Annotated in this window: 45 protein-coding genes (1 of these 45 only partly in view); 24 read left to right on the plus strand and 21 right to left on the minus strand. The window is 43.3% G+C overall.

Going from position 1 to position 57,671, the window contains the following annotated elements; all coding sequences use genetic code 11:
* The first annotated feature begins 339 nt into the window (after window positions 1-339).
* Window positions 340-2,742 (plus strand): TonB-dependent receptor, encoded by a 2,403-nt coding sequence (locus tag ACT29H_RS13580; protein WP_444822186.1) that lies wholly within the window; start codon window positions 340-342, stop codon window positions 2,740-2,742.
* Here ACT29H_RS13580 and ACT29H_RS13585 read toward each other — a convergent pair whose 3' ends face one another.
* Together ACT29H_RS13585 and ACT29H_RS13590 are read right to left on the minus strand one after the other, a co-directional pair.
* Window positions 2,743-3,909 (minus strand): metallophosphoesterase, encoded by a 1,167-nt coding sequence (locus tag ACT29H_RS13585; RefSeq protein WP_444822187.1) that lies wholly within the window; start codon window positions 3,907-3,909, stop codon window positions 2,743-2,745. It abuts the gene before it with no gap.
* 93 nt (window positions 3,910-4,002) lie between these two features.
* Entirely contained in the window at window positions 4,003-4,821 is an 819-nt protein-coding gene (locus tag ACT29H_RS13590) for an SDR family oxidoreductase (protein WP_444822188.1), read from the minus strand.
* 297 nt (window positions 4,822-5,118) lie between these two features.
* Here ACT29H_RS13590 and ACT29H_RS13595 point away from each other — a divergent pair, with 297 nt between their 5' ends.
* Window positions 5,119-5,478 carry a hypothetical protein gene (locus ACT29H_RS13595; protein ID WP_444822189.1) on the plus strand — a complete coding sequence of 120 codons (360 nt, stop codon included), beginning with the start codon at window positions 5,119-5,121 and terminating at the stop codon, window positions 5,476-5,478.
* 79 nt (window positions 5,479-5,557) lie between these two features.
* On the opposite strand, the gene ACT29H_RS13600 is transcribed toward ACT29H_RS13595, so the two are convergent.
* Window positions 5,558-7,720 carry a S9 family peptidase gene (locus ACT29H_RS13600; protein WP_444822190.1) on the minus strand — a complete coding sequence of 721 codons (2,163 nt, stop codon included), beginning with the start codon at window positions 7,718-7,720 and terminating at the stop codon, window positions 5,558-5,560.
* A 220-nt stretch (window positions 7,721-7,940) separates the two neighbouring features.
* On the opposite strand from ACT29H_RS13600, the gene ACT29H_RS13605 reads away from it, so the two are divergent.
* On the plus strand, window positions 7,941-10,433 hold the full coding sequence (locus tag ACT29H_RS13605) for a helix-turn-helix domain-containing protein (RefSeq protein WP_444822191.1): 2,493 nt from the start codon (window positions 7,941-7,943) through the stop codon (window positions 10,431-10,433).
* A 246-nt stretch (window positions 10,434-10,679) separates the two neighbouring features.
* On the opposite strand, the gene ACT29H_RS13610 is transcribed toward ACT29H_RS13605, so the two are convergent.
* The 5 genes from ACT29H_RS13610 to ACT29H_RS13630 form a co-directional block, all read right to left on the minus strand.
* On the minus strand, window positions 10,680-10,925 hold the full coding sequence (locus tag ACT29H_RS13610) for a hypothetical protein (protein ID WP_444822192.1): 246 nt from the start codon (window positions 10,923-10,925) through the stop codon (window positions 10,680-10,682).
* A gap of 173 nt (window positions 10,926-11,098) precedes the next feature.
* On the minus strand, window positions 11,099-12,385 hold the full coding sequence (locus ACT29H_RS13615) for a Gfo/Idh/MocA family protein (protein WP_444822193.1): 1,287 nt from the start codon (window positions 12,383-12,385) through the stop codon (window positions 11,099-11,101).
* A 14-nt stretch (window positions 12,386-12,399) separates the two neighbouring features.
* The gene (locus ACT29H_RS13620; RefSeq protein WP_444822194.1) at window positions 12,400-13,218 is read right to left on the minus strand and encodes an FAD:protein FMN transferase; all 819 of its coding nucleotides are present in this window, start codon (window positions 13,216-13,218) and stop codon (window positions 12,400-12,402) included.
* Window positions 13,219-13,246: 28 nt separating this feature from the next.
* The gene (locus ACT29H_RS13625; RefSeq protein WP_444822195.1) at window positions 13,247-14,596 is read right to left on the minus strand and encodes a Gfo/Idh/MocA family protein; all 1,350 of its coding nucleotides are present in this window, start codon (window positions 14,594-14,596) and stop codon (window positions 13,247-13,249) included.
* A 26-nt stretch (window positions 14,597-14,622) separates the two neighbouring features.
* Window positions 14,623-16,014, minus strand: a complete 1,392-nt coding sequence (locus tag ACT29H_RS13630) for a 3-keto-disaccharide hydrolase (protein WP_444822196.1) — start codon at window positions 16,012-16,014, stop codon at window positions 14,623-14,625.
* Window positions 16,015-16,128: 114 nt separating this feature from the next.
* Between ACT29H_RS13630 and ACT29H_RS13635 the strand changes: the two genes are divergently transcribed.
* From ACT29H_RS13635 to ACT29H_RS13665, 7 genes are all read left to right on the plus strand, one after another.
* On the plus strand, window positions 16,129-20,178 hold the full coding sequence (locus tag ACT29H_RS13635; RefSeq protein ID WP_444822303.1) for an ATP-binding protein: 4,050 nt from the start codon (window positions 16,129-16,131) through the stop codon (window positions 20,176-20,178).
* 161 nt (window positions 20,179-20,339) lie between these two features.
* Window positions 20,340-20,741: a DUF134 domain-containing protein gene (locus ACT29H_RS13640; RefSeq protein ID WP_444822197.1), complete on the plus strand. Its 402-nt coding sequence runs from the start codon at window positions 20,340-20,342 to the stop codon at window positions 20,739-20,741.
* Between the two features lie 207 nt (window positions 20,742-20,948).
* On the plus strand, window positions 20,949-21,263 hold the full coding sequence (locus tag ACT29H_RS13645; protein ID WP_444822198.1) for a NifB/NifX family molybdenum-iron cluster-binding protein: 315 nt from the start codon (window positions 20,949-20,951) through the stop codon (window positions 21,261-21,263).
* A 4-nt stretch (window positions 21,264-21,267) separates the two neighbouring features.
* Window positions 21,268-21,450 carry a DUF5320 domain-containing protein gene (locus ACT29H_RS13650; protein ID WP_444822199.1) on the plus strand — a complete coding sequence of 61 codons (183 nt, stop codon included), beginning with the start codon at window positions 21,268-21,270 and terminating at the stop codon, window positions 21,448-21,450.
* 65 nt (window positions 21,451-21,515) lie between these two features.
* A complete protein-coding gene (locus ACT29H_RS13655; protein ID WP_444822200.1) occupies window positions 21,516-22,436 on the plus strand; it encodes a nucleotide-binding protein in 921 nt (306 codons plus the stop codon).
* Window positions 22,408-23,289: an ATP-binding protein gene (locus ACT29H_RS13660; RefSeq protein WP_444822201.1), complete on the plus strand. Its 882-nt coding sequence runs from the start codon at window positions 22,408-22,410 to the stop codon at window positions 23,287-23,289. Before ACT29H_RS13655 ends, ACT29H_RS13660 begins: the two co-directional genes overlap by 29 nt.
* A 100-nt stretch (window positions 23,290-23,389) precedes the next feature.
* The gene (locus tag ACT29H_RS13665; RefSeq protein WP_444822202.1) at window positions 23,390-25,081 is read left to right on the plus strand and encodes an FAD-dependent oxidoreductase; all 1,692 of its coding nucleotides are present in this window, start codon (window positions 23,390-23,392) and stop codon (window positions 25,079-25,081) included.
* Between the two features lie 360 nt (window positions 25,082-25,441).
* On the opposite strand, the gene ACT29H_RS13670 is transcribed toward ACT29H_RS13665, so the two are convergent.
* The 3 genes from ACT29H_RS13670 to ACT29H_RS13680 form a co-directional block, all read right to left on the minus strand.
* Window positions 25,442-25,996 carry a hypothetical protein gene (locus ACT29H_RS13670; protein WP_444822203.1) on the minus strand — a complete coding sequence of 185 codons (555 nt, stop codon included), beginning with the start codon at window positions 25,994-25,996 and terminating at the stop codon, window positions 25,442-25,444.
* 258 nt (window positions 25,997-26,254) lie between these two features.
* Entirely contained in the window at window positions 26,255-27,100 is an 846-nt protein-coding gene (locus tag ACT29H_RS13675) for a GNAT family N-acetyltransferase (RefSeq protein WP_444822204.1), read from the minus strand.
* A 30-nt stretch (window positions 27,101-27,130) separates the two neighbouring features.
* On the minus strand, window positions 27,131-27,373 hold the full coding sequence (locus ACT29H_RS13680) for a TfoX/Sxy family DNA transformation protein (RefSeq protein WP_444822205.1): 243 nt from the start codon (window positions 27,371-27,373) through the stop codon (window positions 27,131-27,133).
* Window positions 27,374-27,633: 260 nt separating this feature from the next.
* On the opposite strand from ACT29H_RS13680, the gene ACT29H_RS13685 reads away from it, so the two are divergent.
* Together ACT29H_RS13685 and ACT29H_RS13690 are read left to right on the plus strand one after the other, a co-directional pair.
* Window positions 27,634-27,933 carry a hypothetical protein gene (locus tag ACT29H_RS13685; protein WP_444822206.1) on the plus strand — a complete coding sequence of 100 codons (300 nt, stop codon included), beginning with the start codon at window positions 27,634-27,636 and terminating at the stop codon, window positions 27,931-27,933.
* A 158-nt stretch (window positions 27,934-28,091) separates the two neighbouring features.
* Window positions 28,092-28,214 (plus strand): hypothetical protein, encoded by a 123-nt coding sequence (locus ACT29H_RS13690; RefSeq protein ID WP_444822304.1) that lies wholly within the window; start codon window positions 28,092-28,094, stop codon window positions 28,212-28,214.
* Window positions 28,215-28,433: 219 nt separating this feature from the next.
* On the opposite strand, the gene ACT29H_RS13695 is transcribed toward ACT29H_RS13690, so the two are convergent.
* The 4 genes from ACT29H_RS13695 to ACT29H_RS13710 all read right to left on the minus strand — a co-directional run bounded on the left by ACT29H_RS13695 (window position 28,434) and on the right by ACT29H_RS13710 (window position 31,009).
* A complete protein-coding gene (locus tag ACT29H_RS13695; protein ID WP_444822207.1) occupies window positions 28,434-28,904 on the minus strand; it encodes a hypothetical protein in 471 nt (156 codons plus the stop codon).
* On the minus strand, window positions 28,901-29,038 hold the full coding sequence (locus ACT29H_RS13700) for a hypothetical protein (RefSeq protein WP_444822208.1): 138 nt from the start codon (window positions 29,036-29,038) through the stop codon (window positions 28,901-28,903). The genes ACT29H_RS13695 and ACT29H_RS13700 overlap by 4 nt, the downstream gene beginning before the upstream one ends.
* Window positions 29,039-29,301: 263 nt before the next feature.
* Entirely contained in the window at window positions 29,302-30,042 is a 741-nt protein-coding gene (locus ACT29H_RS13705; protein WP_444822209.1) for an SDR family oxidoreductase, read from the minus strand.
* A gap of 274 nt (window positions 30,043-30,316) precedes the next feature.
* Window positions 30,317-31,009: a Crp/Fnr family transcriptional regulator gene (locus ACT29H_RS13710; RefSeq protein ID WP_444822210.1), complete on the minus strand. Its 693-nt coding sequence runs from the start codon at window positions 31,007-31,009 to the stop codon at window positions 30,317-30,319.
* 427 nt (window positions 31,010-31,436) lie between these two features.
* On the opposite strand from ACT29H_RS13710, the gene ACT29H_RS13715 reads away from it, so the two are divergent.
* The 8 genes from ACT29H_RS13715 (at window position 31,437) to ACT29H_RS13750 (ending at window position 44,618) form a co-directional block, all read left to right on the plus strand.
* On the plus strand, window positions 31,437-31,784 hold the full coding sequence (locus ACT29H_RS13715; RefSeq protein WP_444822211.1) for a thioredoxin: 348 nt from the start codon (window positions 31,437-31,439) through the stop codon (window positions 31,782-31,784).
* 112 nt (window positions 31,785-31,896) lie between these two features.
* Window positions 31,897-32,820 carry an NAD(P)/FAD-dependent oxidoreductase gene (locus ACT29H_RS13720; protein WP_444822212.1) on the plus strand — a complete coding sequence of 308 codons (924 nt, stop codon included), beginning with the start codon at window positions 31,897-31,899 and terminating at the stop codon, window positions 32,818-32,820.
* Between the two features lie 578 nt (window positions 32,821-33,398).
* Entirely contained in the window at window positions 33,399-35,000 is a 1,602-nt protein-coding gene (locus tag ACT29H_RS13725) for a DUF6377 domain-containing protein (protein WP_444822213.1), read from the plus strand.
* 402 nt (window positions 35,001-35,402) lie between these two features.
* Entirely contained in the window at window positions 35,403-38,420 is a 3,018-nt protein-coding gene (locus ACT29H_RS13730; RefSeq protein ID WP_444822214.1) for a SusC/RagA family TonB-linked outer membrane protein, read from the plus strand.
* Window positions 38,421-38,435: 15 nt separating this feature from the next.
* Window positions 38,436-39,941, plus strand: a complete 1,506-nt coding sequence (locus tag ACT29H_RS13735) for a RagB/SusD family nutrient uptake outer membrane protein (RefSeq protein ID WP_444822215.1) — start codon at window positions 38,436-38,438, stop codon at window positions 39,939-39,941.
* An 18-nt stretch (window positions 39,942-39,959) separates the two neighbouring features.
* Window positions 39,960-41,039: a SusE domain-containing protein gene (locus ACT29H_RS13740; RefSeq protein ID WP_444822216.1), complete on the plus strand. Its 1,080-nt coding sequence runs from the start codon at window positions 39,960-39,962 to the stop codon at window positions 41,037-41,039.
* Between the two features lie 94 nt (window positions 41,040-41,133).
* Window positions 41,134-42,534 (plus strand): alpha-amylase family glycosyl hydrolase, encoded by a 1,401-nt coding sequence (locus ACT29H_RS13745; protein ID WP_444822217.1) that lies wholly within the window; start codon window positions 41,134-41,136, stop codon window positions 42,532-42,534.
* Window positions 42,535-42,551: 17 nt separating this feature from the next.
* Window positions 42,552-44,618, plus strand: coding sequence for a glycoside hydrolase family 97 protein (locus ACT29H_RS13750; protein WP_444822218.1), 2,067 nt, complete (start codon window positions 42,552-42,554; stop codon window positions 44,616-44,618).
* A gap of 861 nt (window positions 44,619-45,479) precedes the next feature.
* Here the strand turns inward: ACT29H_RS13750 and ACT29H_RS13755 are convergent.
* Complete coding sequence (locus ACT29H_RS13755; RefSeq protein WP_444822219.1) at window positions 45,480-47,978, minus strand: TonB-dependent receptor domain-containing protein; 2,499 nt, start codon at window positions 47,976-47,978, stop codon at window positions 45,480-45,482.
* Window positions 47,979-48,230: 252 nt separating this feature from the next.
* Here ACT29H_RS13755 and ACT29H_RS13760 point away from each other — a divergent pair, with 252 nt between their 5' ends.
* A complete protein-coding gene (locus ACT29H_RS13760) occupies window positions 48,231-49,220 on the plus strand; it encodes a YhdH/YhfP family quinone oxidoreductase (protein ID WP_444822220.1) in 990 nt (329 codons plus the stop codon).
* A gap of 66 nt (window positions 49,221-49,286) precedes the next feature.
* On the plus strand, window positions 49,287-50,231 hold the full coding sequence (locus tag ACT29H_RS13765; protein WP_444822221.1) for an aldo/keto reductase: 945 nt from the start codon (window positions 49,287-49,289) through the stop codon (window positions 50,229-50,231).
* Window positions 50,232-50,471: 240 nt separating this feature from the next.
* Here the strand turns inward: ACT29H_RS13765 and ACT29H_RS13770 are convergent, their stop codons facing one another.
* From ACT29H_RS13770 to nhaC, 3 genes are all read right to left on the minus strand, one after another.
* Window positions 50,472-51,323, minus strand: coding sequence for an SDR family oxidoreductase (locus tag ACT29H_RS13770; RefSeq protein WP_444822222.1), 852 nt, complete (start codon window positions 51,321-51,323; stop codon window positions 50,472-50,474).
* A gap of 459 nt (window positions 51,324-51,782) precedes the next feature.
* On the minus strand, window positions 51,783-52,715 hold the full coding sequence (locus ACT29H_RS13775; protein ID WP_444822223.1) for an SMP-30/gluconolactonase/LRE family protein: 933 nt from the start codon (window positions 52,713-52,715) through the stop codon (window positions 51,783-51,785).
* Between the two features lie 4 nt (window positions 52,716-52,719).
* Window positions 52,720-54,180 (minus strand): Na+/H+ antiporter NhaC, encoded by a 1,461-nt coding sequence (nhaC, locus tag ACT29H_RS13780; protein WP_444822224.1) that lies wholly within the window; start codon window positions 54,178-54,180, stop codon window positions 52,720-52,722.
* Window positions 54,181-54,490: 310 nt separating this feature from the next.
* On the opposite strand from nhaC, the gene ACT29H_RS13785 reads away from it, so the two are divergent.
* Together ACT29H_RS13785 and ACT29H_RS13790 are read left to right on the plus strand one after the other, a co-directional pair.
* Window positions 54,491-54,964: a TlpA family protein disulfide reductase gene (locus ACT29H_RS13785; RefSeq protein WP_444822225.1), complete on the plus strand. Its 474-nt coding sequence runs from the start codon at window positions 54,491-54,493 to the stop codon at window positions 54,962-54,964.
* A 2-nt stretch (window positions 54,965-54,966) separates the two neighbouring features.
* Window positions 54,967-55,566, plus strand: coding sequence for a thioredoxin family protein (locus ACT29H_RS13790; protein WP_444822226.1), 600 nt, complete (start codon window positions 54,967-54,969; stop codon window positions 55,564-55,566).
* A gap of 324 nt (window positions 55,567-55,890) precedes the next feature.
* Here the strand turns inward: ACT29H_RS13790 and ACT29H_RS13795 are convergent, their stop codons facing one another.
* Window positions 55,891-56,607: a LytR/AlgR family response regulator transcription factor gene (locus tag ACT29H_RS13795; protein ID WP_444822227.1), complete on the minus strand. Its 717-nt coding sequence runs from the start codon at window positions 56,605-56,607 to the stop codon at window positions 55,891-55,893.
* Window positions 56,604-57,671, minus strand: the 3' portion of a protein-coding gene (locus tag ACT29H_RS13800; protein WP_444822228.1) for a sensor histidine kinase. It continues 33 nt past the right edge of the window; 1,068 of the gene's 1,101 nt are visible here — the last part of the coding sequence; its start codon lies off the right edge, out of view; the stop codon is at window positions 56,604-56,606. The genes ACT29H_RS13795 and ACT29H_RS13800 overlap by 4 nt, the downstream gene beginning before the upstream one ends.

Genomic DNA, 57,671 nt, shown 5'->3' on the forward strand with positions numbered 1-57,671 from the left:
TTGAATCTAAAATTTTTCAGGTCGAAAATCAGCGGCTGAAATTGAATCTAAAATTTTTCAGGTCGAAAATCAGCGGCTAAAATTGAATCTAAAATTTTTTAGGTCGAAAACCAGCGGCTGAAATCGAATCTAAAATTTTTTAGGTCGAAAATTGACGACCCAAATAGGATCTGAAAATTTTAGAGTAAGTATCAGAAGCCGGAGGTTTAGTCGTCAGTATCAGAGGTTGAAAGTATAAGTCCCTATTTATATTCAATGATATCGCGCTATTTAGTATCTTTCTTCTGAGCACAGCCTGAAGTCTTCTAAAAACTAATTTATTTTCTGTATATTTATTTCATGAGTTATAAGAGAATAGTAATATTATTGTTATTTGCCGTTCAGGGTTGGATGGTGATGGGCCAGACATCGGTTCTTCGCGGACTGGTAAAAGATGCCTATACCAATGAGCCGCTGCCGTTTGTCAATATCATCATTGAAGGTACCACCATAGGCACCACCACCAATGAGGCCGGAGCGTTTGTTTTTGAAGGTTTGGAGCCCGGTTTCATTCGTTTGCAACTGTCGTCAATCGGTTACGAACGGTTGCTGTCGGAAGAGATCAATATTTCTGCCATCCGCTCCAATTATGTGGAGATTTCGATGGTGCAAAAAAGTACACAGCTGGAGGAGGTGCAGGTAAGTGCCGGTGCTTTTGTGCGTAAGGGCGAAACGCCCGTATCGTTGCGAAGAATAGGCATCGAACAGATTGAAAAGAGTGCCGGTGCATCCCGCGACCTGGCCAAGGTGCTTCAGAGCTTTCCCGGTGTGGGCGCCAATGCGTCGTTTCGTAATGATCTGATTGTTCGGGGTGGCGGGCCATCAGAGAATCGCTTCTTTCTCGATGGGATAGAAATACCCGTGTTGAATCACTTTTCCACACAGGGCGCCTCGGGTGGATCGGTGGGGATCCTGAATGTGGATTTTATTCGGGAGGTGGATTTTTATTCCAGCGCTTTTCCTGCCGATCGAGGCAATGCCATGAGTTCGGTCTTTGAGTTTAAACAAATTGATGCCAATAAGGATAAGCCTGGCTTTAAGGCTACGCTGGGCGCTTCAGAGTTGTCATTGTCGACCAACACGCCACTGGGCAAGAAAACGGGTGGTTTGTTTTCCGTTCGTCGTTCATATCTGCAGTTTTTGTTTGATCAATTGGGGCTACCCTTTTTGCCGTCGTTTACCGATTTCCAGTACCGCACCAAAACCCGCTTTGATTCAAAGAATGAGTTAGTCCTGCTGGGGGTCGGGGCAATAGACCGGTTTAAATATAACCCATCACCCGATCCTACCGAAGAAAACCAATACATCCTGGAATATCTTCCGGCCTTTGAACAATGGAACTATACGGTGGGAGCATCCTTTAAGCATTTTATGGACCAAAACTATGTTGAGGTGGCCTTAAGTCGCAGCCATCTCAATAATCGGATCAATAAATATCAGGATAATGAAGAGGATAACCCCGATAAACTGCTGAATGATTACGTGAGCGATGAGATCCAAAACCGGTTGCGGATGGAGTTGTACAGCAATCCGGGGCGCGTGACGCTTCGGGCCGGACTGTCGATGGAGGGCATTTCTTATTACAACCGAACCTATACGCGGGTTTTTAGAGATGAGCTACCCATGGAGATCAACTACCGCACCGACATGGATTTTTTCAGTTACGGTGTTTTCGGGTCGGTTTACAGTACCTTTGCCGACGAACGCCTCGATGTGCGGCTGGGACTGCGGATGGATGCCAATACCTACAGCGATGAAATGAATAATTTGATGGATCAGCTGAGTCCGCGGATCACTTTGTCGTACCGGATTATCCCCGAGCTAAGTTTAAATTTCAATGCAGGAAGATATTTTCAGTTGCCACCTTACACAACCATGGGTTTTCGAAATAATGCGGGAGAGATGGTCAATAAAGAGAATGGGCTGTCCTACATTCATTCCGATCACTTGGTGGGAGGGATGGAGTGGCGCCCCAATAATTCGACCCGTTTGAGTGTGGAAGGCTTTTGGAAAAGGTATCGCAACTATCCGTTTTCGGTTACCGATTCGGTGGCGTTGGCCAGTAAAGGTGCCGACTATGGCGTGCTGGGCGATGAGGAGGTGACCAGCTCTGCCGACGGACGCACCTATGGCGTGGAATTCCTGGTACGTCAGAAATCGGCCAAAGGGTATAGCTACATTCTGGCCTATACCTGGGTGAACAGCCAGTTTACCGACATTAACGGGAATTATGTGCCCTCCTCGTGGGACGCCGGACATTTGCTGACCCTTACTTTTAACAAATCCTTTTCCCGGCACTGGGACTTCGGCCTGAAATGGCGTCTGGCAGGAGGATTACCCTATACGCCCTACGACAAAGAGCGGTCGGAGTTGGTGGCTGCCTGGGATGTGCAGGGACGTGAATACCTCGATTACAGTCGTTTTAACCAAAATCGGTTAGATCCTTTTCATCAGTTGGATCTTCGCGTGGATAAAACATGGATTTTCCGAAACTTTTCACTGGGGGTCTACCTCGACATTCAAAATGCCTACAACAAAAAGAACGTGGAAGCCCCTAAGCTGATACAAGTTACCGACGAAAACGGAAATCCGGTGATTCAAAATCCGGAGGCTCCCGAAGCGGAACAACGATATGAGCTGAAAGAGCTGGCCACCTCTTCCGGGACGGTGTTGCCCACCATTGGGATAATCCTGGAATTTTGATTATTTGCCCGCGTTAAATTTCAAGGTCAACACCACCACCTCTGGACGATTGCCCGTACGTACCGGCGGTCCCCAGGTGCCAAAACCCGTACTCACATAAAAGTGGGTGGACCCTTTTTGCTTATATCCCCGGCTCACCTCATATATTCGGTTGGTGATATAGCCAAAAGGCCACAGTTGACCGTGGTGGGTATGCCCCGATATCTGAAGGTCCACACCGGTATTGGCCACTTTGTCTAAATGATAGGGCTGGTGATCCAGCAGAATAACGGGTTTGGTGGTATCTACAGTTGGAAGCAACTCTTCGATGGTTTTTCTCTTTTTTCCTGTTCTGGAAGGGGCACTTCGATCTTCTCTGCCAATGAGGTAAAAAGCATCATTGATGAAGACATTCGTGTCGCGTAATACCCGGATGTTGTGTTGTTCGAGGTATTGGATGGATGGTTCTCCGCCACCGATGTATTCATGATTGCCGGTGCAGGCGTAGATCCCCATCGGGGCGCTAAGTTGACTGAGTGAGTCACCAAGATTTTGGCGAATGACGGGGCCTACGTCTTCGTCGAGCACATCGCCGGCCAACAGGATGATGTCAGGATTCAACGCATTGACCGTACGAACCAGTTTGCCTGTTTTTCGCGGACCAATGATGGTGCCCAGATGGATGTCGCTGACGGCTACAATGCGCAGGCTGTCCATGCCTTCCACTTTTTTAGGGATATCCAGACTGAGGTGAACCGTTTTGGGATACCAGGCATTGAGATGTCCTGCCATCACCACCAAAAAGGTGATGGAAGCGACGATCAGACCCGTTCTGAATTTAAACAAGGGATAATTTTCGCCTGAAAGTTTGCGGATAAAGGGGAGGACCAGGTCGATGATGCGTGTCAGGTCGATCAGAAGCAGTTGCAATGTGGCGTAAAGCATCACGGCAAACCAAAAAGCACCCAGCCAGTGAAGTGAGACCACCAAAGGATTGTACATGCTTTTTTCTAATGTGCGGCCAACCAGGTAGGAAAAGGTGGCGACAATCATAAACGCAATAAACCAGGGCCGCACCCGGGGAAAGGCTTCCAGGGCCTGGTAGCCTCGCAGAGTCAGGTAAAAATTAACAAGAATTTGAACCGATATTACTATTGTAAAGAACACGATGAACTGACTTTTTTCCATTTTTACGATTGATGAGGTGTTTTGTGAATTAAACAGATTAAAAGTAACCGACAGATGCGCCGATTGTTTTTTTAAGCTGCTTTAAACAAAACATTAAATGTTGGTTATTACGCGAATAATTTTTTGAAACCAGGAAAGGGGTAGCAAACGATAAATAAACAAATAGACATGCACCTGAAAGCCCGGTTTATATCTTAATTTTCTTCGTTTTGAAACGGCTGCTTTAAAGATGGTTTTGGCCACTACTTTAGGGGCGGAGGCATATTTGAAGGTGATGTTGTAGAAATGGGCAACCTTTTGCGAAATGGCAATGTACTTTTCATGGTCAGGAGGCATAATATCTTCTTTGGATCTTCCATAAAATTCGGTACATACGGGGCCCGGTTCGATGAGTCGCACTTTAATATTAAAAGGACGAACCTCGAAGTAGAGACTTTCGGTAAACCCTTCGATGGCATATTTGCTGGCGTTATAGAGGGAATAGAGGGGCAGCCCCATCCTTCCGGCCATGGAGGAGAGGTTGATAATGGTCCCTTCTCTTCTTTCGCGCATCAGCGGAAGAAGGGCTTTTATCACTCGCAAGGTTCCCAAAAAATTGGTGTCGATTTGTCGAATAATCTGATCGTCATTGGCCCCTTCAAAGGTTCCCAGGGTGCCGTAACCCGCATTGTTGATCACCACCGCTATGCCGTCCAGATCATCCCATGCTTTTTGAATGGTCTCATCAACGATGTGAGGCTGGGTGACATCGAGGCGATAGATGGCCACCCCCGGAAGATCTTTTAGTTGGCCGGCTCTGGATGTATCTCTCATGGTGGCGGCAACTTTCCACCCCTTATGGGCAAAATAGCTGACTGTTTCTTTTCCTATACCGGAAGAAGCTCCCGTTATTAATACTGTTTTGCGCTTCATGAGAATGAGTTAAGTTTTTTGTCAGAGAAATATTCTTTAACCTTGCACCTGCGGCCCCAAAAAAATATTGACCAAACCGAAGTGCCGGTTGAGTAATTATAACTGCTTGACTTTTTTGATTTAGGAATTAAAGATAATCAAACCATTTGATTTGATTGGTTATTTTTGGGCGTTTTGTAGATTCTGAATATCGGCGTTGGCTCGAACAATAGCCGCCTGCCTTTTGTTGGTTTCAAATAATCAGATCGGTTTGCGCCGGAATCATTGAAGAGGTATTGTTAAATAATATTGAATGCTATGAGAATAAAATATCTGTTGTTTATAGGATTAGGGTTGGTGCTTTTTTCTTTAGGATTGCGTGTGTTTGGGGTGGAATGGTATTATTTTATTCTGATTCCCGGAATAACGCTTAAGGTCATTTATTTGGTGATCGGCTTGCTGAATGGCACGCTGGCTGCCGGCCGTTATCTGGCCCTGCTGTTTGTGGGTATCGGCATGGTTGGTGCCGGAGGATATCTGAAGAATGTCCTACCTGATGAAGGGCCCGGTTTTTGGATGATGATGACCGGTTTTCTGCTAAAAGGTATATCTATTGTATTAATGGTTGTGGTAGGCCGTCGTCGTCGCTTGCAGACAGAGAGGGTTATGGAATCGTAAAAGGGCGGGGAACCGGATTTTTTGGTAAATCCTTTGTTCCCCGTGCCATTGATTATAGATGATTTATGCGTTTTTGTTTTTACTCCTTAAGCCAGTGATCGAGCCAGTCGAAAAATTCGCGCTGCCACAAGATTCCATTCTGAGGCGAAAGCACCCAGTGGCTTTCTTCGGGGAAGAATAAAAAGCGTGAGGGAATCCCCCTTAACTGTGCCGCATTAAAGGCGGCCATGCCCTGTGTGTAGGGAATCCTAAAGTCTTTGCCGCCATGAATAACCAGTATGGGGGTGTCCCATTTATCGACAAAGAGGTGAGGTGAAAAATCGTATCTCTTGTCCGGCATTTCCCAGTAAGGCTTTTTCAAATCCCAGTTAACGAAGAACATCTCTTCGGTGGTGGTGTACATCATATCCTGATTAAATACCCCGCAATGAGAGATGAAAGCTTTAAACCGTTTGTTATGGTTGCCGGCCAGCCAGTAGACGGAGTAACCTCCATAGCTGGCACCTACGGCCCCTAATTTATTTTGGTCCACAAAGGGCTCTTCGGCCATGGAATCGATAGCGCTTAAATAATCCAGCATGTTTTGTCCGCCATAATCGCCACTGATCTGTTCGGTCCATTCACGTCCGAATCCGGGTAGTCCTCGTCGATTGGGAGCTACTATAATATAATCGTTGGCCGCCATCATCTGGAAGTTCCATCTGAAACTCCAAAACTGGCTCACACTGCTTTGGGGGCCGCCCTGGCAGTATAATAGAGTGGGATATTTTTTGCCGGGGTCAAAATTGGGCGGATAAATAACCCAGGTGAGCATTTTTTTATTGTCGGTGGTGGTGATCCATCGTTTTTCCACTTTTCCCATGGTGAGCTTATTCAAAATAGGCTGATTAACCATGGAGATGTTGATGGCCGATCCGTCGATGGAATTAACGGCATAAATTTCTGTGGGACTGCTCATACTCATTCGGGTGGCAATCAGTTGTCCTCCGGCAGGAATAACGGAGGTGTAGTTATGTTCCCCGGCTGTGATTTTATGAATGTCCCCGCCCGGTAAATTGATTCGGTAAATATCTTCGGTGGCGTGTCGGTTACTAATGAAAAAGAGGGCGTCGCCCATTAGATTCCATACGGGACTGTGAATGTCTTGATCGAGGTTGGCGGTGTAATCAATCACTTTTCCCGATTCCAGATCTTTGATCATCAGCCGGTTTTTGTCGGCTTCGTAGCCGTCGCGCGGCATGCTTTCCCAGGCCATCCTAAGACCGTCGGGTGAAAAGACAGGATTTTTGTCATACCCGGGCATTCCTTCGGTTAGATTCTGGGTGGCTTGGGTCTTCAGGTCGTAAAGATATATGTCGGAATTGGTTGAAACAGCATACTCTTTTCCCTTGAGTTTTTTGCATGTGTAGGCAATTTTTTGTCCGTCGGGGGTCCATGAGATTTGTTCCATGCCTCCAAAGGGTTTCAGAGGGGTGTCGAAGGGTTCCCCCTCCATGATATCTGTGGCTTCGGTAATCAAATGATCCTGTTGATAGGGTGCCACAAAGATGTGGCTGTATTTATAGTCGTGCCAGTGATCCCAGTGTCGGTACATCAAATCATCTTCAATGCGCGCATTCACTTTGGGCAGGTCGGGGTATTTTTCGGCAGGTGTTTCGTCCAGCTTTACCTCTTTCAGCACCAGCAGATGTTTCAGGTTGGGCGCGTACTTGTATCCTTTGATTCCATCCGGGAGGTCGGTGATTTGAATAACATCTTTCCCGTCGGGAAGCATTTCGAAGAGCTGGTAGGTGCCGTATTTATTACTGATAAAGGTGATCTTTTTCCCATCGGGGTGCCAGGATACATCAGATATGGAGAAATCAGGTTTGTCGTCTGTTTCGATCGATACCTTTTTTTTATTTCCCCAAGTGAGGCTTAGCGATAATAAGCTTGGTTTTTGGAATTGGGGGACAACTTGTTGTTTTTCCGAGCCGTCCAGGTTGGAAATGAATAGGTTTGTGTGGAATGAGTTTTTTTCAATGTCGGGCCAGGAAACGGTGTAAAGGATTTTTTTATGGTCGGGCGAAACTTTGACATTGCCGATTCTGCCGAACGACCATAATATTTCTGGCGTCAGGATTCCGCTTTTTACCTCAACTTTTTCGGGACTGAAAACAGGTCGAATAAATGACTGGGACTTATCGTTACAGCCTGTCATAAACCCCAGGCCTGCAAGAATGAGAGATGTCAGTTTTTTCATGGTTAGTATGTAAATGGATAGTCAATTTAATAAAATTTGTTGGATATGAGGATGATTGGTGGAATTAAGGTGTGCAAAAATAAACAGATTTTTTGGTTTCACACAATGAGGGGGTTAAAGGAGAATGTTCGGATAAACCGTTGTTTTTCGGGTAATAAATTGAAAAATCGCGTGGTAACCTATAATTTTGAAGGTCGCAATAATAAAAAATAAAGGTGCTATGAATGACCGGATCAATCCGGAGCTAAAAATTGCCAGAGAATTTGTAGAATTCACTCAACGTAATGTTTTTCTGACCGGAAAAGCGGGAACGGGAAAGACAACCTTCCTGCGTCGATTGAAAAAAGAGTTGCCCAAACGGATGGTGGTGGTTGCTCCTACCGGTGTGGCGGCCATTAATGCCGGGGGAGTAACGATTCACTCTTTTTTTCAGCTTCCATTAGGTCCATTGCTGCCGGGCTCTACCAACCGGTCGGGAAAGGAAGGACGATCGACTTTTCGGTTCAGCCGTCAAAAAATTGACATCATCCGGACTTTGGATCTTCTGGTTATCGACGAAATTAGTATGGTGAGAGCGGATCTGCTGGACGGTATCGATGAGGTGTTAAGGCGTTACCGTAAGAGCAGTAAGCCCTTCGGAGGAATTCAACTGTTGATGATCGGCGACCTTCAACAACTCGCACCGGTGGTGAAACCGGAAGAATGGGCGTTGTTGAAAAACCATTATGATTCGTCATTTTTCTTTGGTAGCAGGGCTTTGCAACAGACCGGTTATGTGACGATAGAACTGAAATATGTTTATCGGCAGCAGGATGAAAAATTTATTGAAGTGCTCAATATGATTCGGGATAACCGGCTGAATCAGGAAGGACTAGACCTGCTGAATGCCTGTTATCGGCCCCAGGTGTTGAAAAATCCCGAACAAGGGTATATTACCCTGACGACTCATAATTATCAGGCGCGAAAGATCAATGATTCGCGGCTGGATAAACTGCCCGGAAAAGCCAGAAAATTTGTGGCCCGGGTGGAAGGGAATTTTCCGGAGAGCAATTACCCTACCGATCCGGAGTTGTTGCTTAAGGTTGGTGCTCAGGTGATGTTTATTAAAAATGATTCGTCGGGAGAAAAGCTTTATTACAACGGAAAAATCGGGGAAGTAACCGGTTTTTCGGATGATGCCATACTGGTGACATGCGATGATCATCCCCAACCCATTGAGGTGAAACCCGATCGGTGGGATAATGTTAAATACATTATTGATGACGAGACCAAAGAAATTCAGGAGAATGTGGAGGGGGCCTTTATTCAGTATCCGCTGAAAACGGCATGGGCCATCACCATTCACAAAAGTCAGGGGCTCACTTTCGAAAAGGCCATAATTGATGCCAATGCAGCCTTTGCTCATGGTCAGGTGTACGTGGCTTTGAGCCGTTGTAAATCGCTTGAAGGATTGGTGTTGACAAAACCACTGGATGTATCGGCGCTGAAAACCGATACCGAAGTGATGGCGTTTGTTCGACAAGTGGAAGAAAACCCTGTGGATGATGCGACGCTGACGCGTTCCAAATACGAATTTGGGCTGACCGTTTTGACCGGAATGTTTGACTTTGACATTTTGAGCCGGCAATTGGGCTATCTGATGCGGCTGATAAATGAAAACAAAGGAGCCCTGGGAGAGGATCTTAATTCTACATTGGGGGAAATGAAAAGGTTGGTTGAGGATACGCTGAAGCCGGTAGCTGAAAAGTTTATCCTTCAGCTAAAACAACTGATGCAAGAAAACGAAGATGTAACCAACAACGTAGTGTTACAGGAACGGTTAAAAAAAGCCTGCACGTGGTTTTATGACCAAATGAAGTCGGGTCTGTTGGAACCTTATGGAAGCTTTAGCATCGAGACCGATAACAAAGATTTTCGGAAGATGCTGAAGCAAGCGTTGGATCGGCTGGGTAGTGAACTGCAGGTAAAAGGTGAGGTGTTTCTCTCCTGTCGGGACGGGTTTACGGTGCGGAAATATCTGGAAGTGAGAGCTAAAGCCATGTTGGACGAGACTTCTTCAAAGGTAAAAACCATGGGTGGGGGCAAAGCGGTGAATGTGTCGGTGGCCCATCCGGAATTATATGCCCGCTTGAAGAGCTGGAGGGATGATATGGCTGAAAAAGCAAATGTTCCGGTATATATAATTCTTCAGGTTAAATCCATGAAGCATATTGCGGACCGGCTACCTGCTTCGCTGAGAGAATTGAAAACCATTCCCGGACTTGGAAAAGCAAAATTGGAAAAATATGGCCCTAAAGTTCTTGAGATCATTCAGGCGTATTGTAAAGAGAAAAAACTAACACTGGTTGAAACCGATTCCGAAGAAATAGAACCCCCAAAAAAGCCCAAACCCAATACCAGAGAAATTACATTTCAACTGTTTAAAAAGGGGAAAAGTATTGAAGAGATCGCGGCAGAACGTCATCTGACGGTCGGTACCGTTTACAACCATTTTTGCCATTATGTGCGCAATGGGGAGGTGAATGTTTTTCAATTTGTACCTTCCGAAAAGGTGAAGCCGGTCGTCGAGTGGCTGGAAAAGAATAAGGTTGAAAGTTTAAGTGAGATCAAGAAACATTTTGGAGAGAAGATCTCGTGGGATGAGCTTCGGCTCATTATCAGCCATATGGCATACCTGAAAGATGAAAATGGTTTAAAATCAGATTCCCGCTAGGGGGTGTTAAAAGAAGGACCATTCACGACAAGAAGAGAATTTCATTTTCAATTTGCCAGTTTGTGGGGTCCATGAAACATGCTGATGAAGTCAAAGGGCGGGGGCCTTTAAAGATTGTTTCTTGCTTGCAGGAACTCTGTGACGCCCCGGTGAGATGGCGTGAAACAAAATTTCATACAGTGCGTCACAAAGAAGGCACCAGGGATCACAGAGCTGCTTGACATCCATTTTCCGTTCATCTTTTTTTCAGCTTTTCGATCTTTTCCGAACCAGATAACGGATCAACAGGAGAAGGCCCCTCAAGAGCCATAAAACTCCGTAGATGAAAAAACTCAGAACGATGACATATCCTGCTTTGGTATAAAGTTCATGCCAGCTGGTGGAATAAATGAGGATAGCATAAACGTTTAGCCCGACAGCGGCAACCAGGCAAAGAAGCCAGATGACCAATTCTCTTTTTAGTTGTTGAGAGGTTATTATAATGTTCTTCATGCGTATGTAATTTATCTAAAACATTGGACCAATGAACCTCGCATGGCTTGTCTGTATTATATACATCTCTTTTTGGGGCAAACATCGCTATGCTCATTTCATTGGTCTTTAAATTGTCTAATATTAAAATATTAGGTTTGCAGAGGATGGGAAAACTTGTATTTCAAGGTGTTTCATACTTTATATTCTTCGGGCAATGTTACTTTTTCTCCTGTATCAATGGCTATTTCGCCCAGAAGGGTCCAGATACTGGCATTGTAACCCTCAAGGATTAGTTTTTCCGGGGCTTGCCCTTTCCTTATATATTGGATAAATCCTTCCAGTTGAAGTGCCGAGTCATAGAAGTCTGTCTCCTCGACGATTGGTTCACCCTGATATTTTACTGCCGTTTCGGGGATCCAGCTTGCCCCGCCAATATTGACTTTTTCAAAGAAGCCGGATTCTATGTCGTTAAGTAGTTGAAGGATTCCGGGTGCCGGCGGTGGGGTCTCAGAATAATAGCGGTTGGTTTCGAATTCAATGGTTCCTTTGTGTCCCAAAACTTGTTCTTCCAGCCCGTATTTTTTGTTGCTGATCATCGAGTCGTAGATGAATTGCACGCCGTTATCGTAGGAATAGATCAAGGCGATATTATCCTCAACTTCTCTACCGTCTTTCCAGAAAACAATACTTCCGGTTCCGGTCACCGATACGGGCGTTTTTTGCAATGCCCAGTTGGCTACCTGAATCTGGTGTGACATCAATTCGGTGAGTAGTCCGGCCGAATATTTTTTATACAACCGCCAGTTGATGAATCGTTCCATCTTTTCGGTATCATCGGGTACTTTTCGTCGCCAGTCGTTGTTGCGATGCCAATAGGCGCGAATTTGTCCGATTTGTCCCAGTTCACCGTTGTGAATGCGTTTCATTCCTTCCAGATAAACGGGATTGAAAACCCGCTGATGGCCCACCTGTAATATTCTACCGGTTTCTCGGTGCGCATCGTACATGGCTTTGGTTTCCTCCAAGGTGCGGGCCATTGCTTTTTCGCAAAATACGTGAATGCCTGCCTTTAAACAATCGATGGTGAGGTGTGCATGTTGGTGCAAAGGTGTCGTAATAATTACGCCGTCGGGCTTTTCCTTGGAAATCAGATCCTCATAATTAAGATACGATTTGACTTTAAGGTGGTTTTTATTGCACATATTTATCGCCATGTCGAGGTGAGGTTGGTAGACATCGCAAAGAGCGCAAATCTCCATGTTGGTGGTTTTTGCTATGCGGAACAGATGTCGAAGCAACTGTTTGCCTCTGCTTCCCGTTCCGATCACTGCCAGACGGACTCTGTCGGAAGGGTTCTTTCCAATGGCAATATTCTCCGAAAAGGCATTCAGCCAAGGGGAGGCTGCCAAGGTGGCAACAGACCCGGTGCGTGCCATTTTTTTTAAAAAATCTCTTCGTGTATGGTATTGGTTTGTCATTCGTAATGATTTATTCAATTAGTGACCTTTAAAACCCTGTATTTCTTTATTTTAAAATGATCGGTTATTTCGCGGTGTTGCTCTTCCGGTGCAACGATCAGGGCCGTGGACAGCACTTCTGCATCGGCAGCGGTAGGTGACTGAACACAGCAGAGAAGGGCCTCTTGTACCGGCTCATTTTTTCGGTTGTCCCATATATGGGGTTGTTGTTGGTTGCCGGCACGGGTAGAGCTTACAGATACAGCGTCATCATTGAGCTTCCAGACTTCATCCTTCCGTTGTGAGGCTTTCAAGGAAAAGGGCCAGAAGGTGCCGTGGGGATGGCTGCCCCGGGTAAGAATGGAACTGCCGCCAAAGCTGATAAAGGCATTGGTTATTTCCATTTCTTTCAGGATGATTGCCGCCAAATCCAAAGCCCATCCTTTCCCGACGCCACCAAAATCAAGAGACACCGCTCTTTGCAGAAAGCGAATCCGACAATCTTCGCGGTTTACTTCTACCAATTCTTCCGGATCACCAATGGAAGAGAACGAGGAATGCGCAATCGGATGATTGCTTTTTAGAGATGAATAAAATGTTCCTCCGAAAATATTAAAATAACCATTGGTCAGTCGATAATAGCTACAACCTCGAAGAATGTATTCAGCCAGCAAAGGATTAACTGAAGTCATGCCTTGGTGGGCCTCACGATTTATCCGAAACGTTTCTGCATTGGGGGCGTGTCGGTCAAGAAGTTCTTGAAGCGTTTTAATTTCCCTGATGATTGTTGTGGCAGCCAATTCAGCGCATTCCTGATCCACCCCATGGAAGATAATATCCAAAGAGGTGTTCATCAGGAATGCGTTGGCATGAAATGGTGGATCACAATTTAGGTTCCCATCCTTTTTCATACTCTCTTTCCCATAATGACATGGCTTTGTAGCTGTTTAGGATGTGTCCGTTGGCAGGATCGCATTGGAGGATTTCTCCGGTACGTGAACCGATGTTGGCCAGGTGTCCCAACAAGGTGCTGATGGCGCCCTCGTCGATGGGGGAGCGTTGTTCCTCTTTTCCCCTGATGGCTTCAAAGAAATTTCGGACATGTTGTGTTGACATGTCACCACCACCTCCCAGTTGGGTTCCGCCTTCACTGGTTCCGGATTGTTTCTCGCGGATGAGGTGACCATTACGGTCATAAAGTTTATACCCACCCCGATCGACCCAAACCGTTCCTTCGGTGCCGTAAATGATGGTTCCTCTACCACCACCGTAAGTATTATGTCCGTTCCGGCTTTTTCCATCCCATTTAATGATCTTATTACCGGGGAATCGAAGGGTGGCATCCATGGTGTCGTACATGGTCCAGCCGTCATCGATCCAATGGTATTTGCCGGCATCGACGATGACCTCTTCGGGAAATTTAACCTGCAGGGCCCATCGGGCAACGTCCAGTTCATGGATGGCGTTATTTCCGGTTTCGGCCGTGCCGTAATCCCATCCGTACCAGTGCCAGTTATAATCCCACGTGTTGTGCTCGTAAGATTTTCTGGGAGCGGGTCCTTGCCATAAATCCCAATTGAGGCCTGTGGGAACCGGTGCTTTGACCGGGTTGATCACACGGCCTCTGTTGTTGGAGTAGAAGGCTTTGGCCATATATGGCGTGCCAATGATTCCGTTATGGATTTCGCGGATGATTTCAATGGTTTCGGCCGAGGAACGTTGCTGGTTCCCCATCTGTATTATCTTGCCGTAGCGATCACGCGATTTTACCAGTAATTCTCCCTCATAGGGATTATGGCTACACGGCTTTTCCACATAGACATGTTTTCCGGCTTCGTTGGCCAGCCAAGTGCCGGGCGCATGCCAGTGGTCGGGGGTGGCCAGCAAAACGGCATCCACGTTGGGATCGTCCAGTACTTTGAAGAAGTTTTCTTCCTGTTTGGGAGCATAATCCAGCGCTTTTGAGAAAGTTTTCCCCGCATTGACCCGTTGTTTTTCCATGACATCGCATAAATACAACAGGCGAACATTGCTTTGGGGCATGGCGATGGGGGGTAGGTAGGCCCCCAGCCGACGTCCCAGACCAACAATGGCGATGTTCAGTCGATCGTTGGCACCGGGAATGGAAGCATAACTTTTGGCAGTCATACCCATTCCTGCCAGCGTCACTCCCGCAGCTCCAAAGGCGGTTTTTTTGATGAATTCCCGTCGCGAATTAATATTGTTTTTCATGATTGATTTCAGATTGTTGATTTAACTTATAATTCTTTGATTTTAATATTGCGGAACGCTACTTCATTGCCATGATCCTGCAGGAGGATATGTCCCTCTTCCGCTTCGCCAAAGTGGGGCCATTTTTTATACTTGCTGTAAGCTACTAATGCCCGCCACATTTGGGTGTTACGTTCGTATTCGACCACCTTAATGCCGTTGAGATAGTGGGCCACTTTTTTGCCATTAACGACGATTCTCGCCCGGTTCCAGTGATCGTATCCATTTACATATTTTTGGGTTGGCAGGTAGGGGTTGAATTCCAGTCCATTGGCGGTGATTAAATCATAGAGGGATCCCAGCGTACGGTTTCCGCTGACACCTTTTTTAGCATCGGGATGATATTTGTCGTCGAGGATTTGAAATTCACATCCGATAGAAGAACCGGCGCCCTGATTGAGGTCGGTATCCACAAAATATTTGATGCCGCTGTTAGCTCCCTTGGTGAGTCGGAAGTCTACTTCCAGAATGAAATTCCTGTATTTTTTGATGGTGACAATGTCTCCACCGTTGCTGGATTCACCACCATCCGACTCCAAAACTTTAAGAATGCCATTGTTGATGGTCCATCCTTGCCTGGGGAAATGATCCAGTTTGGCCCCACGCCATCCGTCGGTAGTTGTTCCGTCCCACAATAGCTTCCATCCGTCGGCTTTTTCCCGGTCGGTAAGTTGGTTGTTCTGATAACTAACCTGCGGGGCTTCCATGTCTTTGTAGGGTTCAAAATCTTCGGCATCAATTTCTTTGATGGTAATATTTTTCCATCGGATCTTTTTGCCTTCCAAAGATTTATTATTGCCGATATCATGCACTTGAAGGGCGATAAAACCGGTTTCGCTCTTCTCCTCAACCAGATTGGCGGTAGGAATGTCGTTCACCCACGTCATTATGTGATTGTTATAGGCAATTACTTTGAAGTGGTTCCACTCACCTTTTTTAAAGGCCGATTTGGCTGCGGTATTATAATCCAGCGGATATCGCCACCCTTTCCGGGCCTCGTCATAAATGCCACCGGCCCATCCGCGCTTGGTGTCTTCACATTCTACCTGTAACCCGTGGACGCGCCCGTTATGGTAATCTTTGTAGCTATGGCTTCTGATCTGAACTCCGGAGTTTAATCCTTCATCCATTTTCATGTCATATTCCAATATAAAATTGGTGAATTCCTTTTTGGTGGCCAGAAATGAGTTGGGGGAATTGGTGACTGAAGTTCCGATGATCATACCGTCGATCACTTCATAGGGGGCTTTGCCGTTGAGAACCTTCCAGCCTTTGAGGTTTTTACCGTTGAAAAGCTCTTTGTGATTATTTTGTCCATTTGCCGAGAAGCAGGAGGCAAATGCTAATACCAGGAGAAATAAAAAATTATTTTTTCGCATAATCAGTGTTTTTTGATTTTAAAGCAAATTAATGTTTGTTAATTTTGAACGAGGGATGTTTTTGTGTCGTTTAAGGATGTTTTTGTCTCAATGAAGTGAATCTGATAAGGTGTGATGAATTTAATTCGCTGTTTTGTAGTTGTATGTGTGTTTCTTGTTTTTTCCGGGCTTTATGGTCAGTCGGTCCGTTTTGACCATTTTGATATCTCCGGTGGGTTATCACAAAATAACATTAACGGACTGGTCATTGATGACAAAGGAAATATCTGGGTGGGGACGCTTGACGGGTTGAATAAATACAACGGCTATGCGTTTGAAATCTTTAAACCCATTTCGGGTGAGTCGGAAGGTATTTCGGGCAACCATATTATTTCGATGGGGAGCGGTTTAAACGGAGACATCTGGATTACCACCCGGGAAGGCGTCTTGAATCGTTATCAGGCCGATGTGAAAAGCTTTAGACAATATCCGGATACGCTTTTTATAGCCGCCGGTGTTTTTCCTTTTCAGAATCTGATTCAACAGAACGATTCGTTGCTATGGTTCAGTGATGGCGCTAATGCCGGATTGCTTCATTTAGAACGAAATGAATGTCTGAAATATGGTGCCGGGGGGCTCATCCGCGGGATGATAACCAAAGGAGACAGCGCATTCCTCTATGGCCGTTTTGGAATTGAATATCTAAAGCCCATAATGACAGGTGGAACCATCGATCTGGAAAGTTCCCGAATAAGTAATTTCCCCTGTTATCATTTAGCACGGGACGGTAGTTCCTGGTATGTGGTTTCTGACCGGGGCATTGAGTTGCTGTTGTCGGACTTTACATCGCGCACCCCGGTGGTTGCCTTTGAGGCGTTGGGTCTTTCGGGCCTGTCTGCTTCTATGCTCAACAGCTTTGCCGTTCATAAGGGTACGTTCTGGCTGGGGGATGATAATTTGCTGGTACGCATCCGAAAAGAGGGGAAAAGGTATAACGCAGATCGCTTCCGGTATGACCCGGAAAATGATTTCTCCTTCAAGGGGTATCATGTTACCCATCTTCAGTTTGACAAGCTTGGCAACTTGTGGATTGGGACCCAGAAAAACGGATTGAATCATTTCAACTATCGGAAAAATCAGTTCCTGCATTACAACTGGAACCGCCCTCTGTTGACGAGTCCCGATACCGATCCTGTCCGGGCCATATGTAAACGTAAAAATGGAGAAATATGGCTGGGCTTTGACAGGAACGGGATCGGCATCATTGGTCCGGGAGGCGAGCAAACATACATCGATCATTATTACACATCCAACGGAGAAAAAAAAGCGATTACCAATGTTCGATCCATTTATGAAGACTCTTCCGGAAATATATGGATTGGTGAATCCAAGGGATTGTTTATCTACAATGAATCGCGCAGACGAATAGAAACGGCGGGGTGTCAATATGCTTGGGACTGGCCCTATTATTGTTATTCGGTGAAGGAACTTGAACCCGGTACTTTGACGTTGACGTCCACTCAAAAAATAGGGTTGGTTTCTCTTGAAACGGGTGAATTGTCTGTCATTGAATTGAATGTCGATGACGGGAATCATTGGGGTAATGTGCGCGATATCGTAAAGGATAACAATGGCCATTTGTGGATCGCCAAAAATGAAAACGGGCTGATTAAATATGAAGGCCGGGATACACCGGTTAAAGCCATTCGAACGTCTACCCATGGATTGTCCGACAACAAAGTTTATTGTCTTTTGGCTCGTGGTGACAGTCTTTGGATCGGGACCAATGCAGGTCTTAATCTGTTCAGTATATCGGGCGATACCATCCTTAGGAAGTACTTCGAAAAGGATGGATTATCTAATAATATTGTTTACAGTTTGATGAGCGATTCCAAAGATCATCTTTGGATGAGCACCAACAGAGGGATTACGCGGTTTGATCCCGAGACAGGACAATTTACCGTTTATCTGGGCAATGACTTCTTTATGGATGATGCCTATTGTGCCGACGAGGCGGGATTTATTTTTTATGGCGGCTATACGGGAGTGGTGAGTTTTCATCCCGACAGCATCGTCGCCCCTCATTCCCGGATAAAGGCTTGCTTTGAGGGCTTCCATTTGTTTAACCGGGAGGTGTTTCCCGGCGATACGGTAGGGAAACGAGTACTGATAAAGCAACCTTTGGAATCCGGAGATGAGATAAGACTGAAGCATGACGAAAATTCATTTTCCATATTGGTGGGTGCTTATCCTTTTGATTATCCGAATCATAATATATGTCGATACCGACTGTCGGGGCTTCAGGAAGAGTGGGTTTATTTATCCCCCGGCAACCGACAGGCTTCATATACCGTGGTGCCACCGGGGGAATACCACTTTGAGCTTCAGGCGGGTGCTACGCCTCACTCATTTGGTGCTACCGCTCAATTAAAAATTGTTATTGTGCCACCGTTTTGGCGGACCTCCTGGTTTAAAGGAGGATTGATGCTTTTGTTGTTGGGACTGATTTTGGGAGGCTATCAAATCCGGCTGAGGCAGGTCAGAAAAAGAAACCTGCTGCTGAAAACTCGAGTGGAGGAACAGACTAAAGAACTAAGAGAGCGCAATCAACAGATTCTTGAGATGTCCCAAAAGCTTCATGAGGCCGATCAGTCCAAACTGCGGTTTTTTACCAATATTTCTCATGATTTTCGAACCCCTCTGACCCTTATTCTGGCGCATCTCGATCACCTTGACCGGAATAAAGCCCGAGCGGTGCGCATCATCCGGAACAATGCCCGTCGTTTGTTGAATATGATTAATCAACTGATTGACTTGCGAAAACTGGATCAGGGAAAACTTAAATTGTCCGTTTCCAAATTCGATGTGATATCGTTCATTCAGGAGGTAATTCAGAATTTTCAGCCTCTGGCCAACCAAAAGAATATTGAAATCCGGTTTTTCTCGTCCAGGGAGAAGTTGGAGGTCTGGCTAGATGTGGATAAAATGGAAAATATTGTTGGTAACCTGCTGTCCAATGCCATCAAATATTCTTCTGAAGGGAGTCCGGTATTGGTGAGTGTCGGTGAAAAAGAGAATTGGTTCTACATAGAGGTGGAAGATCAGGGGCCCGGAATGTCGGAAGAGGAAGTGAAAAATATATTTGATCGTTTTTATCGCTCTGAGAATGTGGAAAAACATACCTCCGGACACGGCATCGGGCTGACCATCGTGAAAGGTCTTACCGAACTACAAAAGGGGAAGGTGGCAATTAAAAGTTCCAAAGGGTCCGGCACTCGGTTTAGATTATATTTTTTAAGTGGGCGAGACCATTATGCGGCGGGAGATTTCGGGAATTCCAATTTGGCTGATGCGCTTTGGAAGGAGAACTTAATATTGGAGGATATTACCGATGATTTTTCGCGTTTCTCCGGGCAAAAGATCCTTGTTGCAGAAGACAATCCTGAATTGTCGGGGCTATTAAAAGAGTTGCTCGAAAAATGGTTTGAGGTGAGGATCGCCGGGAATGGGAAACAGGCCCTGAAAATGGTGTCGGATTTTCCTCCCGATCTTATTATTTCCGATATCATGATGCCGGTGATGGATGGTATCGAATTTTGTAAAATAGTGAAGAGCGATGCTCGTACTTCGCATATCCCCATTGTCTTGTTGACGGCCCGTATCGATGAGGAGGTGCAGATTGAAGGGTTCCAGTTGGGCGTTGATGATTATATAGAAAAACCATTTAATACCAGAATATTCCTGGCTCGCGTAAAATCGCTGCTGGAAAACCGACAAAAGATTCGGCGGCATCTGGAGACAGACGATAATTTACTGACCGTAGATCCGGCTCTTTCAGATCAGGATAAGGATTTTTTAAATTCAGTTAATGTTATGATTGAAGAAAAGTATTCCGATTCTGCATTTAATGTTGAAGTTCTTAGCAAAGAACTTTTTATGAGTCGTTCTTCATTTTACCGAAAATTTAAAAACTTGACGGGTATGACCGCGGCCGATTATCTGCGGAAGATTCGCCTTCATAAAGCGGCCAGGCTGATAAAATATGAAGAGGTACCTGTGAGTGAGGTGGCAGAATATGTGGGCTTCCAGAGTGTGGCTCATTTTCGCAAAAGCTTTAAAAACGAGTTCGGTTCCACCCCCGGATCTTGGAGTAAGAAGTATCGTTCAAAGGATGTTCGACCCTAAAACGTTCAACCTTTCAGGTGGAATTTGGGATTGGTAACCGTTTCATTTTTCCTTCATAAGCCTTGAAGCTACTTACATTCAATTATCCACTGTCTACTATTCACAAAGAAAATTTTGTTTTGAGAATATTCTCATTATCTTTGTGTGAACGATAGTTCATTATGGCACGACCCAAAACATTAAGAAAAGTAGTTAAGCCGCCCGGTTTTAAAGGTTATAAGCCTTATGGGCATCAGCAAGATAAGGCAAAGTGTGTGGAGCTGCTCTATGAAGAGTATGAGGCTTTAAAGCTGGCCGATTATGATTTGATGACCCATCAGGAGGCTTCAAAAGTGATGGGTGTCTCTCGTGCCACCTTCGCCAGGATATACGAGCGGGCACGGCGGAAGATGGCGGAGGCCTTGGTGGAGGTGAAAGAGATAAAAGCTGTTTATGGTCATGCGCTGCTGGACAAAAGCTGGCTGGTCTGTCGTAGTTGTAATGCACGCTTTACGATCCCCAAAACGGTCGATGATCGAAATTGCCCGGTTTGCAAATCCTTTAACGTTGAGACAATCAAATAGCTTCGGGGTATTTGTTGGAGCCTATGAAGCGAGCATGACCAACTAAGTGTTGCACAACAAGAACATGAATAAAAAAGACAGCGTCAGAAGGAGCATGGATCAATTTCCTGTTTGGCGGGAAGGATGGTTTTTTCCTTTAAGGGGATAAAGGGGTGAGCGTTGGACATAATAAGCTTTAAACTAATTACATAAATTTATTTTATACGGATGAAGACATTAATAACCTCTACTACAGAAAATTCAGAGGGCCTCTTTGATAAACGTTTTGGCCGGGCAGCCTGGTTTTGCGTGTTGGATGAAGAGACCGGGGAAACATCATTTCTTAAAAATGAGAATGCCGAAGGGCAGAGCGGAGCCGGCACCAAGACTGCCGAAAAGGTGGTTGAACTGGGCGTAGAAAAAGTCATTTCCGGCGACTTCGGACCCAAAGCGAAAAAGCTTCTGGAGAAATTCGGCGTACAGATGGTAATAATTAATGAAGATCTGAAAGTTATCGATTTAATTAATCGCATTAAAGGATAGTATTATGCCAAAAATGGACCATACCGGTCCCGAAGGCGAAGGGCCTCGAACCGGACGAAAATTAGGACGGTGTTCCAAAGACAACAAAGATGCATCTACCGGGAAACTGGGGAAAGGGATGGGTAAGAAACGAAAAGAAGGATGCGGTCAAGGAAAAGGAAAAAGATTGCAAAGCCATATTCCTTAGCACTATTTTTTCAACCGGATCACGAATTTTCAATGGATTTTTTCATCATGTAAAGAATCATTTTTATGCCTTTCAAAATTGCTGTGGCCAGTGGTAAAGGAGGAACCGGCAAAACCACCGTTTCTGTTAATCTTCAGTATTTTATTTCCAGATATTTGACGGATGAAGTGTTGTTGGTAGATTGCGATGTGGAGGAACCCAATGATCGTATTTTTTTCCCACAACATAAAATTGTTTCTGACCTTGAGGTGTCCCAATCAATTCCTGAAATAGATCTGGAAAAATGTGTCTATTGCCGTCGGTGTGCCGACTACTGCGAATTTAACGCCATCGTGGTCATACCACCGGCTCGCTTTGCCGAGATTAATGCCTCTTTGTGTCATTCGTGCGGGGCTTGTTCTGCGGCCTGCCGCGAAGGTACCATTATGGAAAAGCCTCATCCCTTAGGGACGATAACAACCATAGATACCGGGATCGGCAAAGGCGTGGTGGAAGGCGCCTTAAAAGTGGGTTCTGCCATGCAAACCCTGATGATTAAAGAACTTAAGAAGTATGTTTCCGGTAATCGGACGGGCAGCGAGAATTCCGAAGAAATCATTCTTTTTGATGCTCCTCCCGGCACCAGTTGTCCGGTGGTTGAAACCGTTGCAGATGTGGACTATGTGATATTGGTAACCGAACCCACACCATTTGGGTTGAATGACCTTATGCTCATGGTGGAACTGTTGGTGGAGATTGAGAAACCTTTTGGGGTGGTAGTCAATAAAGCCGGGCTGGGGAATAGTGAAATATATTCTTTTCTGCGGGAACAGGAAGTTGATTTGTTGGGAGAGATTCCCTTCGACAAGGATTATGCCGGCAGATATGCCGAAGGAAAGCTGCTTCAAAATGTGGATGATCGTTGGGGGTGTTGTTATTCAGGCATTGTTAAATCATTAGAAAGGCGTTTTCAGCAATATGAAGGAATTAACTATTTTAAGTGGTAAGGGCGGAGCCGGAAAAACCAGTGTTGCCGCAGCGCTTGCCACGGTAGCAGAAAATGCTGTGTTTTGTGACGATGATGTGGATGCGGCAGATCTTCACCTGATTTTTAATCCCGATATCAAGGAGACCCACCGATTTGAGGGGGGGCAGGTCGCTGTCATTGATGTGGAAAAATGTACCAACTGCGGGATTTGCTGGTCCTATTGCCGGTTTGATGCCATACACGCCAGGGCGGGTGGTGGATTTTATATCAACGCGTTTCAGTGTGAAGGGTGCCGGTTGTGTGAGAGAGTTTGTCCTTCAGGAGCCATCCATTCCGTTAAAAACGACAATAATTTTTGGTTTGTCTCCAATAGTCGGTTTGGTCCATTTGTGCATGCGAAGATGGGTGCCGGGGAGGATAATTCGGGAAAACTGGTGGCCACGGTCCGACAAAAGGCCCGAGAAATTGCTGAGGAAACCGACGCAGCTTTTATCATCAACGATGGACCTCCGGGAATTGGCTGTCCTGCGATCTCTTCCGTTTCCGGCGTTGACGCGGTTCTGTTGGTGGTTGAACCAACCTTGTCGGGCTTGCATGACGCCCGGCGGCTGGTGGAACTCACCAAATCTTTTCATGTGCCTGTTTATGGTTTTATCAATAAGTATGATATCAACCCTGAAGTTTCAAAATCCATTGAAAAGTTTATGGTTGACAAGGGGATTCCACTCCTGGGCCGATGGAATTTTGATGAAAATATCATTGAATCAATGGTGGATAAAATGAGTGTCGTGGAATATGCCCCGGAAAGCCTGAATGCAATGGAAGTAAAAAGGGTCTGGAAGCAGTTAAAGGAATTGATGGGCGAAGGGTGAGTTTTGCCTGTCGCAGGAAGATATTTTTAGCTTAAAAGCAGAGCCGATAAAGAATTTTTTTGTCAAAAACTCTAAACTTTAAAACTAAAGAAAACCAACTATGTCAAACAAACGAATTATCGTGATTGGCGGTTCGGCCGCCGGCCCTAAGTCGGCCGCCAAAGCTCGTCGGATGGACGAATTTGCAGATATTACCATGTTTCAGAAAGCCCCCGAGCTATCCATGGCTTCTTGTGGCTATCCCTATTATGTAGGGGGATTTTTTGACGACCGGAACAAATTGCTGTGTACGCCGACAGGCGTTGTACGCGACCCTAAATTTTTCTGGAATGCGAAGGGTATTGTAGCCAAAGTGAACACGGAGGTGACTCGTATCGATCGGAAAAATAAGATGGTAGAATATACCAATTTGGCAACCGGAGAAAAAGGCACCCAGCAATATGATAAGTTGATAATGGCAACCGGGTCTACTCCCAATATGCCACCCGTTCCGGGAAACGACCTGGAAGGCATTACGACTCTGCAATCGATGCAGGATGCCGATTTTCTGAGGAAGATCAGAGATGATGGTAAAATAAAAAAAGCCGTGGTGATTGGTGGCGGACTCATCGGTATTGAGACGCTGGAAGCCTTGAATCTGGCCGGTATTGAGTTGACACTGGTAGAGCTGCTTCCCCAGCTGTTGACTTTCCTGGACTGGAAGATGGCCAAGCTGGTGGAAAATTATCTTAAAACCAAAGCCAATGTCATCACCCAAAACGGGGTGGCCGAGTTTATCGGGGAGAACGGAAAATTAACTGCCGTTAAACTGCAGAACGGAACGGAGATTCCTTGTCAGCTGGCAGTGGTGGCTATCGGCGTACGGCCCAACGTGAAGCTGGCCAAAGAGGCCGGACTGGAAATCGGACAGTTGGGTGGAATCACCACCAATGAATATATGCAAACCAGTGATCCGGACATCTATGCGGCAGGCGATTGTTGCGAAGTAACCAATATTATTACGGGCAAAAAAGTGCTGGCACCCTACGGTGATTTGGCTAACTTGCAAGGACGCGTGGCCGGCGAAAATGTCATTGCCGGAAATGTGGCCCAATTTCCCGGAACCATTCAAACCGGTATATGTAAGATTTTTGATTATGGTGTGGGCATCACCGGTCTTTCGGAACAAAAGGCCAAAGAGGCAGGCTTCGATTATGAAAGAGTGCTGAATGCCAGTCCCGATAAGCCGGGATTTATGAATGGCAAACTGTTGATCACCAAACTGGTGGTGGATAAAAAGAGTAGAAGGATTCTGGGTGCCCAGTGTCTGGGACCCGGCGATGTGAGCAAACAATTGGCCATCTGGGCGACCGCCATTAAAGGTAACCTGACCGTCGACGATATGGTGAATGCCGATTTGCCCTATGCACCGCCCTTCTCGTTGGCGATAGATCACAGCATCGCCACCGCACATATCATGGAAAATAAATTGAAAGGTATTTTTAATGGGATCTCTTCTGTTGAACTAAAAGAAAAAGTGGAGCGAGGTGACGACATGTTTATTCTGGATGCCCGTGGGGCCGATGAATATGAACAGATGCGACTGGGCATCGGTGAAACATTGATTCCCATAGGTAAGCTGAGAGAAAGATTGAATGAGTTACCAAAGGATAAAAACAAAGAGATTATTGCGTTTTGTAAGATTTCGCTTCGTGGTTATGAAGCGGCAGTGCTTCTGAATCATCATGGATATAAGAATGTGAAGATTCTGGAAGGCGGGGTGGTGGCCTGGCCATTCGAAAGAGAGAAATAAAAGAAAACCACCACCGGCCTTTTTTTCGGCTGGAGATTGTTTCTATGATCGATAGAGATAATTGTTCAACCTACAAAGCAGATGTGAGCGTTTCACCGTCAAGAGTTGTGGAATCGCCCGGATAACTGTAGTATTATGAAATAAGTTCCCGACCCACAGTGAATTAAAGCCCGGATAGTCAATGGCCATCATCCGGGCTTTTCTTTTTATCGCGGGGATGATATTCTCCCGTTATTGGTCCTGGCAGGGCGGTCTTAATCGTTGTGGTGGATTTTCTTCACATTGTTGTGGTGGATTTCCAACAAAAACAGGCCAATGGTCTGTTTACCTTATAGGGGGGCCATTTTATAACTTAAAAAACTATCTAAATACAAATATTACGCTTACTACATGATTGTATTTAATGTTTTTCTCCAGATCGGGAACCACCTTGTTTAAAGCTTCCAAATTGTCAATGGTATTACACTCATATTTAAGTGCCATGTACATATTCCCGGAACCATATAAGATGCCTCCCCCCAATCCGTAGGCAAACTGGGTCGAATAGGGTGCTTTATATTTTACTCCCTGGCGATTATAGTACCTGCGATTTAAATGAGGATTGAAGTAGCCATTTATTTCCGGAAATATTCCTATTCGATAATTTTCTTTGTCGTCTTGGTTTTTGTTAAAGGTTTTTAGAGTCAGAGATTTGTTCATTCCGGCCTGAAGGAGGAAAGACGTGAGCGATTCTGTTTCATGCTCCTCACAGCATTCGTATTCGTCGTCGTCTTCAAAAGAAATAAGGGTGTTGCTCTGGGAAAACATATTAATACCCGCGAAAACAGTTAACTCGTTAAATAGAGTATATCCAATACTTCCGTTTGTCGTTTTTGCAATAAAATAATCCGAATAAGGACTTATGCCAACTCCCATTTCATATCTATAGGTTAATTGAGAAAAAACAAGATTTGAAAGTCCAAAACAAATCAATAAACTTAATAATGCGCTCTTTATCACTGCTCTAAAAGATTTTTAACAAAAATATTGCTAAAAGTACAAAAAATGAGCTTTCAACAAAAAACTATGACAACAAGGTTGTTGCAATTTTTTCTTCCGCACCCGGGGAAAAACTATCTAATTACAAGTATCAGGCTTCCTACATGGTTGAAATTTTTTTAATGGGAGTGACGTTTATATCTCTTTAATCATCTCAAACTGTTTTCCGGTCACCTCAATGTTTTTGGCTTTAAGAAAATTGACAATAGAACTGCAGGAAGTGTCGGCGTTGATAAGTTTTGTTGCTGAACATTTATTGTGTTTGTTTGCTTCAAAAAGTAGTTGTGAGGCAGCGCCTTTTCTTCGATGGGCTTTATCAACGGCAAGTTGGGTTATGTCGCCCGAGTTGGGTTCAAAGATGCAGTAGCCTATAAGCTTTTCGTCGGCAAAGGCACCTAAACTGATAAAATCTTCGCGTGCCCGCTGGATGGATTCAAAGCTGTTCTGCCATGAGGGGTAGAAGTCCCAAAAATCAGACAAATTATCATATTCGTCGATATCGATTGCCTGGACCCGGAAAGGCGTATCTTTTATTTTATTCTTGAACGCTTCGTTCTTCCAGAAGAAGTAGTTAAACTCACGGGTTGTCTTAAAATTAATTTTTTGATAGATGGAAACCGCTTTGGTGTTGTGCTGCAATACCTCCAACAGATAATGCCGGATGTTCTCTTTTTTCAAAAAGGGGATGGAATGTTCGAATATTTTGGTTGCCAAACCTTGACCACGATATTCTTTTACGGTTCCGGTTCCTGTATCGTAGGCCATTGGTTTTCCATTAAAATTACCTGTTCCGTTCAATGTGAATGCTACAATATCATCACCCTCAAAGGCGGCAAAAGACAACTCAGGCGTAAAACCACGCCTTTTCAACATGTTTTTGAGTTCATGGTGGTTGAGTTGAATGTCATAGTCGGCAAATGCTCTGCGAAAAGCAATGAATATGGTGTCAAAGTTTGTGCGTTCGAGGGATTTTATTTCCATGTCCTAATATTTTGTCATTTAAAAAAACTCTTAAAGCTCGGCTTTTCTTGATTTATCCGGATGATGACATCGAATGCCCTGTATTGCGCTGTCAGTTGCACAGAGCATGATGATACAGCCTTTATTGTCAACTGCTTTTAGTCTGATGAAATTATTTTCGGCCCCAATACTTTTTAGTTGACAGGCATTTTCGATTCCCATAAGGATTAGTTTTTCTGCCAATGTCTTGCCAATATTGGGTAATTGTTTGAGCTCTTCGTTTTGGGTGGTCAAAATTATGAATGGTTGAAGCAATAAAATAATAATTTTCGGGACGGCATGAATTTTTTTATCCAAAAAACGCAGGAAGAAGCGGAAGCATTTGAAATTTTTCTTAATCAGTTTCAGTACTTCAAAAATTCAGTGAGGTTTAATCAGACATGTGTTTTCGGGGATGAGGTTGAACGCTTTCAGTTCGTAATCGCTCACATTTCTAAGATACGTAGATGTTGTGGAGGGTCAGATTTAAAGGCTATAGCTAATTCCGTTTTCAATTGCTTCATCAATCCGGCTGTTGGAGGGGCAATGCTTTTTATGCTAAGGTCTCCGACGTTTATGCTAAGGTCTCCGAGGTTTATGCTAAGGTTTCCGGGGTTTATGCTAAGGTCTCCGACGTTTATGCTAAGGTCCCCGGGGTTTATGCTAAGGTCCCCGGGGTTTATGTTAAGGTTTCCGGGGTTTATGCTAAGGTCACCAGGGTTTATGCTAAGGTCACCGGGGTTTATGCTAAGGTTTCCGGGGTTTATGTTAAGGTCTCCGACGTTTATGCTAAGGTCTCCGACGTTTATGATTAGGTTAAAGAGGTTTATGATTAAGTCTAAGACCTTTATGCAGATTTAAAAGTCCGAAATTATTGGGGTGGTAATCAATCTGTGTCAACTTTGTATAATTTTGCTGGAGTAAAAAGAACTTTACCATTAAAATAGACCATATAGCCATCCGGACACGTGACCTGGATAAGGTCAGAGATTTTTATGTCAGGTATTTTGGTGCTGTATGCAGTAGAAAGTATGAGAATCCTGAAAAGAAATTTTCGTCCTATTTTTGTCTTTTCCGGGTGAGTCTACCCGAATAGAATTTATAGACCACCGCAAAGGGTGACTAATTTAAACGGTTCTCTGATTTTGGCACAAGATGAACCGAAATAATTTTTGTCTGGCACATCTTACTTTGGTAAGTCGATTATTGGCTGTATCAGGTTCACTAAGTCTGAATCCTCGAGATCGGGCTTTAAATAAAGGGGATTATAAATGGTCTTTTTTCTTTTAATATAGGCGGTTGTAAGATTTTCATTTTATTTGTTGACACTGAGTCTGTTGGTTTCCACGAGCCGGTCTATCTCATCACGCAGGGCGTATTTCTGGTCGTCGATAGTTTCATCTTTGAGCAGTTTGTTCAGTGCAATAAATTTATTTACAGGTTTTTTATATTCATCAGTGTGCATAAATGTTTCCATCCAGTCGCGGTAGTTGTTGGTTAAAAGCTTTTTGCCGTCGTCGGTTAATGATTTGGCAAAATCAAGCATGTTGGGTCCGTGGTCGTACATATCAATCAGATTAACCTCTTTATCAAGTAATAATTCCGGCAGATAAATGTTTTGAAAAGCCATATCGATGGTGTAAATTTTTGCTTCTGCCATCTTCCCGGTTTCGAAATAGGCTATTGCCCATATGAGCGAAAGGAAGGGTGAGCCAATATCATCAGGAAAATTTTTGTCAAACCATTTTTTGTAGGTAATGACTCCTTTATAATCTGCTATTTTCATGTACAGCTCAAAGATGTATAATAGCGATTACCGGCACTATCAATAAAACCGCCAAATTTCCGTTTCTCGGCGGTTAATGCCACGCGACGTTTCCTTATCGATTTTTTTATTTTCTCAATCTGTTTTTCTGTCATGATTTTAAGTGTTCAAGCAATTAATATGTGAATATTTTTCTTACCATGTTTTATTATTTATCGGTTTAAAATTATCCAATTTATTGGTATGATGAAACTCGAATGACAAATGGTTTTCTTGAGCCACTATAGCGGCGCCTTATACCAACTTCAAACGCAGAGACGCAAAGAGGGAATGAAGAGAGAATAGAAATAAAAACAACATACTTAAGATATAAGAAACCCCATGCCCTGTGCTCTATGCTCCACGCATGTCTCTTGCCTCACGCCATCCCACCATTGACCCCTATATTTTGTCCGGTAATCCATTTGGCCTCATTGGTGGCTAAAAACACCACAATATGGGCGATGTCGGAGGGCAAGCCCAAACGTTTAAACGCATTGCTGTTGGCCAGTTGGGTGATGACTTCTTCCGACTTGCCTTCCAGAAACAGGTCTGTTGCCGTGGGTCCCGGCAAAACACAGTTGACATTTATCCCTCTTTTCCCTACTTCTTTGGCAAATACCCGGCTCAATTGCTGTACCGCCGCCTTGGTGGCCGAATAGACGCCATAGGTGGGGAAAATGGTGCGGGTGACGGTCGATGATATGTTAATGATACTTCCATTGTCGGCCAGTCGGGTGGAGGCTTCACGAAGCGTGTAAAAAACCCCTTTCAGATTTATGTTTAACTGTTTCTCAAAAATCTCATCGGTCGTATCCTGAATCAGGGTGTTGACCATCACACCGGCATTGTTGACCAACACGTCAACTTTTCCGAAGTGCTTAATGGTTTCGTTAAAGAGGTATTTCACCGCTTCCTTTTGGCTCACATCGGCTTTAATGCAAACGGCTTTGGTGTCGTTGGCATTAATCTTTTTGGCCACCTTCTCGGCCAGGGATTTGCTGTTGGCATAATTAACAACCACTCTGGCGCCCTGTGCAGCTAATGCGGTGGCGATTTCGGCCCCAATTCCCTTCGACGCCCCCGTTACGATGGCTACTTTGTCTTTTAAGGTGTTCATGTTACGTTGATTTATTGAATTTATTTTTTGTAAGTTACTGCAATTTAGGATATGGATTAAGACAGAACGGAAAATTAAAGCTGTTTTTTAGGCGAAGAGGGATGTCTGGGATGAAGAATATTTTGGGGCAATCGATAAAATCGGGTTGTAAAGAAGGGTAGAGAGATTGCCTAAGAATGGTAATATGTACTCTGTGGAATCCTGTGAATAACTCTGTGATCCTCTGAGAAACTTTAAAATTCTCACGCCGAAGATCTAATGCATAATTGGGGGTTTAACTGTTTTTACTGATCATTTCCAGTTTTTTCCGGTCTTTGATTTCAATGTCTTTTCTTTTTAGCTCTATCATTGCTTCGTTTTCAAATTCTTTCAAAAACTTTATGGTGCTTTCGGTTGAGATGGCAGCAAAATCGGCGATGTCCTGACGGGTAAGAAATTGGAAGACTTGTTCTTTCAGGAAAGGTTCAGCCGAGAGATAGAGTAGGGCAGATGCCAGTTTTCCTCTCATTTGTTTATAGGATAGGTTTGCCACCACATTCAGCAATTGTTGTTCATTCCGACAGTTTCTGGAAACGATACGTAAGGCAAAGTCGGCATTGGTTTGAAGTAAATTGCGCAAAGCCTCTTTTTCGATCATGCAAACCCATGCATCTTTTACGGCGATGGCGGAATAGTGATACGTGGTTTCTCCAAAGACGGAGGAGAAAGAAAGGAAATCCCCGGGGCCGGCCAACCGGATGTTTAGTTGGCGGTTATGTCCGGTCTGGAGATAAACCCGCACCAACCCGTCCAACACATAGGTGACGTGGGGCGAGAATGCGCCCTGTTTGAAGATGGTTTCACCTTTCAGATACTGGACTCTGGTTTTATGATGTTGTAGTTTGTCCAGCTCTTCGGGATAAAGTCCCTGAAAACATTCTGCTGAGTCAAATATCGACTTGTTTTTAGTTGTTTGGTTCTCTTCCATCCGTCGCTCTGGTTTTTAGTATTTCTATCGGTTCGAATGACTTCCTGTTTGGTATTGGATCTAACCGGGGGATGATCGGCCTAAGCGAAGGTCGCGCATCCGCAAAGATCGTGATCTTAACACCGTTTTTCTACTTCCTTTGTTGATTGGTAGATGAAAAGCGGAAAATCGTTATTCCCAATTAGGGTATAAAGTTAACTTATTCGGTGTATTTTGATGCCTGTTGAAAGGCGTTTAATGGCGGGGTTTTGTTCTTAATTTTCAGCGATTGTGAATCCATTGGCTGTGGGATGACATAAAAAAAGGTGAAAAATTTCAGGTGAAAAACCGGTATTCTCCAATGTCGTTTCGTTGAAGCCACATGAGGGAGGCGCTACCTTTGCATCATCATAAACAATCGATGTTAACCCATAAAAAAGGAATAATTATGAAGATGTTACAAACAGGGCTTCAGGAAATAGAAACAGCCGATGAGTTGAAGAAAATTATTTCGGAAAATGAGAAGGTCATGGTCTGTTGTGGGCGGATGGGCCCCATGTGTATTCCGGTGTATGAAGCCATGGAGGAGCTGGAAGAGGAACGTGAGGATGTGAAATTTTTCAGCATGGCCTTTGACAATCCGGAAGCGCATATCATTCGCAATGCGCCCGAAACTCAAGGGTTCATGGGGTTGCCTTTTACCATGTATTACAAAAACGGGAAAGTGGTTCATGCCACCAGCAGTATTCAAAGTATGGAGCAAATAACCGCTGTTTTGGATAATCATTTGAAATGAGTCCTACGTAAGCGTTGTAAAGTGATTTCAGATCTGAAGGTGCGGTTACTATTGGCACCTTCAAATTTTTTTACCGGAGACGTTTCGAAAAACATTATAACAGGGAATGAATATGAACGATACGTATGACATCATTATAATAGGTGGAGGTGCGGCCGGCCTTACTGCAGGGATCTATGCTTCCCGCGCCCGCATGACCACTCTTATTTTGAATGAAGGCGCTTTGGGTGGGCAAATGGTACTAACCAATGAAGTGGCCAACTATCCCGGGGTTGAAACCACCAATGGATACCTGTTGGCAAATACCATGAAGAAGCAGGCCAAATCTTTTGGCTGTAAAATAAAATCGAATGTAAAGATTGTCGGTTACCAACTGGAGGGTCGGATCAAAGAGGTGACACTGGAAGATGGCCGTTCTTTTAAGGGGCGGTCGATCATTCTGACACCCGGCGGCCGCCCTCGTTCCTTAAATATTCCCGGCGAAGAGACTTTTAAAGGTACCGGCATCTCTTATTGTGCCACCTGTGATGGCGATTTTTTCAGAGATAAGGAGATTGCGGTCGTTGGCGGAGGAAATTCAGCCCTTGAAGAGGCTGTGACGCTGACCAAATTTGCATCCAAAGTAACCATCGTCCATCAGTTTGACCGGTTTCAGGCGTTTGAGCATGCCGTGGAAGAAGCCAGGAAAAACCCGAAAATTGAATTTATGATGGAGCATGAACCTCGGGAATTTATGGGCAATGGACGTTTGGAAAAGCTGGTGATAGAGCATCTGCCAACGGGAGATCATAAATCGTTAAATGTGGAAGGAACTTTTGTTTTTATTGGGTATCTGCCCAATACCGAGGCATTTAAGGGATTGGTAGAGCTTAATGATCGTAATGAAATTGTCGTGGATAGAGATATGAAAACCAGTGTTGCCGGCGTTTTTGCTGCCGGAGACTGCATTAATAAACGCTTTCGCCAAATCACGACTGCCACGGCTGAAGGAACCATTGCGGCACTGAGTGCCTCAGAATACCTTAGACAGATGTAGTTTTTTTTGAATTGTCCTTAACTCCAAAGATGAAGCCCGGAAAGACATTAGCCTTGCTCCGGGCTTTTTTCGATTTATTTGGGGTAGAATAATGTTATGATAATGAGGTTAAGATTTCATTTTAAGCTGGCTGTAATGGCCTTATATATAGTGTTATAATATTGAAAGTGCTGATCATTCTCCGGTTATTACCTTAATTTGTTCAACTTTTATATGCCAAAATATCTTTTGCATCTATTCTATTTTATATTTTCGCCTTTTGTTGACTTTTAATAATTTTAACATTGATGGAATAGGATGATGTTTGCCCAATGGTTGGGGAGATTAACAAAAAAATAGACATGTAATTAATAGGAGTGGGTTTAAAAATATTTCTTTTTTATATTGACGTATTCAGAATTCCTCATTTAGGAGATTAATTTCTTCGGTAAAATATCCTATTATAGGTTTAATTAGAGATATTTATGGGTAAAAATCCGGATCATATTATAGGTCATATAAGACTTGTTGGCATATTGTTTATGCGGGCGATAAAAATAATTCATGATACTTTTATTGTTAGAGAATTAAAAAAAATAATGCTTTGCATTTTAATATTTTTTCTTTTTTTAACGGCCATATCTTCGTTTGGGCAAAATAATGTAGACGAATTATTTATAAAACTTGATGAAGTTATAGAACAAAAAGACCAGTTTGAGCTTGAAAAGATTCATAATATAAAAGTACTGACACAGGAGTATTCAAGAACAGATTCAACGAATCTAAACGAACGTTTTATTTTGACCAATAAACTTCATCAGTCCTATTTTACTTTTCATTATGATTCAGCAGTCTTTTATTCCCGTCGGATGCTGAAAATTGCCAATAAAATTGGAAAATCTGATTATATAAATTATTCACGCTTGAAAATTATTGAGACATTGCTTGCCTCGGGTCTCTTTTCAATCGTGAAAGATTCTTTGAAAAAGGTTTCTACGGCCTCATTGTCGGATAGTTTAAGGGTGAAGTATTATTATTTAAAAGCCCGTCTATATATTGATATGGCTAATTATTATCAACGCCCCTATTACACACATGAGTTTAGGCAAAAGGTTACTTTTTGTCTCGATTCTGCCATTTCCATAACGAATGCCAAGACGCCGCAATATTACTCGTTGAAAGGCCTTCAAAATATTTGGCTTGAACAATATGGAGAGGCCCGAAGAAGTTTTCTTTATTTATTTGAAAATTTTGAAATAGATGGCCGTCAATTCGCTGTGGATGCATCGACTTTTGCTTTTGTATACAACTGTCTGGGTGAACCGGAAAAAGAACTCGAATGGTTATTGAAGGCGGCTATCAGAGATATTAAGTTTGCCAATAAGGAATATGTTGCATTACGGATTATTGCCAATCGTCTCTTTTCGCAGGGACAAATAAAGAAATCAAGCCACTATCTCAATATTGCCATCAATGATGCGCAAAGCTATGGTGCTATTCAGCGTGTTTTTCAGATTTCGCAAATACAACCCTTGGTTGAAGCGGCAAGGCTGGATCTTGTTGAAAAGCAGAAGTTACGTTTAAAAGTATTGGTGTTTGCCATTACTTTTTTATTTCTTTTGTTAATCGCTGTACTTGTTTTGTTGTTTAAGCAGTATTATAGAATCAAACTGGTGAAAGATGAACTGGATAAATCCAATAAAGCCCTGTCGGAAAGTAATACAAAACTGAGGGAAGTAAATTTAATTAAGGAAGAGTACATTGCTTTTTTCTTTAAAACTAACTCCGACTTAATTGAAAAGCTCGATGAATATCGTCAGACCATTGATAATAAATTGGCAGTGAATAAAATTAACCAGATACGTTCCATTATTACCAGGGCCGATATTAAACGTGAACGCGAAGCGCTTTTCAGGGATTTTGATACCGGTTTTTTGAATATCTTTCCCGATTTTATCAAAAGATTTAATGCTTTGTTTAAGGAAGGGGATCGCGAATTACCCGATAATAGTAAGCATTTAAATACCAACTTGAGGATTTTTGCTTTAATCCGTTTGGGAATTACCGAAACCGATAAAATTGCTCATATTTTAAACTATTCTGTGAACACCATTAATACGTATAAGACGAAAATCAAAAACAGATCCGTTGTCCCAAATGATGAATTTGAGAAAGAAATCCTAAAAATTCAATCCGTTTGATTGTTGGGATGCATTGAATTCGTTTTCTTCTATACGCCAAAGGCAACTCATATACTCATTCCTTATCCAGAAAATTCGATGATCGTTTGGCTGAATCTATTTACTTATGTTTGGTGTCATACATTTATTTGTTAAAGAATTGTGCTTTAATCTTAATAAATATTTAAAAAGCATTATATTTTTGTGTCGATTTTTAGGATTTGTCTATTTTTTAAGTGCTTTTCTTACAGGTGGTTATGTGTTGTAGCCCGGCTTAATTGCATTATATTCTCCTTATACTTTTTGATTGCCAATCTTTTCAGAGACAAATTTGCACTTCCCGATAATGGGTGGGCATGAAATGTTGTTGTTATAAGAAATGATAATTCAAAATCAGTTTTTTAATTAAATTAAAATCTACCTATGGAGAAAAAAAATGGTAAAGGAATTCGACAAAACACAACACTCATACGTGTTTTTCTGTTCCTGATGTTTTTTGGCTTTATCGACCTTGCTCTTTATGCTGAAAAAGGTTTCGTAAATGAAGAAGAATCCAAGGTTCAGGATTCCAGAACCTATACCGGAAAGGTATATGATGAAACGGGCTTGCCACTTCCGGGGGTCACCGTTGTGATTAAAGGCACACAAATTGGAACCATCACCTCAGCTGACGGTACGTTTACCATTGAAGCCGGAACTGGTGATGTTCTTGTATTTTCTTTTATCGGATTTGAGAAAACAGAATTAGTGCTTGGTTCTGAAACTACCCTTCAACTTACACTCAAACCTGAAATAACAAGTCTGGATGAGGTAGTGGTGGTTGGTTATGGTGTTTCCAAAAAGATGGACCTTACAGGTGCTACCACCAATATAACACACGATGACTTTAACCAGGGGGCGGTAACAAATCCTCTGGAACTGATTTCAGGACGTGCTGCAGGTGTCAACATCACGCAAACCGGCAGTGAGCCGGGTGAAAATCCTTCGGTCCGAATCAGGGGTATTACCTCTCTCATTGGGGGGAATGATCCATTGGTTGTAGTAGATGGCATTCAGGGAAATATGGACCTTTTAAATCAGATTCCACCTTCGGAAATTGAGGCGGTTGACATCTTAAAAGATGCTTCTGCTACGGCCATTTACGGATCCAGAGGTGCCCCGGGAGTAATTATCGTGACCACCAAAAAGGCCAAAGAAGGTCAGTCTGTTGTTGAGTATTCCGGTGCCATGTCTGTAGATGTGATCGCTAACAAGCTGGACATGTTCAATGCAGATCAATGGGAGGAACAAGCCAAAAAATGGGGGGTTCCATACAGTGCCAGGCACGGTTCCGATACCGATTGGTACAATCTTTTGACCCAAACAGGAACCACTCAGAATCATACTTTATCCCTTGGTGGGGGAACGGACAATTTTAGTTATCGGGCTTCTGTTTCGGCCATTTTGCAGGAAGGGGTTGTGATAAATTCTAAGAATGACCAATATATTGGTCGCATCCAGGCTACACAGAAAGCATTTGATGAAAAATTGAAAATATCCGTAAACCTGAGTAATAGTATTTCTCAAAAGGATGGCAGCCCGCAAAGTGTGGGAAGAGCTGATTTTACTTCCAACCTGATCACCAATGCCTATTTGGCACGTCCTACCGATCCGGTTTTGGCATCGGATGGCAGCTATTTTTTCGATGAGAATGTATTTCAATATATAAATCCTTATGCTGTTGCTCAGGAAATAGTCAATGAAGAAGAAACCAAAAATCAATTCGGAAGTTTGAGAACCGATCTGGAGCTGTTTGATGACTTTAATATTGGTTGGTTCGGAAGTTGGAGAAAGGTGTCACGCAGTGCAGGATATTATGCACCGGCAAGCTCAACGTTGGCTTTCGCGATGGATGAAGAGGGAGTGGCCAATGTGACTTCCAATAATACTGATGAAAAGTTGATGGATATAAGCGTTAATTATCAAAAGGAGATAAAAGAACATAGTCTTAAAGTTCTTGGTGTATATGAATGGCAAAAGCAAACCTATCAGGGACACTTTGCTCAGGCCAAAGGTTTTCTTAACGACCTTACCACCTACAATGCCCTCCAATTGGGATCGGTTGATCGATTTAAACCGGGAGACATTTCTTCCTATAAGAACGACAGAAAGTTGATTTCATTCCTAAGCCGTGTCAATTATTCATTTGCTGACAAATATTTGGTTACGGTCAGTTTACGACGCGATGGATCATCGGTATTTGGGGAAGATCATAAGTGGGGAACATTTCCTTCAGCCTCTGTGGCCTGGAGAATTTCCGAGGAGTCTTTTCTTCAAAGTCAGGATTTCCTGACCAATCTGAAATTGAGAGCCGGTTATGGAGTTACGGGAAATCAACAGGGATTGTATCCACAAAACTCATTGCAGTTGGTGAGTGAATCGGGAACGCTGTATTTCAATGGAAAATTGATAACAAATTTTGCAGTTACTCAAAATGCCAATAGCGATCTGCGCTGGGAAACTCGTTACCAAACTAATATAGGACTGGATTTTGGATTGTTTAACGGTCGATTGAACGGAACTTTGGATCTGTTTAGTGCTACCACCGAAAACCTGTTGTTCGATTATACTGTTCCCCAACCGCCTTATCCCTATGGTTCGATAAAAGCAAATGTTGGAAGTCTTAAAAACGAAGGTGTTGAATTGAGTCTGGATGCAAGGTTGATCAATAAGCCTGATTTAATTTTTGCAATGGGTGGTAATATTTCTTTGTTACGCAATGAAGTGATTAAGTTGAGTGGAAGCATTAGTGGCGTGGAGTTGAATACCAACTATGTGCCATGGGGATACAATGCTTATCTGATCGAGGGAAAACCTATAGGAACTTATTATATTCTCGAGAATGCCGGTAAGGATCCTGAAACCAATGAAGAATTGGTGGTTGACCGAAATAATGATGGCGAAATCGATCAGGGTGACAGAAGCGAAGATCGTTATTTCAATGGTTCCTCTCTTCCCAAATATACATTTGCCATTACACCCATGTTGAAATATAAAAATTTCGATGTTTCAATGGTATGGCGTGGTTCTGGGGGTAACAAGATTTTTAATAGAATCAGGAGAGATTTTAGTTTGTTTGAAAAACTGGGGAAACAAAATCTCTTGGTTAGTGCCGCGGAAAAGGGTCTTTTTACCTCCAAATATTCTTCGGATTTGTGGTTGGAAGATGGTGATTATTTGAGATTCGAGAATCTAACTATTGGATACACTTTTAATACCGATAATTGGAAATATGTTGATAAAGTTAGAGTGTCGTTAACGGGAAATAACCTGGCTTTATTTACTGATTATTCCGGTGTAGATCCAGAACTGGATGTTTCGGGAGGGAGTAATTCCGGTGTGGATAACGGAATTTATCCAAAGACAAGAAGCGTAACTTTTGGTTTGAATGTGTCATTTTAATAAACAATGAAGATTATGAAAAAAATAGCATATATATTGTTAATCTCCATGTCATTTCTGGGTTGTGTTGATGTGGAGGAAGAAGTATATGATAAATATGCAGCCAAGGATTTCTATGCATCGCCTGAAGGTTCCGACGCCGCTTTGGCAAGCGTTTATGCTCAAATTCCGGGTAACTGGGATGGTTTTGGATATGCGGGTGCCGATAATGGTTGGTATGATTTGAACTGCATGTCCACCGACGAACAGGTTGTTCCTCATAGAAATACCGGTGATTGGCAGCTTGAATTTGCAAGAATCTATTTGCGTGACTGGCAACCTTCCAATTACTTATTAAACAATACCTGGAATTGGCTTTATCAGTCGGTATTCCGGGCTAATACTGCCATTGAGCAATTGGAAGCCGCCAATGCAGATCCCATGAAAATTGCAGAAGCCAGAGTTTTAAGAGCATTCTTCTATTACTTGCTAATAGATGATTTTGGAGATGTGCCATGGTTTGTGAAAAATGAGCTACCGGTGGACTCTATTCCTCAGACACCTCGAGCAGAGATCTTCGACTTTATTGTTTCTGAGCTTGAAACCTATATGGATGATTTGAGCTTAACAAAGGGCGGGAATTTTTACGGACGAATCAACCGATGGGCCGGTTTGGCCATCTTGGCCAAAGTATATCTTAATGCAGAAGTCTATGTTGGAGACCCCATGTATGAAAAATGCCTTTCGGTTTGTGATGAAATCATTAACGAGGGCGGATTTTCTCTTCATTCGGCTGAAGAGGATGCCTCTCATCCTCTGAAATCGAAATATTACGAATTGTTTGGGGATGTCTGTCCAAACGACGAAACAATCTGGGCTATTTACACCACTGCAGATGTGGTGGGCCGGAATATTTTTACCATTAGAAGTTTTTGGGGTAACGACGGTACTCTTCTATTTGGATACGGCGCCTGGAACGGGACAGTGGTTCCTCCGGAGTTTATTGCATTGTATGAAGATCATGATATCAGAAAAAGGCAGTTTCGATATGGTTCGGATCCTTATGGTCCTCAACCTGAAGGCTTTATTAATTATTTGCTGGAAATTGATAATCTGGACAATCCCGGTGCTGCTCCTGAAGCAGGTGCCCGAAATATGAAGTTTTGGCCGGTTGAACCTATGAGCAGTGGGGGTGCTTCCAATGATTTTCCAATATATCGGTATGCAGACATATTATTGATGAAGGCCGAATGTTTGATTCGTCTGGGCAATGCCGCAGATGCCAAGCCTTTCGTGGATGAGGTGCGCCAAAGAGTAGGGTTGAACTCCCTTTCAACTAATCCCACTCTTAATGACGTTTATGATGAACGAGGTCGGGAGTTGAACTGGGAAGGACATCGCCGTCAGGATATGATTCGTTTTGGCACCTTTACTCGGTCGCATGGTCTGGTACCCGAAGTGGATGAAAAATATCATCTTTTCCCCATTCCAACGGCTGCATTAAATGCAAATCCAAGATTAAAACAAAATCCGGGATGGTAATTTTTAAAAAAGTGTTCTATGAAAAATATTAAATTATTTAGTTCCTTAATCACAGCCTTAATGATAAGTTTTTATGGCTGTGACGATGACCCGTCATTGACAGTACAGCAAAAGGTGGAATTTTCCGATAATATCACCCTGTCTGCCGAAAGTGTAATACTCTCAGATGACAATGCTTCTGATAATGCTTTAACGATCTCATGGCCGGCAGTTCTATTTTCCATAGATGCCCCGGTGAGTTATTCCGTTCAGTTTGCAATTAATCAAGAGTGGGCTTCTGGTGTAAGGCAAGAAATTGGTAGTGATGTTTATTCAGCAACATTTACCGTGGAAGAACTTAATACTATTGTTCTTGAATTAGGTCTCGAAGCCGATAAAGAATCTTCTGTGGATGTAAGGGTCGAAGCTTATCTTAATCAACGGGTATATTCTTCATCTCAGTCGTTTAGTGTAACGGCATATAATTTTGTAGAACCCTATATTAACTACCCCTCTTTATATATTGCCGGAGATTATCAGGGATGGAATATTGCGGCATGTGATTCCATATCATCCAGGGAGGATAATGGTGTTTACGAAGGTTATATCTACATCCCACCGGGAGGAACCAACGAATTTAAGGTGTATGCGCAAAAAGACTGGACTCCCACTTCTTATGGGAATGGCGGGGATGGAAAAGTAATCGTTGCAAATTATGCCGGTGATAATTTTGTGGCCCCATCAGAAGGTTATTATTTATTTGCATTGGATATTAATGCGATGGAGTATCTCTTAATAAAAATTGATACTTGGGGTATTATTGGTGACGCTGCACCAAATGGTTGGGATTCGGATATTGATATGACCTTTGATGCAACAGCACATCTTTGGACCGTTACGGCTGATCTAAAGGCTACAGGATTCCTGAAAATAAGGGCTAACGATGCATGGGTGTTGGATATGGGGCTTGATGAAGAAGGGAATCTTCGTTATGCCAATCATCCGTGGTTAGAGTATGTAGATCGTACCAATTTGGCGGTCCAGGAAGACGGTAATTATACCATTACGTTAGATTTAAGGATACCGGGCAATTATCGGTACAGCATTCAAAAGAATTAGTTTTTAATGGTGGATTGATTAAATCACTTTTTGGTTTCACGGGACATCCGGTGCCGTGAAACCATTTTTTTCACGCTTTTTAAATCTTAGTACAATGTTTAAGAAGACTTTGCTAACAGGAATATTTTTGTTTGTTTCTCTTCTGGTCGGGTCATGTGAGAAGGATAACAATGAAAAATGGGAGACCAAATATCCCGGCGAGAAAGAGGAAGTTGAATTCAGCCAGTATGGCGAACCCTTCACGAAAGTTCCGGAAATATCCGATATTGCCATGTATGAAGTCAATATCAGAGCTTTCAGTCAAGAAGGAAATCTAAATGGAATTACAGTTGAATTGGATTCTTTAAAAAAACTGGGTGTCAATGTTGTCTGGCTGATGCCGATCTATCCTTCCGGGAAAGAAAAAAGTGTTGGTTCGCCTTATGCTGTAAAAGACTATATGGCCATTCATGAAGATTACGGCACTCTTGAAGATTTAAGAGTTCTGGTTAGTGAAGCCCATCAAAGGGATATGGCTGTTATTTTGGACTGGGTAGCTAACCATACGGCATGGGATCATAATTGGATTACTGAACATCCGTCATGGTATTCCAAGGATGAGGCAGGACAAATTATTATTCCGCCAGGGACCGGATGGGAAGACGTGGCAGAACTGAATTATGAGAAGGAAGCCATGAGGTTAGAAATGATCCGTGCCATGAAATATTGGGTGCTGGAAGCGAATGTGGATGGTTTTCGTTGCGATTATGCGCATGGTGTTCCCGATGACTTTTGGAAACAGGCTATTGATACACTCAGGAGTATTCCTGAGCGTGATATTATAATGTTTGCTGAATCAGATAGAAAAGAATTGCTTAGTGCGGGGTTTGATATGATTTTTGGTTGGAAATTTTATGATGCTCTGAAAGAAGTTTTTAGTGACGGGAAGTCTGCGTCTGTAATTTTAAATGCACATAAATCAGAATATGCGGGCCTGTCCAACGGGAAACATGTTTTGAGATGGACATCCAACCATGATCAGAATGCATGGGAGACTACCCCAATTGACCAATTTAATGGGAAAAAGGGTGCTATGGCTGCCTTTGTTGCTGCAGCCTACCTGGGAGGGGTGCCGTTGGTTTATAGCGGTCAGGAAGTGGCCTGTCCGGAGCAGCTCTCTTTTTTTGAAGGTGATGTAACCAAAATTGACTGGACAATAGATCCTGATTATAAGTTGAAATATGAACAGATTCTTCATTTAAGGGCTAGTTATTCGGCCCTTAGAAATGGTAAACTCACTTATTTTAGCTCTGACGATGTTTTGGCATTTGAAAGATCTGCAGAACAAAATGCGGTTTTGGTCTTTGTAAATGTAAGAAATGAGGCATTACAATTTCCTTTGCCGGAATCCTTACAAAATACCACTTGGGTGGATGCATTTTCCGGGGAAGAGGCTTTCTTGGGTATAAGCAAGGAGCTTCCTGCTTATGGGTATGTGGTTTTTTCAAATCCTTAAACTAAATAGAAAGATCAATGGATATATATAAAGGACAGTACCATAAATTCAAAATAGGGCGTAATGGTTTTACAATTTTGGGGTTGTTTTTAATTCTTTTGTTAGGATGTGGGGAGAGTACAAGAAAAATAATGGAAATAAGTTCTCCCGATGGGAAAATATTGATGAGGTTTTCTCTTAAAAACGATACTGCCTATTATTCAGTGTCTAGACAGGGAAGACTCCTATTTGAAGATTCAAAGCTGGGATTTGTATTGGGGGACCTCCCCGACCTGGCAGGAGGGTTTTATGTTGAAAGTTTTGATACCACATATTTTTCCGAGACTTGGGAACAACCGTGGGGAGAAAAAAGAGAAATTTTAAACAATTATAATGAACTTGTAGTTCATCTCACCGAAAAAGACGGATTAAAAAGAAAACTGGATGTCGTATTTCGCGTTTTCAATGATGGGGTTGGTTTCAGATACAGGTTCCCCGAACAGGAACATTTGGGGAAATTCAAGATAATGGATGAACTGACAGAATTTAATCTTCCCAGGAATCCAGAGGTCTGGTGGCAACCTGCATATAAGCCTGATCGATATGAATATTTATACAGGAATAATACATTGAGCCAGGTGGCGGACACTATGCATACCCCGTTGACGATGAAGTATGATGAAGATTTATTTTTATCTATTCATGAAGCTGCCTTGACTGATTATGCGTCAATGACTTTATTCAGAAAAGAAGGAAATTTCCTTAAATGTGATCTGGTTCCATGGTCTGATGGGGTCAAAGTTTATGCAGAGACTCCATTTTCTACGCCATGGCGAACCATTCAGATAGGAAAAAAAGCCGGAGATTTGATTTCTTCATATCTGATTTTGAACCTTAATGAGCCGAATCGATTGGAAGATGTTTCCTGGATAAAACCGGCCAAATATGTGGGTATATGGTGGGAAATGCACATTGGAAAGAGTACGTGGGGTGAAGGGCCTCATCACGGTGCTAATACTCAAAATGTAAAAAAGTATATCGATTTTGCAGCTCAAAATAACATCGATGGCGTATTGGTAGAGGGATGGAATCGTGGTTGGAATTTTGAATGGTGGAAAGATGGTAGTTGTTTTGACTTTACTACTCCTTATCCTAGTTTTAATATTGAAGAAATTATTGAATATGCCGAAAAAAAAGGTGTTGAATTGATCGGGCATCATGAAACGGGGGGAGCTGTCGATAATTATGAAGCTCAAATAGACTCTGCTTTTGCTTTTTATGAAAAGTATGGAGTTCATTATGTTAAAAGTGGTTACGTTAACCCCAACGGTTTGAATGGCCGGGAGTGGCATCATGGTCAGTTTGGTGTGCGTCACTACAGGAAAACTATTGAGTTAGCGGCCAAACATCATATTATGATGGATATTCATGAACCTATTAAGGCAACGGGTATTCGTCGTACTTATCCAAATATAATGACCAGGGAGGGTTCCAGAGGGATGGAGTTCAATGCATGGAGCCCTGATGGAGGTAATCCCCCAGAACATGAAACTATTTTACCGTTTACTCGTCTTTTGGGAGGACCGATGGATTTCACTCCCGGGATCTTTGATATAAATATCTCTGATATTCCCAATAATCAGGTAAATACTACTCTTGCCAAACAGTTGGCACTTTATGTGGTTATTTACAGTCCTTTGCAAATGGCGGCTGATTTGCCAGAAAATTATGTGGATCAACCTGCTTTCCAGTTTATTCGTGAAGTACCGGTGGATTGGGATGATACGCAGGTGTTAAATGGAGAAATTGGGGAATTTGTAACGATTGTCAGAAAAGACCGCAATTCGAATGACTGGTTTCTAGGGACTATTTCCGACGAGCAAGAAAGAGATCTAACCATCGGTCTTGATTTTCTGGACCCAGATGCTAGGTATAAAGCTGTTTTTTATTGTGATGGACCAAATGCTCACTATAAAAACAATCCACTGGATTTGAAAATTGAAGAAAAATATGTTTCTTCTGATATGTTGATCACTATTCATTTGGCACCGGGGGGCGGGCAAGCCATTCGCTTTGAGAAAATGAAAGAAGTTTGCAATCAATAAGGATTACCTTTAAGCTTTGATTTAAAGTTAAACTTGATGGGCTGTCCCAAAAACGGACAGTCCTTTTTATTTTTTTCCTATTGGAAATCAGACTCAATCAATACTTTTGGTGTTGTCCCTTGTTTTAGAACCAATCCCATAGGCATGATTAGTGACGCTGAAAAATGAATTTGCGGCTGTAGAGCTTCTTAATATCAGGTTACTTATTGGAAATAATTTTGTCATCCTTAGTGCCAAAATTTTGCATAAGCCTTTCGGAATATTTGTTTAACCTTCTCGTATTTCTCGGAAACCTTAACAACATATTTGATTAACCTATTCAAAAACTTTCGATAAGGCAATCGAGAATTTTTGTTAGGGCTCTAACTAAAAGGAATTACTTTATGCATGCAATAATTATCAATAATTTACTAAAAATTTTATGAGAGAGTTCCTTGCCTTGACTGGGTTGAATGTTCATCAATTTTAAGATGATAGATTTTTTAAATATAAGATTTGAGATGGTTGAAAACAATATCACAATTTTTTTAAAATTTGGATATCTGTATATTAATAATTTATTTTTCTAATTGTCTTGATGTTTTAAGGCTCAATGGTTCAATATCTTACCTTGAAAAATGTTATGCCTATGGTATTTTCCCCATATTTGACATCCTTGCGTTGCTATAATATTATGGCTAATGGCATTTTCCACGGCTTTGTCCTTTGAATACTTTTTTTGTAAATCTTTTTCGGGACAAGTCAATTCATCTAATAAGCCTATCCGCCAAACCATCTAATGGCCTGCCGGCTTAATAGCCTTTTAATTTTGTTTCTCGCCTTACTATCCTATCCTTCCAACATTTTTCCCGTTCACCCGTCTTAAAATTCCATATCATCCCCTCCTGTATCCATTCCTCCTCCCTGGCGGCCTCCATTTTTTGCTGGACGATTTTTCTGATTCAGGCGGTAAATAAACGACAGTCGGAATTCCCGGGAGCTCCATTTGAATTGGTTGGTAGAAATAATATCGGGCTGAGTGAGTTCATATCTGAATTTCCGGCTGTTTAAGACATCCCGGACGTTGAGGGATATGGTTCCGTTACGTTTCAGAACATCTTTGCTGAGGGACGCATTCATCATATAAAACGGTTTTCGAATTCCTTGCGTGGTTTCCTGCTGACCACGGTAAAAGAAGGTGGTTTGCAGGCTCAGGTTATTATTCCATTGCATTCTGGAATTGATGCGTGTATCCCACGACCAGGTGTCGCTGCTTAAGTCTTGTACTTCGCCTTCATCCGGAATAAATGTTCCTTCGGTTTGCATTCGGTAGAAGTTGAAGTTGGCCGACAGGTTCCACCATTTTATGGGGTTGACGGAAATATTGGTTTCGGCGCCATAAGACTTCCTTTCTGCCAGGTTTCGCGGTTCGGTGATGGTAATACCTTCCGGGGTCACATAGCTGATTCGTTCCTCAACGCCGGAGGTGTATCGATAATAGATGCCGGCATAATAGGACGACTTACCCGGCGTAAAGACATAGCCACTTTCGTAGGCATCGGTGAATTCAGGTTCCAGGTCTGGATTTCCTCTTCTGATGTTTCTGGAATCGGTCAGCCCGAAAAATGGATTGAGATTCCGGAAGCTTGGGCGGTCAATCCTTCGGCTGTAGCTGATTTGCCAGGCATTGTATTGGTTGAAGTGATAAGTGGTATGGACTGTTGGGAAGAGGTCGAAATAGGAGCGTTCATTTTCTTCAGACGTCTCTTTCAGATGGGTTTTTATGCCGGTATATTCACCTCTTAGGCCGGCTTGTACACTTATGGGTCCCCATTTGTTGGCACCCTGAAGATAAATGGCAGCAACATCTTCGTTGTAGCTAAAGTCATTGGTGTAATCCGGGTCCGTTACCCAGTTGTTGTTTTCGTCGAGGTCTTCCACTTCATAGGGATTAGAGATGTCTCTGAATTCACCCCGGATACCTGCTTCGAAACGCCCATTGGCACTGAACGGGTAAACATAGTCGGCCTGTATCAAATAGTTTTCTTCACGTTCGTTGTTGTAAACCGTTTGATAAGCTAATTCGTCGGGTGTTTGAAAAGGGGAGGATGAAAAAACTTTCTCTTCTATTTCCGAATCTTCTGTTTCATCGTCCAGCAAATATTGCGCGTAAATGTTCAGTTTATGTTCTTCATTTTCGGGGTCGAATATTTTTCCCAGATTCATTGAAAAATCCGCATTCCATTCGGTTTCTAGTTCTTCATCATAGCGCGTTGTTTTTTCAAACATTACACCCGGTAGTCCATTGTTGTCGATGAAATCCTGATACAACACGTCCGATTTATTGGTTTCATCGTCATAACTAAACATACCGGCGATGGTGAGCGTCGTCGTATTGTTTAGATAAACATCGGCTCCGCCCCGCAGGTTGTGCGACCATCCCGAGCGGTTTCTGTTTCGGTCGAGCCGTGTGTGGAAGGGGGTGTCGGCCAGAGGAAAATACTGATCGGAAAAACCTTCGCCTTCCCGTTCGCCATAGCGAATACCATAGTTGAAGAAATAGTTGATCTTTTCGCGGCGAAAATTAACATTGGCCCCAAACTGATATCTTTCGGGTGTGGCGACCGATCCTTCAAAAGAACCGTTTACACCTCGTCGTTGGTCTTTTTTCAGAACGATGTTAATGATGCCCACCATTCCTTCGGCTTCGTATCGGGCACTGGGATTGGTGATGACTTCTACCCGCTCAATCATGTTGCCGGGGAGGGCTCTCAGAGCATCCGCAGTACCTGAATTAACCAGTCCGGAGGGTTTGCCATTTATGAGCATGCGTACGCCACCGCTACCTCGAAGAGATACATTGCCATCATCATCCACAGATACCGTTGGAATATTGTCCAGTATGTCTGCGGCAGAGTTGCCGGTATTGGTGAGGTCTTTTCCGACGTTGAAAACTTTCCGGTCGACGCCGATAACCATTTCACTCTTTTCGCCTCTGACGGTCACCTCATTGAGACTGGTAGTGGATGGTTGCAGACGTATTGATCCCAAATCTATGGTGTTTCGCCGGTTTTCTATACGTATATTTTCAATGGTTTTTTTTTGATAGGCCACAAACTGTACTTCCACATAATAGGTTCCGGGGTTTAACTCAAAACTAAATTCCCCTTTGGCATTTGTTATGCCACCATCTATCAACGTGGAATCTTCCGTATAGATGGAAATGGTGGCAAATTCCATCGGCACATTTTCATCTGCATCGATTACTATTCCGCTCAACTTTCCTTTTTCCGCAGGGGGAGCGGACTGACCAACCAAACCCGAATTAAAAACGACACCCAGGATCGAATATGTGACCAATATTTTCCAGAACTTATTCATAGCCAATATATATGAAGTTTTTTGATAGAACACTGGTATGTTAGATGTCTTTGTCCTAAAATAGTTTAATGCACGAGGCTGTTAAGATGTGTTAATAGAAGCGTGGTCTTGACCGCCTTTTTGTTGATAAATGTGTTTTTTTAATAACCTTTCTAATTGGTTGGCTGTTGTCCTATATATTGGCTTTAATTTTGGCGCCAATTGAAACCATGTTTTTTTATAGATAATTAATAAGTAGCGAAAAAGAGAGAAATGGAAGAAAAGCAATTTTCGGCGTTTGTCGTTGAAGAAGAAGGAACCTTTAAAAGGACCGTCAAGGTAAAATCTGTGGACGATTTGCCGGAAGGTGATCTGTTGATTCGGGTTTACTATTCATCCTTAAACTATAAGGATGCGCTTTCATCAATCGGGAACAAAGGGGTTACCAGAAAATATCCTCACACACCGGGTATTGATGCCGCGGGTGTGGTGGAATGGTCGGGGAGCCAACGGTTTAATGCCGGCGACCAAGTGATTGTCACCAGTTATGATCTGGGCATGAATACCGACGGTGGTTTTGCTGAATATATCAGGGTTCCGGAGAGTTGGGCCGTCCCGTTGCCGGAGCGTCTTACTATGAGGGAAGCCATGGTATTGGGAACCGCCGGGTTGACCGCCGGGATATCGGTTTTACGTCTCACGGAACTGGTAAAGCCCGATAGCGGTCCCATTATCGTATCGGGTGCTACCGGCGGAGTGGGGGCCTTAAGTGTTACCATCCTGAGTAAATTGGGATATGCGGTGACGGCCGTTACGGGAAAAGAAACGGAACGTGCCTATCTGGAAGGGCTGGGCGCCAAAAATATCATTCTTCGGAAAGAATTTGAAGCGATGGAAAAACGACCGCTTTTAAAATCCATGTTTGCCGGTGCCATTGATACTGTTGGAGGCGTTATATTGGAGAACATTATTAAATCGACGAAGCCTATGGGAGCGGTGACTTGTTGCGGCAATGTGGCTTCGCCAAACCTCAATTTAACGGTTTTTCCTTTTATTCTAAGGGGGGTAGCGCTTATTGGCATCGATTCTCAGAATTACCCAATGGTTTATCGGGAAAAAGTATGGAATAAATTGTCGGGCGAGTGGAAACCGGATCACCTGGAGGAGATGGCCACTGAAATATCGTTGGATGAATTGAATCAAAAGATTGATTTGATGCTTAAAGGTCAGCTGAAGGGACGAACGGTTCTGAAGCTGGCATAGCTCACGTGGTTTCGGTCCCGGATCATTTTACCGTCAGAACAGAATATAAACATTAAAAACAGAGATATGAAAAAAGTAAAACTTGGAAATACAGGGCTGGAAGTAGCCCCGATTAATTTTGGTGGCAATGTTTTTGGATGGACCCTTGACGAGGAAAAATCGTTTGAAATACTGGATGCCTTTGTTGATGGCGGCTTCAACTTCATTGATACGGCCGACACCTATGCCTGGTGGGTAAACGGGAAAGGCGGACAGTCCGAAACCATCATTGGCAACTGGATGAAGGCACGAGGTAACAGAGACCGGGTGATTATTGCGACCAAAGTGGGGTCCGAAACCAAAGAACATCCTTTTGACATTAGTAAAAAACATATTCTTAAATCGGTGGACGAATCGTTAAGTCGCCTTCAGACCGATTACATAGATTTGTATTATACCCACTTCGACGACAACAAAACGCCGGTGGAGGAGACCTTGTCTGCCTATGATGAGGTTATAAAAGCCGGAAAGGTACGTTATATCGGGGCTTCCAATGTTTCGCCTCAGCGTTTGACTGAATCTTTTGAGACGGCCGAAAAAAATGATTTGCCTCGTTATGTGGCTTTGCAGCCGCATTACAATTTGGTGGAAAGAGAAGGGTATGAATCCCAATACGCCCCATTGGTAAAAAAGTATGGGTTGAGTGTTATGCCTTACTGGTCGTTGGCTGCCGGCTTTTTAACCGGGAAATACCGCAGCGAAGCGGACCTGGGCAAGAGCGTTCGTGGACAAGGAGTTCGCAAATATCTGAATCCGAAAGGTTTGGCAGTTTTAGATGCATTGGATAAAGTGTCGGAGAAACACAACAGTCAGCCGGCAACCATTGCACTGGCCTGGTTACTTTCCCGTCCATTCGTGGCGGCGCCCATCGTAAGTGCCACGAATAAAAACCAGTTAAAAGCCATTTTTGAAGCACCAAAAGTTCAGTTAGACGCAGAAGATCTGGCCTTGCTGGAAAAGGTCTCTTTTTAATGGAACCGAAAAACAGTAAACGGGGTATTTCTCCTTAGATGGGAAATACCCCGTTTTTAATGTCTAAACCTTAGGTTTATTAAACCCGAAAAATGCATTAGAAAATCTATTACGAATTAAAATTGCTGCCAATTCAGTTGCAATCCAACTTGTTGAAATTCACTATAGAGGTGCTGTGCCTCATTTCAACAAGTTTGTGATAGATTGCCCTTTCGGTTCTCGGGGCGAAGTTCTGATGCGTTATTCGGTTTTAAGAGCTTCCCTGACCGATTGGGCAATCGGTGTTGTGGGTCTTCCAAGAATTTTTGAAAGGGTTTTGGAATCATCAAACAAGTCGTTTTTGGAGGCACTCACATCCCAGTTTGCCAGTCCGGCGGCCAGGTCGTCCGGTAAGCCTACACTTTTTAAAACAGCGGCAAACTCATGCTCGGGCAAATCCTTGTAGGGGATATTCTTCCCGGTCTGGTGCGATATTTCTTTGGCCAGATCGGAAAGGGTATAGAAGGTGTCGCCGGCCAGCTCATAGGTTTTTCCTTTGTGCGTATCGTCAGCAATGACGATGGCTGCCGCTTCGGCATAGTCGGCACGGGGGGCCGATGAAATCTTACCGTTGCCGGCGCTTCCTAAAAAGGCTCCGCCCTGCAAAGCCCCCGGGATGGATGCGGTATAGTTTTCCGTGTACCAACCATTTCTCAATAAAGTAAAGTCGATTCCCGATTCTTTAAGCGCTTTTTCGGTTTCCAGATGTTCCGGAATCAGGTTGAGGGATGATTGGTCGGCATGAAGCAGACTGGTATAAACAATCCATTTCACACCGGCTTTTTGGGCTGCGTTGATGACGTTGCTGTGCTGCCGACTACGTTGTCCCACTTCAGAGCCGGAAATGAGCAATAAGCGGTCGATGCCCTGAAGAGACTCTTCCATTACCTCCGGTTGATTGTAATCAAAAGCCCGGACTTCTGTTCCCAGGGTGGCACCTTTTTCCTTGTTACGTGCCAAGGCAACAATGTTTTCTGTCGGAACTCTCTTTTTTAATTCTTCTACGACGATGCGGCCCAATTGGCCGGTTGCACCTGTTACTGCAATTTTCATGATATACTTTTTTTTGTGTTTATTTTTTTTACCATTAATTGTATGGCAAAGGTAGGTGGTGCAACCGACAAGGTAAAGGTTAAAAATGGACTGAAAATGGTAAAAATGGGAATTGCTTTATGGCATACTGTTGTGTGTTTTGGTACCTGACGTGGATTACAGAATTGCCTTAAATCAAAGCTTCCTAGCATCAATTATACCATGTGGAATTGGGTAAAAAGCTTTTAGCCTCAGTTGTTTATTTGTCGGTTTCTGACCTCTCGTCTCTGGTTCCCGGCTGCTATTTCTGACATCAATCTCTATAAAAATAACTTATAAAAATGCATTCAGATGAATGCAAACCGGATGGTCAAATCACACCGATAATGCAACCTTAAACTAATATCTATAAATCTTAAATCTAAACATCTAACACCTTAAAGCCAGCATCTATCATCTACCATTAACATCTGTCCCCATTCATTTTTCTGAAAACAGACAGGCCGGAATGCCTTTAACTTTAGTTTTTACGGCAAACAAGGATCCGCTTAGAGGATATTGGTCCAGTTGTTCTTTGGTCAAACCTACTCGGGCAGTGGTGATATATAGGGTTTTCAACTTTTTGCCACCAAAAGCACAAGACGTTACATGAGGAGCAGGTACCTCTATTTTTTGCAAAAGCTCACCATTATCCGGATCCCAACGATAAACGCCGTAACCGCCCCAATGAGCAATCCATAGTTTTCCTTCCGAATCGATGGTCATCCCATCGGGACTTCCCATCTCTTTTGGGACAGACACCACGACTCTGCGGTTGGCTATTTCGCCCGTTTCGGGAACATAATCGTATGCAAAAACGCTTTGGGTGGGCGTGTCGATGTAGTACATCAGATTTTTATTGGTGTCCCACACAATGCCGTTGGAAATGGTTACACCCGACTGTTTTACGACGAGCGTGTCGCCATCCAGCATATACAGGTTGCCGGCATTGGGCTGCTCTGATTTTGACATGGTTCCCACCCAGAAGCGTCCCATAGGGTCGCATTTGCCGTCGTTAAAACGAACATTGGGCGCGGCATCGGCGGGGAATGGTGTCAGTAATTTTAGCTTTTCGTCCGGGGTGATGCCATAAATACCTGTCTCCTGAGCGGCAACAGCCAAATATCCATCCTGTGCCGGGACAACGGTACCCACCATGCTTTCCAGAGGCAAGTTGTGCAACATTCCTTTTTGAGGGTGATACATAAAGACTTTTTTCCCTGTAATATCTACCCATAAAAGGGCCTTGTTGTCCGGATGCCAGATGGCACCTTCTCCCAGCTCTGCTGTCGGGGTAGCCTTCACCGGCTCTACTTTTGTTTTTTGACAGGATGCCAGAATAAGTAGGGTTGAAAATAAGATGGTTGTTCTCATTTTTTTAGTTGTGTGATTCATGTTTAGTAGTTGGTTTTATTCGTCGGATCTTAATATTTAGATAAGCAAACAAGATACTCATAAAAGGACTAATAATATTAAAAAAACAATAGGGCACGTAATCGAGAGTTGCCACACCCAGAATTCTTGACTGGGTGGCACCACAGGTATTCCAGGGAATCAAAACCGACGTCATGGTTCCCGAGTCTTCCAGCGTTCTGCTCAACACCTCCGGTTTGAGGTGGCTGTCGTCATAAGCCTTTTTGTACATACGTCCTGATACGACAATGGAAATGTACTGGTCGGAAGCAGTGGCATTGAAAAACAGACAAGTCCCAACGGTTGAAGTCACCAGTGCCCCTGTTGATTTTGCTTTTTTCATTATGGGTTGGGTAATTCGGGAGAGTAATCCTCCAGCTTCCATAACGCCACCGAAGACCATGGCCGACAAAATTAACCAGACGGTATTAAGCATTCCTCTCATCCCTGAAGTGTTCAGCAACTCGTTCAGATGATCATTGGATGTTTTAAGTTCAATATCACCGAAGATGGATTGCATAACACTGAAGTACGACGCTTTGAAGTAGTCTGTCCCGGCTCCGCTGATTTCCCGGATGATATCCGGCTGGAAAATAATGGCAAAAACACCGCCCAACAGGGTGCCGGCCATAAGGGCAGGAATGGCCGGTACCTTTTTGATGATGAGGGTTAGAAGTGTCAGTGGCACCAGGAACAGCCAGGGGGTGAGGTAGAAGGTCTCACTGATGGCTTGTTTTACGGATGTTGGTTCTGCTAAAGGAACCTCCGGAGTACTGTTCAACCCAATAAGTGTAAATATGATTAGTGTAAGGGTCATACTCGGTACGGTGGTATAAAACATATAGCGGATGTGCGTAAAGATATCGGTTCCGGCCATTGCGGAGGCGAGGTTGGTGGTATCACTCATTGGCGATATTTTGTCACCAAAATAGGATCCGGAAATGATGGCGCCCGCTATAACCGGGTGGCTGAGGCCTAACGACTTTCCAATACCCAACAGGGCGACCCCGATGGTGGCAACGGTAGACCATGAACTGCCGGTGGCTACCGACACCAACGAACAAACAATGACTGCCGTGACCAAAAAAACATGGGGATTGATGAGGTCCATGCCGTAATAAATCATGGCGGGGACAACGCCACTGATCATCCACGTCCCGGCCAGTGAGCCGATCAAAAGCAATATCAACATGGAGGGCATGGCCGACCCAATGGTTTTAATGATTTGGTCGCTGGTATGAGACCATCCCAGCCCCTGACGATGGACGATTAACCCGCCAATGGTGGCAGCCAGCAGCAGGGCGGTCTGGTTGGAACCCGCCAGAGTATCTTCAAATACAAATGCATTGATCGTCAGGAGTACTATCAGGCAAAGGATAGGGAATAAGGCCTCGAAGAGAGTGGGGGTTGTTTTATTGATTACCATTATTCTAAATTTCAAAAGAAGCTTTATGATAAAAGATTTCTTCAATAGAATTCAAATAACGGAATAAATTTTTGTTTTTGAAATACGTTGTTTGTGTGATTGGCGCAGGGACGTTAGGTAATTTATAAGCAACCCGAGATGTTAACAAACCCATTAACATGAACCTCTTTCCATTCAAATTGTTAAATAATCATGTTGTGCAGGTATTTTAATTTCCTGATTTATAAATGAGACGATCAATTTTACAGGGACAGGAAGATCTGTTGTGAACATTAAAATGCTAAGAATCAGTTGTTGAAAAGAATTTGTTATGCAAAAATTGAAATTTCTTATTCTATTGCTAATGGCCCCGGGGTTCTCTATGGTTGGACAAAATGTTCCGGAGATGAATTTTTCCCGTTTTGAGCCCCGGCTGCATAAGAATAACGATACCACTTATGTCATTAATTTTTGGGCCACCTGGTGCAAGCCCTGTGTGGAAGAGATTCCCGGCTTTTTGAAGGCGGCCTCCGACCTCAAGAACGACAAGGTGAAGTTTGTATTTGTCAGTCTGGATTTCCCCACACAGAAAGAAAGCCGGCTGTTGCCTTTTATAAAAGAGCATGGAATGAATGAGCAGGTCATTCTTTTAAACGATCCCGCCAGTAACCAATGGATCCCGAAAGTGGATTCCCAATGGTCGGGAGCCATTCCTGCCACATTAATATATAAGAGAAAGGATCAAACCTTTCACGAAGGCTCTCTCTCTTATGATGAATTAATAACCATTATTAAATCGAAGTAATTATGAAGAAGTTGATGTTATCAGGCCTGTTGATGGCTCTGACAATGACCGTATTGGGTCAGGGGTATAAACCCGGCGATGAAGCCAGAGATTTTAAACTTAAAAATGTGGATGATAAAATGGTCTCACTGGCCGATTATCCCGATGCCAAAGGATTTATTGTCATTTTTTCCACCAATCACTGCCCCTATGTGGTAGCTTATGAAGACCGGATGATTGAACTCGATAAAATGTTCAAACCCAAAGGATATCCGGTTATTGCCATTAACCCCAACGATCCTAAGGCTTTTCCCGAAGATTCGTTTGAGAATATGAAGGTTCGGGCCAAAGAAAAAGGATTTACTTTTCCTTATCTTTTTGATGCAACACAGGAAATAGCTAAAGCCTATGGTGCTACACGTACCCCTCATGTCTTTTTGCTGAAAAAGGAGATGGGTAAACACATTGTGAAATATATCGGCGCCATCGACGATAACTATCAGGATGCTTCTGCCGTTAAGGAAAAGTATGTGGCCAATGCCATTGCGGACCTGGAAGCCGGGAGTTCTGTCAAGGTAAAGGAAACCAAGGCGATAGGTTGTAGTATTAAGTGGAAAAAGTAGTCAAACTATACGTTTCTGTGGGAGGACAGGACTTTTATCCGTATAAAATTATTATATGTATTCGTCTGATGGATCTCGCATGACCATCGGTTTATATGTGATTTTCTTGTGACAAAGCTCTTGGTCATGCTTGTTTTATCCCATCTGGAAAATTTATTAATGCTCCCGACAACCGAGCGGACTTTTTATTCCTTCCGCAAGATTGGTTGTCGTTGAATGCCGGTGCTTCACCCTAGTATGAAGGAAATTGTTTCCTGTATTATTTCCGATTAATTTGCCGAAGTGGTATTTCTTTTTCGTGCAAGCATGGGTGAGGCGTTGGCTTTATTTTAGAAAGTTGCTATCCAGATACTTCTGAAATTCTTCTTTGTATTGTTCACTGATCGGGATGTACACTTTTTGATCGAAAACAATTCTGTTTCGTTCTATCGTATGTATCTTGTTTAAATTCACGATGTAAGATCTGTGTACCCTCATGAATGATTTTGACGGTAAGTGCTGCTGAATATTTTTCATTCCCAACAGTGCCATGATGGGCTTTTCGTTATCCAGATGAATTCTCACATAGTCACGCATCCCTTCAATATATTTGATATCCTCGAGGTTGATCCTGACAATTTTATATTCCGATTTAATAAACAGAAACTGGCCGTTGTTTCGGATGCTTTCCTGAGGTTCGTCTATCTGAAAATAGCGTTGTTTGGTTTTGTCTACGGCTTTTGCAAAAGCCGGGAAAGAAATGGGTTTCACCAGATAATCGGCGGCATCCACCTGAAACCCTTCTGCTGCATATTCACGGTAGGCGGTGGTAAATATTACTTTGGGCGGGTGAGAGAGCGATTTGACAAAATCCATACCCGACAAGTCGGGCATGTTGATATCTACGAACATTAAATCTACTTCGTTGTTTTGCAGAAAATCAAGGGCTTTTATGGCGCTGGAGAAGCTGCTAAGCAATTTCAGATACGGGATTTTTTCAATGTATCCGTTTATTTGCTTTAAGGCCAACGGCTCGTCATCTATTGATACACAATTGATCATAAGGGAATTTTTAAATCTACATTAAAGGAGTGGTCTTTCTCATCGTTTCGGATAGACAACCGGTAGTCTTTACCATAAATCAGATCCAACCGATTACGGGCATTCGCTATGCCAATGCCGGAACTTCTTTTTTTGGCTGTATGGGGATGGGTGCTGTTTTTAACGCTAAACGACAGCTGTTTATCATCGGTTTCAATATCAATATGAATAAAGGAATGCGACTCGTAGCTAATACCATATTTAAAGGCATTTTCAATAAATGAGATGGTCAACAGAGGTGGTATCTTTACCGGTGGAACCACCTTCGGTTGATTGACCATGATCTCCACATCGTCGGTGAATCGCAGTTTCATCAAATCCACATAGCTGTTGATGAAATCCATTTCTTTTTGTAATGATATTTTTGCCGTTTGCGATTCATACAACATGTAATCCATCATCTTCGAAAGTTTAATGACGGCTTCTTTGGCTTCTTCGGTGTCAATGTCGATGAGCGCATGAATATTGTTTAAAGTATTCATGAAAAAGTGAGGGCTGATCTGGTTTTGCAGAAAGGCCATTTTGTTTTCGATGCTCTCTTTTTCGGCTTTGAGTTTGTTTTGTTCGGCATGCATCCATTTGCTGAAGAAGAGAATGCCGGAATCAAAGCCAATGAACAAGATGCTCATGATAAACAGATTGGCATAGGGGGGGATGAATTCCCGGGGCATGGGGAGCGGTGATGGCTGTCGGAAAGCCTCTGGTCCCGGCCCGGGGGGATCCATGAGTGGCAACAACTCCGGGTGGTGCGGATGAATCTGTACCCAATAAAGAAGGGCTGAAGAGATCAGGATGATGCCCAGAATGGAAACAAAATATAGTGTTCTTCTTCCTTTGAAAAACAACCGGGGCATTAAGGCAAACCGGTTGACTAAAAAGATCAGGAAGAGCACGCTGTACTCTTTCCAAATCTTTAAAATATGATCCCACTTGATGCCATTTGTAAAGTCCCCAAAAAGCAAGGGAATGACAAACATCAACAACCAAACGGCCGCTGTTAACAACAAGGGAAGACTGCCTTCCTT

The sequence above is a fragment of the Thermophagus sp. OGC60D27 genome (assembly GCF_052400625.1).
Taxonomy (GTDB): domain Bacteria; phylum Bacteroidota; class Bacteroidia; order Bacteroidales; family Marinilabiliaceae; genus Thermophagus.

Excerpts from the sequence above, each read along its gene's own strand:
- ACT29H_RS13745 (WP_444822217.1), top strand. The coding sequence starts at position 41,134 with ATGTTTAAGAAGACTTTGCTAACAGGAATATTTTTGTTTGTTTCTCTT.
- ACT29H_RS13615 (WP_444822193.1), bottom strand. The coding sequence starts at position 12,385 with ATGACAAACCAATACCATACACGAAGAGATTTTTTAAAAAAAATGGCA.
- ACT29H_RS13700 (WP_444822208.1), bottom strand. The coding sequence starts at position 29,038 with ATGACAGAAAAACAGATTGAGAAAATAAAAAAATCGATAAGGAAACGT.
- ACT29H_RS13665 (WP_444822202.1), top strand. The coding sequence starts at position 23,390 with ATGTCAAACAAACGAATTATCGTGATTGGCGGTTCGGCCGCCGGCCCT.
- ACT29H_RS13795 (WP_444822227.1), bottom strand. The coding sequence starts at position 56,607 with ATGATCAATTGTGTATCAATAGATGACGAGCCGTTGGCCTTAAAGCAA.
- ACT29H_RS13720 (WP_444822212.1), top strand. The coding sequence starts at position 31,897 with ATGAACGATACGTATGACATCATTATAATAGGTGGAGGTGCGGCCGGC.
- ACT29H_RS13715 (WP_444822211.1), top strand. The coding sequence starts at position 31,437 with ATGAAGATGTTACAAACAGGGCTTCAGGAAATAGAAACAGCCGATGAG.
- ACT29H_RS13770 (WP_444822222.1), bottom strand. The coding sequence starts at position 51,323 with ATGAAAATTGCAGTAACAGGTGCAACCGGCCAATTGGGCCGCATCGTC.
- ACT29H_RS13785 (WP_444822225.1), top strand. The coding sequence starts at position 54,491 with ATGCAAAAATTGAAATTTCTTATTCTATTGCTAATGGCCCCGGGGTTC.
- ACT29H_RS13730 (WP_444822214.1), top strand. The coding sequence starts at position 35,403 with ATGGAGAAAAAAAATGGTAAAGGAATTCGACAAAACACAACACTCATA.
- ACT29H_RS13710 (WP_444822210.1), bottom strand. The coding sequence starts at position 31,009 with ATGGAAGAGAACCAAACAACTAAAAACAAGTCGATATTTGACTCAGCA.
- ACT29H_RS13705 (WP_444822209.1), bottom strand. The coding sequence starts at position 30,042 with ATGAACACCTTAAAAGACAAAGTAGCCATCGTAACGGGGGCGTCGAAG.
- ACT29H_RS13760 (WP_444822220.1), top strand. The coding sequence starts at position 48,231 with ATGGAAGAAAAGCAATTTTCGGCGTTTGTCGTTGAAGAAGAAGGAACC.
- ACT29H_RS13590 (WP_444822188.1), bottom strand. The coding sequence starts at position 4,821 with ATGAAGCGCAAAACAGTATTAATAACGGGAGCTTCTTCCGGTATAGGA.
- ACT29H_RS13630 (WP_444822196.1), bottom strand. The coding sequence starts at position 16,014 with ATGCGAAAAAATAATTTTTTATTTCTCCTGGTATTAGCATTTGCCTCC.
- ACT29H_RS13635 (WP_444822303.1), top strand. The coding sequence starts at position 16,129 with ATGAATTTAATTCGCTGTTTTGTAGTTGTATGTGTGTTTCTTGTTTTT.
- ACT29H_RS13620 (WP_444822194.1), bottom strand. The coding sequence starts at position 13,218 with ATGAACACCTCTTTGGATATTATCTTCCATGGGGTGGATCAGGAATGC.
- ACT29H_RS13740 (WP_444822216.1), top strand. The coding sequence starts at position 39,960 with ATGAAAAATATTAAATTATTTAGTTCCTTAATCACAGCCTTAATGATA.
- ACT29H_RS13625 (WP_444822195.1), bottom strand. The coding sequence starts at position 14,596 with ATGAAAAACAATATTAATTCGCGACGGGAATTCATCAAAAAAACCGCC.
- ACT29H_RS13670 (WP_444822203.1), bottom strand. The coding sequence starts at position 25,996 with ATGGGAGTTGGCATAAGTCCTTATTCGGATTATTTTATTGCAAAAACG.
- ACT29H_RS13755 (WP_444822219.1), bottom strand. The coding sequence starts at position 47,978 with ATGAATAAGTTCTGGAAAATATTGGTCACATATTCGATCCTGGGTGTC.
- ACT29H_RS13610 (WP_444822192.1), bottom strand. The coding sequence starts at position 10,925 with ATGAAGAACATTATAATAACCTCTCAACAACTAAAAAGAGAATTGGTC.
- ACT29H_RS13735 (WP_444822215.1), top strand. The coding sequence starts at position 38,436 with ATGAAAAAAATAGCATATATATTGTTAATCTCCATGTCATTTCTGGGT.
- ACT29H_RS13600 (WP_444822190.1), bottom strand. The coding sequence starts at position 7,720 with ATGAAAAAACTGACATCTCTCATTCTTGCAGGCCTGGGGTTTATGACA.
- ACT29H_RS13695 (WP_444822207.1), bottom strand. The coding sequence starts at position 28,904 with ATGAAAATAGCAGATTATAAAGGAGTCATTACCTACAAAAAATGGTTT.
- ACT29H_RS13650 (WP_444822199.1), top strand. The coding sequence starts at position 21,268 with ATGCCAAAAATGGACCATACCGGTCCCGAAGGCGAAGGGCCTCGAACC.
- ACT29H_RS13765 (WP_444822221.1), top strand. The coding sequence starts at position 49,287 with ATGAAAAAAGTAAAACTTGGAAATACAGGGCTGGAAGTAGCCCCGATT.
- ACT29H_RS13790 (WP_444822226.1), top strand. The coding sequence starts at position 54,967 with ATGAAGAAGTTGATGTTATCAGGCCTGTTGATGGCTCTGACAATGACC.
- ACT29H_RS13605 (WP_444822191.1), top strand. The coding sequence starts at position 7,941 with ATGAATGACCGGATCAATCCGGAGCTAAAAATTGCCAGAGAATTTGTA.
- ACT29H_RS13775 (WP_444822223.1), bottom strand. The coding sequence starts at position 52,715 with ATGAGAACAACCATCTTATTTTCAACCCTACTTATTCTGGCATCCTGT.
- ACT29H_RS13660 (WP_444822201.1), top strand. The coding sequence starts at position 22,408 with ATGAAGGAATTAACTATTTTAAGTGGTAAGGGCGGAGCCGGAAAAACC.
- ACT29H_RS13640 (WP_444822197.1), top strand. The coding sequence starts at position 20,340 with ATGGCACGACCCAAAACATTAAGAAAAGTAGTTAAGCCGCCCGGTTTT.
- ACT29H_RS13585 (WP_444822187.1), bottom strand. The coding sequence starts at position 3,909 with ATGGAAAAAAGTCAGTTCATCGTGTTCTTTACAATAGTAATATCGGTT.
- ACT29H_RS13580 (WP_444822186.1), top strand. The coding sequence starts at position 340 with ATGAGTTATAAGAGAATAGTAATATTATTGTTATTTGCCGTTCAGGGT.
- nhaC (WP_444822224.1), bottom strand. The coding sequence starts at position 54,180 with ATGGTAATCAATAAAACAACCCCCACTCTCTTCGAGGCCTTATTCCCT.
- ACT29H_RS13655 (WP_444822200.1), top strand. The coding sequence starts at position 21,516 with ATGCCTTTCAAAATTGCTGTGGCCAGTGGTAAAGGAGGAACCGGCAAA.
- ACT29H_RS13725 (WP_444822213.1), top strand. The coding sequence starts at position 33,399 with ATGCTTTGCATTTTAATATTTTTTCTTTTTTTAACGGCCATATCTTCG.
- ACT29H_RS13645 (WP_444822198.1), top strand. The coding sequence starts at position 20,949 with ATGAAGACATTAATAACCTCTACTACAGAAAATTCAGAGGGCCTCTTT.
- ACT29H_RS13595 (WP_444822189.1), top strand. The coding sequence starts at position 5,119 with ATGAGAATAAAATATCTGTTGTTTATAGGATTAGGGTTGGTGCTTTTT.
- ACT29H_RS13675 (WP_444822204.1), bottom strand. The coding sequence starts at position 27,100 with ATGGAAATAAAATCCCTCGAACGCACAAACTTTGACACCATATTCATT.
- ACT29H_RS13750 (WP_444822218.1), top strand. The coding sequence starts at position 42,552 with ATGGATATATATAAAGGACAGTACCATAAATTCAAAATAGGGCGTAAT.